Annotated in this window: 40 protein-coding genes and 2 tRNA genes (2 of these 42 cut by a window edge); 25 read left to right on the top strand and 17 right to left on the bottom strand. The window is 40.7% G+C overall.

The features are described from left to right. Window positions 1-1,027: the 3' portion of a tRNA uracil 4-sulfurtransferase ThiI gene (thiI, locus tag TVG_RS04255; RefSeq protein ID WP_010917048.1), read on the top strand. It extends 404 nt beyond the left edge of the window; 1,027 of the gene's 1,431 nt are visible here — the last part of the coding sequence; its start codon lies beyond the left edge, outside the window; the stop codon is at window positions 1,025-1,027. Here thiI and TVG_RS04260 read toward each other — a convergent pair. After that, window positions 995-1,666 carry a chlorite dismutase family protein gene (locus TVG_RS04260; RefSeq protein WP_010917049.1) on the bottom strand — a complete coding sequence of 224 codons (672 nt, stop codon included), beginning with the start codon at window positions 1,664-1,666 and terminating at the stop codon, window positions 995-997. The two genes, thiI and TVG_RS04260, sit on opposite strands and share 33 nt — an antisense overlap. A 37-nt stretch (window positions 1,667-1,703) precedes the next feature. After that, a complete protein-coding gene (gene ftsZ, locus TVG_RS04265; RefSeq protein WP_010917050.1) occupies window positions 1,704-2,741 on the bottom strand; it encodes a cell division protein FtsZ in 1,038 nt (345 codons plus the stop codon). A 162-nt stretch (window positions 2,742-2,903) separates the two neighbouring features. On the opposite strand from ftsZ, the gene TVG_RS04270 reads away from it, so the two are divergent. Both TVG_RS04270 and TVG_RS04275 read left to right on the top strand, forming a co-directional pair. After that, the gene (locus TVG_RS04270) at window positions 2,904-3,557 is read left to right on the top strand and encodes an adenosylcobinamide amidohydrolase (protein WP_010917051.1); all 654 of its coding nucleotides are present in this window, start codon (window positions 2,904-2,906) and stop codon (window positions 3,555-3,557) included. Between the two features lie 28 nt (window positions 3,558-3,585). After that, window positions 3,586-3,861, top strand: coding sequence for a ubiquitin-like small modifier protein 1 (locus TVG_RS04275; RefSeq protein ID WP_010917052.1), 276 nt, complete (start codon window positions 3,586-3,588; stop codon window positions 3,859-3,861). 23 nt (window positions 3,862-3,884) lie between these two features. Here the strand turns inward: TVG_RS04275 and TVG_RS04280 are convergent, their stop codons facing one another. Continuing rightward, window positions 3,885-5,696 (bottom strand): aldehyde ferredoxin oxidoreductase family protein, encoded by a 1,812-nt coding sequence (locus TVG_RS04280; protein ID WP_010917053.1) that lies wholly within the window; start codon window positions 5,694-5,696, stop codon window positions 3,885-3,887. A gap of 127 nt (window positions 5,697-5,823) precedes the next feature. Between TVG_RS04280 and TVG_RS04285 the strand changes: the two genes are divergently transcribed. The 9 genes from TVG_RS04285 (at window position 5,824) to nth (ending at window position 19,803) form a co-directional block, all read left to right on the top strand. Continuing rightward, window positions 5,824-6,987 (top strand): serine hydroxymethyltransferase, encoded by a 1,164-nt coding sequence (locus tag TVG_RS04285; RefSeq protein WP_010917054.1) that lies wholly within the window; start codon window positions 5,824-5,826, stop codon window positions 6,985-6,987. Beyond that, window positions 6,977-8,062: a CBS domain-containing protein gene (locus tag TVG_RS04290; RefSeq protein ID WP_010917055.1), complete on the top strand. Its 1,086-nt coding sequence runs from the start codon at window positions 6,977-6,979 to the stop codon at window positions 8,060-8,062. Before TVG_RS04285 ends, TVG_RS04290 begins: the two co-directional genes overlap by 11 nt. Window positions 8,063-8,129: 67 nt before the next feature. Continuing rightward, window positions 8,130-9,440: a TldD/PmbA family protein gene (locus tag TVG_RS04295; protein WP_010917056.1), complete on the top strand. Its 1,311-nt coding sequence runs from the start codon at window positions 8,130-8,132 to the stop codon at window positions 9,438-9,440. Further along, window positions 9,392-10,732 carry a TldD/PmbA family protein gene (locus TVG_RS04300; protein WP_241760249.1) on the top strand — a complete coding sequence of 447 codons (1,341 nt, stop codon included), beginning with the start codon at window positions 9,392-9,394 and terminating at the stop codon, window positions 10,730-10,732. Before TVG_RS04295 ends, TVG_RS04300 begins: the two co-directional genes overlap by 49 nt. A gap of 100 nt (window positions 10,733-10,832) precedes the next feature. Next, the gene (locus TVG_RS04305; protein ID WP_010917058.1) at window positions 10,833-13,172 is read left to right on the top strand and encodes a M1 family metallopeptidase; all 2,340 of its coding nucleotides are present in this window, start codon (window positions 10,833-10,835) and stop codon (window positions 13,170-13,172) included. 32 nt (window positions 13,173-13,204) lie between these two features. Beyond that, window positions 13,205-14,599 carry an MFS transporter gene (locus tag TVG_RS04310; protein WP_010917059.1) on the top strand — a complete coding sequence of 465 codons (1,395 nt, stop codon included), beginning with the start codon at window positions 13,205-13,207 and terminating at the stop codon, window positions 14,597-14,599. Between the two features lie 380 nt (window positions 14,600-14,979). Further along, window positions 14,980-16,017, top strand: coding sequence for a glutamine-hydrolyzing carbamoyl-phosphate synthase small subunit (locus tag TVG_RS04315; RefSeq protein WP_010917060.1), 1,038 nt, complete (start codon window positions 14,980-14,982; stop codon window positions 16,015-16,017). Beyond that, window positions 16,010-19,144: a carbamoyl-phosphate synthase (glutamine-hydrolyzing) large subunit gene (gene carB, locus TVG_RS04320; RefSeq protein WP_010917061.1), complete on the top strand. Its 3,135-nt coding sequence runs from the start codon at window positions 16,010-16,012 to the stop codon at window positions 19,142-19,144. Before TVG_RS04315 ends, carB begins: the two co-directional genes overlap by 8 nt. A gap of 11 nt (window positions 19,145-19,155) precedes the next feature. After that, on the top strand, window positions 19,156-19,803 hold the full coding sequence (gene nth, locus TVG_RS04325; protein ID WP_010917062.1) for an endonuclease III domain-containing protein: 648 nt from the start codon (window positions 19,156-19,158) through the stop codon (window positions 19,801-19,803). Between the two features lie 16 nt (window positions 19,804-19,819). Here nth and TVG_RS04330 read toward each other — a convergent pair whose 3' ends face one another. Beyond that, the gene (locus tag TVG_RS04330) at window positions 19,820-21,592 is read right to left on the bottom strand and encodes an APC family permease (RefSeq protein WP_010917063.1); all 1,773 of its coding nucleotides are present in this window, start codon (window positions 21,590-21,592) and stop codon (window positions 19,820-19,822) included. A gap of 90 nt (window positions 21,593-21,682) precedes the next feature. On the opposite strand from TVG_RS04330, the gene lysA reads away from it, so the two are divergent. The 3 genes from lysA (at window position 21,683) to TVG_RS04345 (ending at window position 27,172) form a co-directional block, all read left to right on the top strand. Further along, on the top strand, window positions 21,683-22,912 hold the full coding sequence (lysA, locus tag TVG_RS04335; RefSeq protein ID WP_010917064.1) for a diaminopimelate decarboxylase: 1,230 nt from the start codon (window positions 21,683-21,685) through the stop codon (window positions 22,910-22,912). Window positions 22,913-23,004: 92 nt separating this feature from the next. Continuing rightward, window positions 23,005-26,430, top strand: coding sequence for a chromosome segregation protein SMC (smc, locus tag TVG_RS04340; protein ID WP_010917065.1), 3,426 nt, complete (start codon window positions 23,005-23,007; stop codon window positions 26,428-26,430). Beyond that, entirely contained in the window at window positions 26,420-27,172 is a 753-nt protein-coding gene (locus TVG_RS04345) for a segregation and condensation protein A (RefSeq protein ID WP_010917066.1), read from the top strand. The genes smc and TVG_RS04345 overlap by 11 nt, the downstream gene beginning before the upstream one ends. A gap of 1 nt (window position 27,173) precedes the next feature. Here TVG_RS04345 and TVG_RS04350 read toward each other — a convergent pair whose 3' ends face one another. After that, window positions 27,174-27,767, bottom strand: a complete 594-nt coding sequence (locus TVG_RS04350) for a DUF998 domain-containing protein (RefSeq protein WP_010917067.1) — start codon at window positions 27,765-27,767, stop codon at window positions 27,174-27,176. Window positions 27,768-27,917: 150 nt separating this feature from the next. Here TVG_RS04350 and TVG_RS04355 point away from each other — a divergent pair, with 150 nt between their 5' ends. Next, window positions 27,918-29,207: an MFS transporter gene (locus TVG_RS04355; protein ID WP_010917068.1), complete on the top strand. Its 1,290-nt coding sequence runs from the start codon at window positions 27,918-27,920 to the stop codon at window positions 29,205-29,207. A 164-nt stretch (window positions 29,208-29,371) separates the two neighbouring features. Here the strand turns inward: TVG_RS04355 and TVG_RS04360 are convergent, their stop codons facing one another. Both TVG_RS04360 and TVG_RS04365 read right to left on the bottom strand, forming a co-directional pair. Next, window positions 29,372-30,973: a hydantoinase B/oxoprolinase family protein gene (locus tag TVG_RS04360; RefSeq protein ID WP_010917069.1), complete on the bottom strand. Its 1,602-nt coding sequence runs from the start codon at window positions 30,971-30,973 to the stop codon at window positions 29,372-29,374. 1 nt (window position 30,974) lies between these two features. After that, on the bottom strand, window positions 30,975-32,945 hold the full coding sequence (locus TVG_RS04365) for a hydantoinase/oxoprolinase family protein (RefSeq protein ID WP_010917070.1): 1,971 nt from the start codon (window positions 32,943-32,945) through the stop codon (window positions 30,975-30,977). A gap of 78 nt (window positions 32,946-33,023) precedes the next feature. On the opposite strand from TVG_RS04365, the gene TVG_RS04370 reads away from it, so the two are divergent. After that, window positions 33,024-33,251 (top strand): hypothetical protein, encoded by a 228-nt coding sequence (locus TVG_RS04370; RefSeq protein ID WP_048053990.1) that lies wholly within the window; start codon window positions 33,024-33,026, stop codon window positions 33,249-33,251. A 122-nt stretch (window positions 33,252-33,373) separates the two neighbouring features. On the opposite strand, the gene TVG_RS04375 is transcribed toward TVG_RS04370, so the two are convergent. Both TVG_RS04375 and TVG_RS04380 read right to left on the bottom strand, forming a co-directional pair. Next, entirely contained in the window at window positions 33,374-33,610 is a 237-nt protein-coding gene (locus TVG_RS04375; protein ID WP_048053991.1) for a hypothetical protein, read from the bottom strand. A gap of 258 nt (window positions 33,611-33,868) precedes the next feature. Beyond that, entirely contained in the window at window positions 33,869-34,741 is an 873-nt protein-coding gene (locus TVG_RS04380) for a phospholipase D-like domain-containing protein (RefSeq protein ID WP_010917071.1), read from the bottom strand. A gap of 673 nt (window positions 34,742-35,414) precedes the next feature. Between TVG_RS04380 and TVG_RS04385 the strand changes: the two genes are divergently transcribed. Beyond that, window positions 35,415-35,627, top strand: a complete 213-nt coding sequence (locus TVG_RS04385; RefSeq protein WP_048053992.1) for a DUF167 domain-containing protein — start codon at window positions 35,415-35,417, stop codon at window positions 35,625-35,627. Between the two features lie 758 nt (window positions 35,628-36,385). Here the strand turns inward: TVG_RS04385 and TVG_RS04390 are convergent. After that, window positions 36,386-36,459, bottom strand: a tRNA-Ile gene (locus TVG_RS04390). Between the two features lies 1 nt (window position 36,460). Beyond that, window positions 36,461-36,533: transfer RNA gene (locus TVG_RS04395), tRNA-Asn, on the bottom strand. A gap of 412 nt (window positions 36,534-36,945) precedes the next feature. Between TVG_RS04395 and TVG_RS04400 the strand changes: the two genes are divergently transcribed. From TVG_RS04400 to TVG_RS04415, 4 genes are all read left to right on the top strand, one after another. Further along, window positions 36,946-38,970: an ATP-dependent DNA helicase gene (locus TVG_RS04400; RefSeq protein WP_010917072.1), complete on the top strand. Its 2,025-nt coding sequence runs from the start codon at window positions 36,946-36,948 to the stop codon at window positions 38,968-38,970. Beyond that, complete coding sequence (locus TVG_RS04405) at window positions 38,948-39,871, top strand: class I SAM-dependent methyltransferase (RefSeq protein ID WP_010917073.1); 924 nt, start codon at window positions 38,948-38,950, stop codon at window positions 39,869-39,871. Before TVG_RS04400 ends, TVG_RS04405 begins: the two co-directional genes overlap by 23 nt. A 172-nt stretch (window positions 39,872-40,043) precedes the next feature. Further along, window positions 40,044-41,351: an FAD-dependent oxidoreductase gene (locus TVG_RS04410; RefSeq protein WP_010917074.1), complete on the top strand. Its 1,308-nt coding sequence runs from the start codon at window positions 40,044-40,046 to the stop codon at window positions 41,349-41,351. A gap of 1 nt (window position 41,352) precedes the next feature. Then, complete coding sequence (locus tag TVG_RS04415) at window positions 41,353-44,037, top strand: DEAD/DEAH box helicase (RefSeq protein ID WP_010917075.1); 2,685 nt, start codon at window positions 41,353-41,355, stop codon at window positions 44,035-44,037. Window positions 44,038-44,045: 8 nt separating this feature from the next. On the opposite strand, the gene TVG_RS04420 is transcribed toward TVG_RS04415, so the two are convergent. From TVG_RS04420 to TVG_RS04440, 5 genes are all read right to left on the bottom strand, one after another. Further along, the gene (locus TVG_RS04420) at window positions 44,046-45,728 is read right to left on the bottom strand and encodes a peptidase (RefSeq protein WP_010917076.1); all 1,683 of its coding nucleotides are present in this window, start codon (window positions 45,726-45,728) and stop codon (window positions 44,046-44,048) included. A 254-nt stretch (window positions 45,729-45,982) separates the two neighbouring features. After that, on the bottom strand, window positions 45,983-48,613 hold the full coding sequence (gene alaS, locus TVG_RS04425) for an alanine--tRNA ligase (RefSeq protein ID WP_052268466.1): 2,631 nt from the start codon (window positions 48,611-48,613) through the stop codon (window positions 45,983-45,985). A gap of 148 nt (window positions 48,614-48,761) precedes the next feature. Further along, window positions 48,762-49,184, bottom strand: a complete 423-nt coding sequence (locus tag TVG_RS04430; protein ID WP_010917078.1) for a GAF domain-containing protein — start codon at window positions 49,182-49,184, stop codon at window positions 48,762-48,764. Window positions 49,185-49,255: 71 nt separating this feature from the next. Beyond that, complete coding sequence (locus TVG_RS04435) at window positions 49,256-50,149, bottom strand: mechanosensitive ion channel domain-containing protein (RefSeq protein WP_010917079.1); 894 nt, start codon at window positions 50,147-50,149, stop codon at window positions 49,256-49,258. Between the two features lie 755 nt (window positions 50,150-50,904). Beyond that, the gene (locus TVG_RS04440) at window positions 50,905-52,197 is read right to left on the bottom strand and encodes an MFS transporter (RefSeq protein WP_010917080.1); all 1,293 of its coding nucleotides are present in this window, start codon (window positions 52,195-52,197) and stop codon (window positions 50,905-50,907) included. 138 nt (window positions 52,198-52,335) lie between these two features. Here TVG_RS04440 and TVG_RS04445 point away from each other — a divergent pair, with 138 nt between their 5' ends. Continuing rightward, window positions 52,336-54,732, top strand: coding sequence for a DNA-directed DNA polymerase (locus TVG_RS04445; RefSeq protein ID WP_010917081.1), 2,397 nt, complete (start codon window positions 52,336-52,338; stop codon window positions 54,730-54,732). A 262-nt stretch (window positions 54,733-54,994) separates the two neighbouring features. Here TVG_RS04445 and TVG_RS04450 read toward each other — a convergent pair whose 3' ends face one another. Then, window positions 54,995-55,900 (bottom strand): ornithine cyclodeaminase, encoded by a 906-nt coding sequence (locus TVG_RS04450; protein ID WP_010917082.1) that lies wholly within the window; start codon window positions 55,898-55,900, stop codon window positions 54,995-54,997. A 149-nt stretch (window positions 55,901-56,049) separates the two neighbouring features. On the opposite strand from TVG_RS04450, the gene TVG_RS04455 reads away from it, so the two are divergent. Together TVG_RS04455 and TVG_RS04460 are read left to right on the top strand one after the other, a co-directional pair. Then, on the top strand, window positions 56,050-57,081 hold the full coding sequence (locus TVG_RS04455; protein ID WP_010917083.1) for an SIS domain-containing protein: 1,032 nt from the start codon (window positions 56,050-56,052) through the stop codon (window positions 57,079-57,081). Between the two features lie 73 nt (window positions 57,082-57,154). Further along, window positions 57,155-57,671, top strand: partial view of a 3-hydroxyacyl-CoA dehydrogenase NAD-binding domain-containing protein gene (locus TVG_RS04460; protein WP_010917084.1) — the 5' portion only. It continues 368 nt past the right edge of the window; 517 of the gene's 885 nt are visible here — the first part of the coding sequence; its start codon is at window positions 57,155-57,157; its stop codon lies beyond the right edge, outside the window.

Consider the following 57,671-nt stretch of genomic DNA (forward strand, 5'->3'; position numbering starts at 1 on the left):
ATCTCCAGAGGTATGGATTCACGTCGACATAGTTGGGAAGGATGCACTTATATACGATAAGATATACAAGGGTCCAGGAGGCCTCCCGCTTGGATCTGAGGGGAAGCTGATTTCAATGGTTTCCGGTGGCATAGATTCACCCGTCGCTACTTGGCTGATGATGAAAAGGGGATCACCATGCGACATTTTCTTCTGTTCATTGGCGGATCCTATAGATACCCAAGCATTTTTGGAAATTGCTAAGAAGCTAGTAGAAAGATGGTCTCCGTATAGAGATGGGAACGTCTTCATAGCAGACTGCCGAGATTTAATTCGTGATATGGTGATAGAAAAGAAGACGAATTTTAACAACGTTACGTTCAAAAAGGTGCTTTACAGGCTAGCTGAACGTTTAGCTGAAAAGTACAGATACCTCGGCATAGTAACTGGAGAATCCCTTGGGCAAGTATCGTCTCAAACTGCCGAGAACCTATTGTCAATAGAGCACGGAATAAATTTCCCCATATACAGGCCACTCATAGGCCTCGACAAGGATGAGATTACTGCTATTGCAAGGGATATAGGCACATTCCCAGAGAAGAACGTGGGCGAATTCTGCTCCTTATTTTCTGCCCATCCTGTAACTCGCTCCAAATGGGAAGATATAGAAGAAGATGTAAAGAAAATAGATATAGAAAAATTTATAGAAAGAGTAACCGCCATAAAGTTTTCTGAGATTGGAAAAATAGTGATAAATTCCGATCTTATGCTTAACAAGAATTTGGAAGATGCGGTATTTATAGATCTAAGAAAGAAAGATCTTTATGAAAAATCCCATTATCAAGGGGCTAGACACTTGGATTTGGAGCAGGCATTGGCAATAAATGACACTAGCAAAAAATACGTGTTTTATTGTAGTATGGGATTACAGAGCGCATATGTAGCATCTGTGCTTAGGGAGAGGGGAATTGAAGCCTATTTTACAACGTTCAGTAAACTTTCAAAACAAAAAGGATCAGTTGATGAAACCATCGGAAAGCGTGTTTAGATCTATCAGCCTCCCAAGAATTATTGGCGTCTCTTTGACAATCCACTTCCTGGCCTTTACCTCTCTGAGTTTTTCTGTTACCCTAGACCAGGCTGCAATATCTGGAAGCTCATATAACACCACGAATTCTTGATCTCCTATTCCAAACGAGTAAGTTGTGTATGAGCGTATCCCTTTTTCGTCAGGGTGCTTTAAGGCAGTATCTATGTGCTCACGCATTATCTCTTTCCTTTCATCAAAAGGGAGCAAGTACCATTCAGGGTCTTTTGACATTGGGTAAGCTACAAAATAGTCCAATGGTTTTAGCTTCAAGCTGTCCTCAAGCTTCTTGTTCATGGCGTTATACGGGGATTCATCATAAATCGAAATAGAGGAATATGTTGCATTTGCATAGGGGAGAAGCGTAAACCCAATTTTTTCCTTCAATTCCAAAATATCATCGGGCGTCCTAGACGAGAACCAAAACACTAAGTCAGAATCGTACCTGAAGGATCTGTAGGTATGTAAATTGATCATCTTAGATTTCGCATCTCGCAAAATAGAGGAGAGCTTATTCAACGGTTCCTTTACAGATCCAATATCCTTAACATAGCCATTCAGGAATTTGTAGGCCGTGACGAAAGTATAAACTTCATTCATATATTCGATATCAATTAGGAGTAATTATAAGTGATTTTTATCCTACTTCCTCAATTCCTGGCTCAAATTTGAAATTGGGTTTTACACCGGCAACTATAACGAGAATCTTCACAGACGATCTGATGCTCTCATCTACGACTGTACCCCACATTATTGTAGCATCACGGGCGATCTTCTTCTTGAGTATATCAGCGGCTTGCTGAGCTTCCTGAAGTTGAAGATCCCTGCCGCCAGTCACGTTAATTATAGCGCCTTTGGCCTTTGAAATATCAACGTCCATGAAAGGAGAATCCAATGCTTTTTCTAGAGCTTCTACTATACGGTCATTCACTGCTTGGCTGGACGAGCCCATACCTATAGCAGAATAACCTGCATCCTTCATAACCTTCCTCAGGTCATTGAAGTCCAAGTTGATGGTGCCTGTACTCATTATGAGGTCAGTTATGCCCTTTATTCCTGTGGCAATAACCTCGTCCTCAAATTTAAATGCTTTGTAAACAGGCACGTCATTGAACTTTTCGATGAGCTTATCATTGGGAATAATAACAGCTGCATCAGAATTCTTGACTAATTTTCGAACGCCTTCGTAGGCGTTCTTCATTCTGACGAAACCCTCGGTGGAGAAGGGGAGAGTAGCGAAGGATATTGTTAGGGCCCCCCTGTCCTTTGCAAGTTTAGCAACGTATGGGGCAGCACCAGTGCCTGTGCCGCCGCCAAGACCCGCCGTTATGAATACAATGCTTGTTTCATCTATTTGTTTCAATATCTCAGATTCAGATTCCTTTGCAGCCATCTCCCCTACAGACGGATCAGCACCAGCTCCTAACCCGCGGGTTAAGTTCTTCCCAAGCAGTATTTTTGAGTGGGCTCTAATCCTGAGGAGATGTGCCGCATCTGTATTACACGCTATAAGCTTTACACCAGAGAGGTTTTCCCTCATTAGCCTGTTGATTGTATTCGATCCCGATCCCCCGAAACCAAACACTTTGATCCTGAAATTAAGCTCTTCAATTATCTTTTGTAATTTCTCATCATTAGTCCATATATCCTCCTCAGAATTATTGGAGTTATCCATACACATACTATATGCAAGGTTTTAATAACTTTTTTTCTGCTGCAGCGAATTATAGTTTAGGATAACTAATAATCTATCAAACAAAATTGTTTTTTCTTTAAACGAACTGTCTACGATCGCCATTTACACAATTTTAAAATATGCCTTTTAAGTTTCTTGCTAATGCTCATCAGCTTTGACTTTCTGGAAGAAAATGATTATTACATGCTGAAATTTCATAGTGAAGCTAGAAAATTCAGCTCAGCGCCATTCAACGGTGGCGTAGGAAGAGCCAAAGCCTATATCAATCGAACGGTTAATTTAGACTACAACGAGGAAGTAATATCTGAAACTAAGGAGTTTTTGGCTAGAAATAAAATAGAGGAAAACGGTACAGTCTGTACACTCACTGCAGTTGATGTTAATACGCATGTCGTGGCAAAAAAATATCTAGATACGAATTCTCTAATTGTGTATATTACTGCCGGCTTCGACAATACAGTTTCCATAGGCAATGTTAAGGGCATGCACGGAACCATAAACATAGCACTCTTAACAGACTTTCCGTTATCCGATGCAGGAGTCCTTAACCTATTCCAGACGATTGTGGAATCAAAAGCACAGTTCATGAACGATGCGCATGTAACCGATAGAGCTACTGGAAAAGTCGGACCAGGCACTTCCACTGATACTGTTTCCGTATTCGTTTTCAATGATGAGAAGACTATTAACTACGCCGGTAGAATAACGGCAATCGGGCACGAGGCATCGCTCATGGTATACAATTCTCTGCTTAAAATAAATGAAAACAATAAGAAAGCACATGAGATGGCATAATTAATTAACTATTGTGCAATGATCACTTATGTCTGTTACCGTAAGGTATTATGCAAACTTAAGATCCGTAACTGGGAAAAAATTAGAGGAGTTCGACGGCATAAAAAATATAGATGATCTTATTTCGTTACTTAATCAGGAGTATGGTGAAAAATTTAGGAAATTGATGTACAACGGCAACGAACTTTATCCCAACGTTATAATACTGCTAAATGGCAACAATATTAACTCAATAGAAGGCTTAAAAACGCCGTTAAAAGACGGTGACAACATAGATGTCTTCCCGCCAGTGGCAGGCGGCTAAGCTAAATAATTAGAAAAATATTTTTAAATACCGTAAAATTCAAGCCCAAGCTCCTTTAGTTTTTCTGGAGTCGGATAACCATTTTCGGTCCATCCTCTTACCTTGTAATAGTCTTTTATAAGTTTCTCGAAAGGTACTGTATTCCCTTTCTTTGGCCCCTTTGGTATTGGATCTTTTAGGAACCTTTCAGGCAGCTTATCGTCTTCTGGTTTTATCCCTGCCTTTAAGTTGAATAATCTTTCCAAGTTCCAGACTCTTTCTGCAGCTTTCATTATTTCTTCCTTAGTGTAGTTGAATCCAGTAACTGCGTTTACTAGTTCTAAATAATCATCAAGGTTGAGTGCAAATGAGGGAAACTGGCATAGCCCAGAACAGTCCATTACCTCAGTGAAATCCTGTACGTACTTAACTAGTTCAGCCTTTCCTTCCAACTTGAGAGGATCAGATACTGGCTCAACACCTAAAATCTCGTTTGATATTGTATAAGCTCTCATGTGGGAACCGCCTATGTTGCTGGTTGCATACTCAAGCGCCATGCCCCACACGCCTCTCGGGTCGTATGCTGCAATCTCCTGCCCCTTTACACTCATAGAAACTGATGGATCTCCGTACATTTCCGAGAGCTTCTTTGAGCCTTCCGCAAGCTTCGATCCAAAATCCTTCCTGTAGGCAAGTTTTACACTCATCTCCAGCAAAGCGCTCTGGTTTCCGAACTTCGGCTTTGTTGGTCCGACATCCTTATCAGGTATTTTCCCATTTTCATAGAGTTCCATAGCGGCGGACATCGTTAGGCCAGCGGATATTGTGTCATATCCGAGCCTGTCTGCATTGTCGTTTGCGGCTATTATAGTGTAAAGGTCATGAATTCCTGTGTTTGGTCCAAGGGCCCACGTGCTCTCATATTCCGGCCCTTCACTTTCCCGCTCGTTATACCTGACTACTCTCCCGCAACCTATCGGACACGCAAAGCACGGCTGGTTGTGAAGTAGATAGGTCTCTGCTAACGTCTCTCCGCTGACATCATCCGCAAGAGGGTCGTCTCCAGACTCCGTTAGATTCTTATTTGAATATATGCCGGATTTATTGATTATATTTACTAGAACCTCGGTACCAAACTGTGTTAAACCTTGAGAGGTAACAGGGTTTTCTTTGATTTTTTTAAGCATTTTCGGCAGCACAATTTTGTATTTCTCTGGATCTCCAATGGCAGGCATCCTTCCGCCACCGGCAACTATTGCTTTAAGGTTCTTTGAGCCCATAACCGCCCCGACTCCGTTTCTGCCAGCAGCTCTATGTTTGTCATTCATTATGGAGGCAAATTTCACAAGGTTTTCCCCTGCTGGACCGATGCAGGCTACGCTTACGTTTCCGCTTATTCTCGACGTAAGTATATCTGTAGTTTCGAAGACGTCTTTTCCCCAAAGGTCTGATGCATCTCTCAACTCGGCCTTTCCGTTATCTACATAGAGATAAACTGGTTTCTTAGACTTTCCTTTGAATATTATCATATCAAAACCGGCGTGCTTTAATTTAGCTCCGAAGTAACCTCCTGAATTGCTTCTTGTTATTGTACCAGTAAGCGGACTTTTCGTAACAGCCATATACCGTGCCGCTGTAGGTGCGCTAGTGCCAGTTAGCGGTCCGGGAGCTATTATAAGTTCGTTCTCAGGATCATAAGGATCGATCTTTGGATCAACTTCTTCTACATAATAACGAGTAGCAAGGCCTTGCCCACCAATGTAGTCCTTTGCCCACGTCATATTTGTATTCTCTATGGAAAGCTTACCCGCGCTGAGATCAATCCTCAGAATTTTACCTGTAAAACCCCCTATCATATCGATCGAAAAAATAGTTGATATAAATATATAAATATTTCTAATGAAATTATAATATGTTTTTCTTACTAATTATTAAAAATTCAACAACCGATAGATTTTTAAGTGTATTAACGTAAACTTGGCTATGAGGAAGATTCTTTCTATTGTTCAGGATGCAGATATATACCGTTCATCAGTTATTAATTTGCAGGCTTCAGAGAACGTTATAAGCCCTAACGTCCGGAGAGCTCTGGCGTCTGATTTTGCATCAAGGTATTCTCACAAGGAAAACGGCGTCAATGACTATGGCGGAACTAAGTATGCCGAAGAACTCGAAGAATCGGTGAATGAATTAGCATCGGAAGTTTTTAACTTTAAATATGCAGATGCGAAGCCGCTGAGCGGTCACGTCGCAGCTGAAACTGTTTTAGCTGCGCTTGTGAAGCGGGGAGAAAGCATCATGAAGATCCCAGAAAGGAACGGGGGCTATCAAGGATATTTGAATGGATATTTACCAAGCCTTATGGGCTTTCGTTCTTATGACATACCTATGAAGCCAGATCAGGCCATAGATTTTGAGTCGTTCGAGAAAACGATTGATTATATAAGACCTAAGGTAGTAATCCTTGGGCAGTCTGTATTTGTAAAATCGTATGATATTCCTAAAGTAAGAGAGCTTTGCAACAGTGTAGGATCGATGCTTTTATACGATGCTTCGCACGTAATGGGACTTATTGCTGGCGGAACATTTCAAAAGGATATAGGACTATGCGATGTTGTCTTCGGATCTACGCATAAAACATTCTTCGGACCACAAGGCGGTATAATACTCACAAACGAAGCCGAAGTGTTCGATAGAATTGAAAAGAAAATTACGTGGATCACTATGGACAATTTTAATATATCGAGGATGGCAGGGGTTGGTGTAGCTCTAGAAGAAACAAAAAAGTTTGGTCGTGAATATGCATCTCGTGTTGTAAAGAATGCAAAGGACCTTGCAAAGGAACTGGACGGAAAGTTGCCTATAAAATATTCGCCGTGGTTTACGGAATCCCACCAAGTGTTGATCGATGAAGAGGGCCTTAAAAAGGATGGATATGATACCATAAAATTTAGTGAAGATCTTGAAAAAAACGGTATTATAGTAGATAGAATAGGCAGAATAGGTACCGCGGAGATAACAAGGATGGGAGTTGATGACGTTCAACCAATCGCTGATATGATAAAAGACGCCTATATTGGAAAAGATGTAAAAGAGAGAGTTAATAAATTTGTGAGCAATATGAAAATGAGATACTATGAAAGTTAGAGAGCTGATGACTCCAGATCCGGTCACAGTTGGAGTAGACGATACATTTTCCAAAGTTATGTCAAAGATGAACGAAACAGGAATTCACCAACTTCCTGTTATGGATGGCAACAGGTATGCAGGTATGATAACTTATTCCGACCTTTTGAAGAAGAGAAGCATACAAGTAAAATCCAAAATATCGAATTACGCCATAAATACACCAACTCTCAGCGCAGATGATGATGTTCTCGAGGCAGTAAGGCTGATTAAAGATACAGGTCTATCTGCACTACCTGTCTTCGATAAGGGGAAGCTAGTTGGAATAATCTCTAGAACGGACATAATAAAACGCATAGATAAAATAAGCGATATAAGCAACCTGAGGGCTTTCCAGATTATGAGCCCTGATCCTGTAGCCGTCAGTGAGGATGATAGCATAGAGGAGGCATTCGATAGCCTAAGACAGTTAAATGAAGTTGAAATACCTGTAGTAGATAACGAGGAGAGGCTAGTTGGCATAGTAAAGCTGAACGACATTCTCGGGATAATGTTTCGGGAAAAAGAGAAGATAAAGTATGGCGGATACGGAGAGAAAGAAAGGGTCCAAATAGCTTGTGGTTCTGTAATGGATCCGCCTATTAGTGTTGACAGATACGCTGATGTAAAAACCGTTGTAGACGAGATGATGAAGAATGAGCTCCATATAATGCCTATCGTAGACTCCGGTAAGCTGGTCGGTATTATAGATTTTAGTGACCTCATCAACATAATTAAAACGGAGAGCAAAGAGGGTATACTCATAGAGATAAGCGGCCTTGATATTTACGATGAAGACTTATACGATATTGCCTTTGATCTTTCAGAAAGGTTTCTAACTAAGTTCTCGAAACTTACAGACGTATCACAAGGGAAACTACTAATACATGTGATGAAATACAAAACCCAGGGTGCAACAAAATACAGCGTTAGAACCAGAATTTCGGCCCCACCAATATTCATGGTTCAGAATGACGCAGGATGGAACTTCGCAGTTGTACTTTCGAATATATTCGATAGATATGAGGAAAGGCTTAAAAAACTGAAGGAGAAATAAATATGGATCTAATTGACCGCATAATTTCATACATCGACGGGAAGTGCAAATACGGCGAACTAGGTACATGGACATAACAAGCAGGGGAGCTTTCTACAGGAATGGTGAATTTGATGGATCTTCCAGTTCTAGAGGCAGTGGCTATGCAATAAGAGTTGTCAATGACTCCATAGCTATCGCATATTCAAATTCAGATGATTGGGAAAGGGTAAAGAAACGGATAGATGAGGCATTAGACAGGTCAAGAAAAATAGGAAAATCAAAAATTTTTACAGGAAGAGATGTGCGGAGTTCATGGACTAAACTAGGAAACAAGAAAGTTCTGGATACAGATTTTAATGAAATCGTGGATATATTAAAAGAAGCGGATACTGCTGCATCTAATGTTGCTCAGCTACGAATAAATTCTATTTCCGATAAGATAGTTAAAGAATATTATATGAACACTGAAGGTTCTGAAGTCCATGGCGAATATTCGAGGATATATTTCCAATATCTAATCGGTGTTGTCGAGAGCGGTAATTATGAGCAGTCATCTGAGGAATATGGATACACTGGTGGCTATGAAACTTTTGACTTAGGAAGGATAGCAGAGGAGGAAAGGGAGGATGCTGTCAAGCTAAGGGAAATAGCTCTCGCACCTTCAGTAGAGCCAGGAAAATTTGACGTTATAATTGGTCCGGAGATATCTGGTATTGTAGCGCATGAGAGTGCGGGACATCCAACAGAGTACGATAGGATAGCTGGAAGAGAAGCCGTCCTTGCTGGTGAATCTTTCTTATCCGGTAAAAAATTTCCGTATAAAATAGGTTCTGAATTGGTTAATGTTGTTGATGATCCGACCGTAGAAAACTCTTTCGGATACTATCTCTACGATGATGAAGGTGTTCCTGCAAGAAAGAGATACCTTTACAAGGATGGAATGACATCTGAATTTCTATTAAACAGGGAGAGCGCCGCCTGGGCAGGAACTGAAAGCAACGGAGCCGGCCGTTCATCTTCATGGGATATGGAACCGCTTGCAAGAATGAGTACTACGTACATAGAGCCAGGTGATTATTCCTTTGAAGAGCTGTTCGAAGGCGTCCGGAGAGGAGTATACATTAAATCATTCACAGAATGGAATATCGATGATCTAAGGTTCAACGAAAAGTATGTTGGAAAAGAGGCTTACTACATAGAAAACGGTGACATAAAGGGCCGTGTAAGGAGGCCAGTCCTTGAAACAAATACGGTAAACTTTTACTCGTCCGTAGATGCGGTTGGTAAGGACCTGCACTTTAACGCAGGTATATGCGGCAAGGGCGATCCCGAACAAGGTGTTGAAGTATGGATGGGAGGACCGCACCTGAGATTGAGAGGAATGATCGTAAAGTGATCGAAATGGCTGACGTAGAACATCTAATTAGAAAATTATCGGACAACTTTGAAGAATACGTAGTCAAACAAGAATATGCCTCTGATACGCAAGTAAGGTTTTCAAATTCAAAATTGGATTTGACAAACATTTGGGATGAGTACGGAATTGATATTTTTGTATCTTCTGGCAGAAAAACTGCCTCAATTGCCGTACACAGCCCTGATGAAGGCATATCTAAGATAGATTATCTACAGAAGGTGTTGTCGAACTCTCCTGAAAACTCTATTTACGAAGGTATAAACGACAAGAAGCAAATCTATCGGGCTGTAGATTACAAGGATGACGAAAAGGATGTTCAAGACATGGCTGTCGCTGCTATAAGTTCCGCCGAAGATGAAGGTGCTCGACGTGTATCAGGTCTTATCTACAAAAGATCATCTGAGGAGAGCATATTTACCAGGTATAACACATATTCGGCTCATAAATATGGTATAGAGGCGGCTGTACGATCATTTATAGGGGAGAGTTCCGGCCAGTATACTGCTCACTACGGCCCATCATCGAAGGCTGATACTGAAGAAGTCGGTAAAAGATCAGTTCGAAGCATATTGAAGGTCGATAGCGTCAAGGGAAATGAAGGAAAATATCGCGTTATTTTCTCACCGATGGCCTTTGGGAATATAATTTCCTATGGATCGTACCTATTCTCGGCCTATTCAATAATTTCAGGGATGAGTTACCTGGAGGGAAGGATAGGAAAGGAGGTCGCCAATGAAAGTTTTTCGCTTGTTGACGATCCAACCGATACAAAGGGAATCGGATTTGAATACTTTGATGATGAGGCTACAGCGACAAAAAGAAATACGATCATAGAAAGAGGGATACTCAAAACCTATCTTCACTCCTATTCTACTGCTAAGAAAATGCATACTGAAACAACTGGAAACGCTGGGATAATTTCACCAGAGGCATGGCAACTAGAGGTTGATGGAGGGGACTCTAGCTTAGATGAAATGATAGCAGATACGAAGGAAGGCGTGGTCATAATGAATAGCTGGTATTTGAGGTTCCAAGACTACAGAAACGGAGTATTCTCTACAGTTCCTCGGGACGGCATATACCATATAGTAAAAGGTGAAATTAAAGAATCGTGGTCTGGGATTAGGATAAGCGATAGCTATTCTAACGTGTTGTCAAATATATCGCTTATTTCAAAGGAAGCAGAATACGTAAAATGGTGGAACGAGATCTCAGCATCTAAAATGCCGTATATTGCTATAGATAAAGTTACGCTGACAAGATCATTTTAATTTAATTGATTATGTGATAATTCACTTAATCTTTGATAGAGGCTGATTTAAAACTTTACCCTCGCAATAAAATTTAAGCCATTTTCCAACATTAACCACCATGGATATATCAGAATACGATTTGACCCTCGATCTTGATCTGCAATCTAAAACCTTTCACGGCACTGAAACAATCTCAGCTTCCTCTGGAGACTTTGTTCTTGACGCCGTTGGATTTAATATAGAATGGATCAAAGTTAATGGATCGGATGCCAAATTTGAATACGACGGAAACTTACTGAAGATAAACGGGCTTGAAACTGCACAGAAGGTTGAAATCTCATATTCTGGGAAGATTAGTGATTCGCTCTCTGGAATATATTTTGCAGGTAGGGAGAGCAATGGCATGGTCACTACTCATTTTGAGGCAACAGACGCTAGGAGAATGTTTCCCTGTATTGATCATCCTGCCTACAAGGCAGTCTTCTCAATAACTCTTGTAATAGACAAAGACTACGATGCAATATCGAACATGCCTATAAAGAAGGTAGAGACATCTGACAGGAAGATAGTGGAGTTTGAGAAGACTCCAAGGATGTCAACCTATCTGCTGTACATAGGTGTTGGAAAGTTCAAGTATGCATCAGAACGTTACAAGGACAGGGAGATAATACTTGCATCCCTTAAGGACATTAAGTCGAAGTATCCAATCGATATAGCTAAAAGGTCAATAGAGTTCTACGAAGGTTACTTCGGAATACCCTATGCACTGCCAAAGATGCACCTGATATCAGTTCCGGAATTCGGAGCAGGTGCAATGGAGAACTGGGGTGCAATAACATTTAGAGAGATATACCTAGATATTGCAGATAACTCTGCTGCTTCTACGTTGAGGCTCTCCGCAAATGTAATAGCCCACGAAATAGCCCACCAGTGGTTCGGAGATCTCGTCACAATGAAGTGGTGGAACGATCTGTGGCTGAATGAGAGCTTTGCAACATTCATGAGTTATAAGACAATGGATACTATCCATCCTGAGTGGCAGTTCTGGGGTGACTTTTTTGTTTCGAGGACTTCCGGCGCACTTCGCTCAGATTCTCTCAAGAATACGCACCCTATAGAGGTTGATGTAAAGGATCCTGATGAGATATCGCAGATATTTGATGAGATAAGCTATGGAAAGGGTGCGTCAATACTCAGGATGATAGAAGACTATGTTGGTGCTGAAGACTTCAGGAAGGGCATATCGAAATACCTAAAAGAACATGCATATGGAAACGCAGAAGGCTCTGATCTATGGAATGCAATAGAAACAGAATCAGGAAAACCAGTGAACAGGATAATGGAGGCATGGATAACAAAGGCAGGTTACCCTATTTTGAAAGTAAGTCAGGATAAAACCGGGATTAAAGTAATGCAATCCCGCTTCTTCTTAGGTGGAGGAGAATCCACCGATAGATGGCCAGTACCTGTGAAAATGAGGCTAAACAATGGGATCAGCCAGATGCTTCTTGAGGAGGAATCTACCGTTATAACGGATAAAGATGTTATTAAATTAAACGCAGATAACTTGGGTTTCTACAGGGTTAACTACGATGATGAAACTTTTTCAAAGATCATTGAAAATATGGACAAATTAACACCTTTAGATAGAGTAGGCCTTGTTGACGATCTTTTTGCTTTCCTGATGGCAGGAGTGATAACACCAGACACTTACAAGAATAGGATCAAATCATTCTTTAACGATAAAGACGCAAATGTTATATCAAACATAGTGAACCAGTTTGAATACCTTCGCATAATAACGCATTATTTTGATGCAGATGCGAGGGAATTCCTTGGCACGGCCATAAGATATTTGGAATCAGCAGATGACGAGAACCTGAAGATAGCCTATGGAAAGGCATCTAGGCTTCTTGCGTTGCTGGATGAGGCTTACTGTGAAACTCTAGCTCCGCGCTTTTCGAATTTTGAACAGCAGACTCCGGAACTGAAATCGGCTATTGCGACGGCATATGCACTTTCTACAGGTGACGTTAAGGGAATGGTCGAAAAATACAGATCGCTGGATAGAGATGAAGATAAGGTAAAGATCATATCTGGCTTTGGAAAGCTAAAGTCCTCTACGGATCTTTCAGTAGTAAGCGGGATGATAGAGAAGGGAGAGATAAAGAAGCAGGATATGCTTTCATTTTACCTTTCAGCTCTAGAGACAATGGCAGGCCGTGAGTATATATATTCTAATTTGGAAAACATTGTTAAAAATGTAATTAGGTACTTTACTGGAAACAGGACAGCTTCACGTACAGTAGAGCAGATACTGCCTGTAATTGGACTCACACATCCTGATGCTGCATCAATTATAGAGAGGATAGGATCGAAGAATACAACGATGGGCTTAGCCAAGGGTAAGGAGCTTCTGGAGGTGAACAGATCGCTTCTGGAGAGGATCGGCCATTAAAAAAGTATTCCGCTGGTATAGAAAAGTCAAAGGTGAACAGAGCTTTAATATTGACCACCACTAGCATAGGATCCTTCGTCACTCCATTTTTCTCCAGTGTAGTATCATTTGCCGTCCCAAAAATAGCGTTATTCTACCATTTAAATTTCCAAGATGCTTCCTTGATCCCATTGATTATCCTTATTCCTCTGGCATCAACAATGATACTGCTTGGCAGATTAGCAGATAGTATCGGAAGAACTTTTATTTTTAGGATTGGCTTTTTGATTTTTTCAGTCTCAGCTTTCATAGGGGCATTTTCTAAATCTTTTCCTATCCTGACAGTAGCACTCTTCTTTTCAGGCTTTGGGAGCGCAGCTCTCAGCACAAATTCAACAGCCCTGATCGGATATATATTTGCCGGCGATAAAAGAGGATCAGCTCTTGGAATCAATGCAATGGCTGTGTATCTAGGTCTCACCATGGCTCCATTCTTAGGCGGGATTCTAATAGAGTTTGTAGGCTGGCAGTCGATATTTTATCTTACCGCTCCTCTGGCCCTTATAGGCTTGGCAGTATCATTTGCCACTTTAAAGGGAGTAGAAGCAAAGGGAAGGATGAATTCCGACTACCTTTCTGCGGTATTTTTTTCAACCGCACTTTTTTCGCTGGCATTTTTCCTAGCTCTCGGCTATGTTTATAATTTTGAGCAATTCCTGCCTTTGCTGATCATAGGCGTGGCATTTTTGTATTTGTTTTTCCACAGGAATAAGCGCGTTGAGACACAACTCATACCAGCTAATCTCTTCAAAAGTAACAGAACGTTCCTATTTTCAAACGTAACGGCCTTACTTAACTATCTCAGCACCTTCTCCATAGTTTTCGTATTCTCCATCTACCTACAGGTTATACTTAAGGTGTCTCCATTCCAGGCGGGCCTGTCAATCCTACCGGAACCTGTGTTCATGGTTATTCTTTCTCCTATCGCCGGTAGAATTTCTGATAGAATAGGATCCAGATATCTAGCTTCTGCTGGAATGGCTATAATAGGTTTATCCTTTCTGTTTCTCTACGTATTTCCTAAAATATCTGTTTTCCTGGTCATGGTCTTTCTCAGCTTCATAGGCATTGGTTTCGGCTTTTTTTCTGCTCCGAATACAAATTCTGTTATGGGATCTGCTCCACGTGAAATGTCAGGCATTGCTTCTGGCTTTCTTGGAACAATGAGATTTGTTGGCCAATTCTTGAGCATACTTGTTGCATCTTTTATCCTTAGTACGTTTATGCCGCGCACCATGGTTGTAGGCATATTTTCAGGCATATTCGTTACTATAAGCCAGGCCTATTATGATTCATTCGTCTCAGGCTTTAGACTAGTAATGCTTATTTCCGCTGTCTTAAGCTTTATCGGAGCGTACACTTCTTTGATGAAGGAAACAGGTAGGTAACAGTTATATGTGTTTATCGATATCACAGGATAATATTAGTATCTATATTCTTACATTAACTTTTTACCTATAGGGCTTCTATCGGGCCTTTAGCTGATCGCTTCTTGGATATGTATTTGCTAATGATTTATTGATGTCAAGTTTAATAAAAAGATACGACTATAAATAATAATCTATCATCAGAGTAAGAAAATATACTATTTTATAATGATCCTCAGAGCAAAAGAGGCCTTCCTGTGGATTTAAAGGTAGCATCTAGTTAATGCTTTCGCATTCAAATTTGACTCTGAGTTAGTGAAGGAGATCAGCTAAGATTCGCCGACACTCACATATGAAAAAAATTATTAACCTACTATCAATAGGCTCGGAAAAAGATTCCTATGAAAAAATACCTAGTTATGGAAGATGGAACCGTCTTATCTGGTCAAGGCTATGGTTCTTACAAAGAGGCATATGGCGAACTTGTTTTTACCACATCTATGACAGGATACCTCGAAACTTTAACAGATCCTTCGTATGTAGGTCAGATGCTTGTATTCGCCTCTCCAACCATTGCTAACTATGCCCTTGAAATGGGAAAAATGGAATCTAATGGAGTAAAAGTTTCGGCGTTAATTACAAAGGACGCGCATATAGAGCTTAAAAAGGGAGGCTACGGTAGAGAGTTCGACGAATTTCTTAAAGAGCAAGGTATTCCTGGGATAGATGGAATAGATACTAGGATGCTCGTTAGAAAGATTAGGGCAAATGGAGTGTTAAGGTCATACGTTGTTAATGATCCTTCCCATTCTCTTGATTTCCCAGATCCAATGAACGATGATCTAGTATCTAAGGCTGTGCCGCATCATGATCCAGTTTTTGTAAAAGGAGAGGAAGGCGGGACAGTACTCTTCATAGACTTAGGAAGTAAGAATACCCTGAAGGAGCTGATGCTTCAAAACTTCTCACTTATAGTTGTAGATAAACAAACGAATTTAGATGAAATTGAAGGTTATGACGCAATATTCGTTTCGAACGGCCCAGGCGATCCATCGCATCCTTCACTATCCAATGTTATAAAGTTCCTCTCCCATAATATAGGGGTAAAACCGTTGTTCGGAATCTGTTTTGGTCTTCAGGCAATATCCTTGGCTTATGGTGCAAAAACTTATAAGATGAAATTTGGCCATCGAGGTTCCAATCACGCTGTCACAGATGGCACTCATTCATATGTGACAACGCATAACCATGGGTACGCTGTCGATGGATCAACGGTAAAGGACTTTAAAGTGATAGGATGGGATGCAAACGATGGCACAGTCGAGATTATAGAAGGCGATGATATGTTTGCAGTCCAATTTCATCCGGAGGCTTCTCCAGGACCACACGATACGAGGTGGTTCTTTGGTGAAATGAAGAGGAGGATCGGATATGCCTAAACGAGAAGACATATCTAAGATCCTAGTCATTGGTTCAGGCCCAGTTGTAATAGGCCAAGCCGCCGAGTTTGATTATTCTGCATCTCAGGCCTGTAGGTCTCTTCGGGAAGAAGGGTACGAAGTAGTGCTATTGAACTCTAACCCAGCTACTATTCAGACTGACCACGAAATTGCTGACAGAGTTTACATAGAACCCATAACTGTGGAAGCAGTAGAGACTATAATAAGAAAAGAGGAAATAGATGCAATTGAGCCTCATATGGGGGGCCAGACAGCACTTAACCTTGTTGTTTCTCTTAAGAAAATGGGCATAATTGACAAATATGGCATAAAGATAATAGGCACGCCGGTAGAATCCATAGAAATATCTGAGGATCGTCAAAAATTTCACGATTTTCTTATCTCAATCGGAGAAAGAGACCCAGAGCGATACAGGATATCACGTTCCAACTATAAGGAAGAGATCGAAAAGATACCTTTTATGCCAGTAATTGTCCGTACTTCATTTTCCTTAGGCGGATCCGGCGGCAACATAGTCAAAACAAAGGAAGAGCTCAAGGCCTACGCGGAGGAATTATTTAGAGGAATCGATGAAGACTATATAGAGGTAAACAGATCACTTGCGGGATTGAAAGAATTAGAGTATGAGATGATAAGGGATTCTATTGGAAACTGCATAACAGTATGCAACATGGAGAACTTGGATCCGATGGGAGTACATACAGGCGAGAGCATTGTGGTGACGCCATCGCAGACTCTGAGCGACATTCAGTATCATATGCTTAGGGACGCAGCAATTAAGATAGTGTCTGGCCTTGGAATAGTTGGGGCCTGCAACATCCAATTCGCATTGGATGGAAACGATTACTATGTAGTAGAAGTTAATCCCAGGACGTCGAGGTCTTCTGCCCTGGCATCTAAAGCAACTGGATATCCCATAGCCAGGATCGCGGCGAAAATAGCCGTTGGGTACAACCTAACGGAGATAAGGAACCCAATAACTAAAAACACGTTTGCTGCATTTGAACCATCTCTCGATTACGTAACTGTAAAAATACCAAGGTGGCCCTTTGATAAGTTTTCAGTCGATAGAACCATAGGAGTACAAATGAAGTCCATAGGAGAGGTTATGGGTATAGGCCGGACTTTCGAAGAAGCCTTAATGAAGGCTATTGCCTCCCTCGACATAGATCTATCGTATAGATTGAGGCTGTACGTCTCGGACGAAGAGATATGGAACTTGGTACGTACACCAAATGATAGGCGTATCTTTGCTATATTTGAGGCTTTGTTTCGTGATTTTCCTGTTGACAGAATAATGGAAGAATCAATGTATGACCGTTATTTTATTGAAAAGATGCAGAACATCGTGGATTATCTAAAAACGTTGGAGTTTGGGCATATCCCGGAAAATTTGATTTCCCTAAAGAAGCTCGGCATATCTGATGAAATTATCGGAAGAACGTGTGGCATAGATCCAGATGAGATAACAAGGTACAGGATTACGAACAGAATACTCCCTGTTTTCAAAGAGATCGACACTTGTTCCGGGGAATTTGAGGTAATTGCACCATACCTTTATTCCACGTATGAGGATGAAGATGAATTACCAGGCATATCTGGTTTCGTTGCGATCATAGGTTCCGGCCCTAACAGGATCGCCCAGGGGCTTGAATTTGATTATGGAGCTGTAAAGGCTATAACTGCCCTAAGAAAGATGGGTGTTGGAAGTGTAATGATAAATTCTAACCCAGAAACTGTCTCCACGGATTTCGATGTATCCGATGCACTCTTTTTCGAGCCAATAACTGTCGAGCATGTTTCCAATATACTTGCAAAGGCTAATTTGCGAGGCCTTATTGTACAATTTTCAGGACAAACCGGGCAAAATATAGCCAGAAGGATTGAAAACGTCCTAGGAAGTAGTGTAGTTATGGGGACATCCTCTGAAAGCATAGATAGGATAGAGGACAGGTCTCTTTTTTCAAAGCGCTTAGAAGCAATGGGCATCGATCAGCCAAAATTCGAAGTCGCCACGAATGCCGAGGAAGCTATTAACAAGTCACTGGCATTAGGCCTTCCTGTCATATTGCGTGCTAGCCACGTGATAGGCGGCCGAGCTATGGATATAATATACGATTATGACTTCCTCGTAGAAAGATCAAGGGAAGTTTTCGAGAACGTAAATTCCGTGCTTGTCAGCAAGTACCTGGAAAACGCCGTAGAGATAGATGTAGACTTTGTTTCTAACGGAGAGGACTTTCAAATATGCGGCATACTTGTTCATATAGAGGAAGCTGGCGTTCATTCAGGAGACGCTACGATGATATTTGGTCCTAAAATTGTGCCACAAGCAGCGGAGGAAAAGATCAAGAGTATAGTGGGAAAACTAGTCAGAGAATTCAATCTCATCGGCATATCCAACCTTCAAGCAGCAATTAAAGATGATGAAGTCTACGTAATAGAGCTCAACGCACGATCAAGCAGGTCGATTCCATTCATATCCAAGGCTACGGGATACAACTGGGTTGAATTAGCAGTCTCGGCTATAATGACTGGAAAGCTTGAAAAGGTATCAGTGAGTTCTAAAGGATACTTCGTAAAGGTTTCAGTCTTTCCATTCTCCAAGTTCAACGACATGGACGTTTCGCTCGGCCCAGAAATGAAATCTACAGGCGAGGCTATGTATCCAGGTTTTACCATGGAAGAGGCAATAAGAAAATCAATCCTAAGGGATATCAAGTCTGTGTTCATAAGCGTAAGAGACGATGACAAGCCGAGAATAATCGAAGCAGCGTCCATTATGAAGCAAAACGGCCTGAAGATATATGCAACCATGGGTACATCAAGGTATCTAAGGGAACGGGGCATAGAATGTGAGACTGTTTATAGGATAAAAGACGAGAGAAAGCCAAGGATTTATGACATGATATTAGCTGGATACATCGATTTGGTGATCAATACGCCTGAGATGAATGCAGGATCTGTGCGTGACGGCTTTAAAATAAGGAGGCTATGCGTGCGCAAAGGAATACCATTGGTAACCAATATAAACTTAGCTAACGCCTATTCAAAATGCCTATCTTATACGAACATAGATTATCGTGAAATATCCTCTTATCATTAGCTGGTGTCCGCATGAATAATTGGGACGAAAAAAGCATTAGAGACGTATACGAAAGAATAAAAGATCAAGCGCCTAAACACAAATTTGTATTTCACGATCCATTTTGGATGCTTATTACTACGGTCCTCTCCCAGCGCACCAAGGACGAAACAACTGATCAGGCCGCACTTGCGCTGTATGAAAGATACAGGACGATTGAAGGTTTAGCCTCTGCAGATGTATCGGATGTCGGATCTATAATTAGCAAAGTAGGTTTTTGGCGTGTAAAAGCGAAGAAGATTATCATGATAGCCCAGATAATACGGGATGAGTATGGTTCTAAAGTTCCTGCAAGCATGGATCAGCTTTTATCGCTTCCGGGCGTCGGTGTTAAGACGGCAAGTGTGGTTCTGGCCGAAGGCCTAGGCATACCCATGATAGCTGTGGATACTCACGTATTCCGTATTTCCCACAGGATAGGGTGGTCATCGTCAAAGACTCCTGAGCAGACTGCCCAGGACCTGATGCAAATAATACCGAAAGATCTTTGGATCGGATTCAACCCCACGCTTGTAGAGTTTGGTAAGGCCGTCTGCAGACCGGTATCCCCTAAATGCAGTATGTGTAGAATAAATGAGTTCTGTGAATATTACAAGAAAAAGAATTCGAAAGAAAAATGAATTTATAAATCGATCGTCATTCCGGCACTGGACCTGATCGTTTTAGTTCCGTTAATTCATTTGTTTCTATACCTGTTTTGACTGATACGAAAAATATGAAGAAGCTCAACGCAGCAAAGATCAAATAATCATATGGATAAGCAATTGCATTTGTTCCCAGAGATCCGAAGTATGACATCGTGCCTAATATTGAATTGTATACTATTATCCAAACGGAGGATACAACCTCATTTGATCTGGATCTTATGTAGAGAAATGCGAACGTTATTGCAGGTATTGAATTAAGTATTGGCCAGTACACTTCGAAAGGAATGTATGAGATATAGCCGAAGTATCCGACAATGCTTAGTAATATCCAGTAGACTGCACTTAAGGCTATTGCTTCTCTGCTGGTTATATCAAGGCTCTCCCTAAATTTGCTCAATATAAGAAGAGGCAGACCAGCATAAACGATTAGAATGAGAAAATCTATTATCGACCATCCAGACCAGTATACCAGCATTGATGCAGCGACGAAAGCTACAGGCGAAAGCACCGTTGCGAAGGGCAATTTGAATGGCCTGTTAAGGTCAGGGGCCAGCTTCCTTAGTACGCTGTTTGTTGTGCCGGCTGAGAGATATGCGTATACCGTAAACGATGCGTTTATGCCTACTATAAGGTACCAACTCGGAAAAGGTGCGAGGAAGAGCGAGGAAATGATCAAAGTAAAAATAAGGCCTACCCATGGAGTTCTAAACTTTGGGTGTATAGAACCAAAAAATTCAGGCAAAACGTTTAGCCTCGACAAGCCGTAGAACGACCTTGCAGAAGTGCCTTCATATACACCCAAGGATGCTAGTGGAGATATAAAGGCATCGATGAGTATAACTATGGCGAAGATAGCAAGAATGGCAACACCAGAATACTTTGTAGCATAATAGAATGGACCAGAAGCCCATGTAGATTTGCTTAAAAGAGTCCAATCCCCAGGCGATAGCGATAGATCAGACCATCTTATTGAACCTATGAACGCGATCTGCAATGCAACGTATATGGCTATTGTGACTAAGAGGGCAGCAATAAGGCTCATTGGGACATCACGCTGCGGATTTTTAGCTTCTCCTGCATATTCAATGCCTTGCCTAAATCCCTCGAAGGCGTATACCACACCACTTGGTATGAGAGCAGCAAATATAGCGGACGTACCGTATGGAAGAAATCCATGGGCTACTTTAAAGTTGCCTGGATGAAACGAAAAGCTCATCAGTAAAACTACGGTTATTACAGGTATCGCTATCTTCCATGTCGTAAGTACCGTGTTTAGTTTTCCGTAGACGTTCACTCCCATAAACTGAATGAAGAAAAAGAAAAGTATCAGAAAAATCGATACGATTATGCCGAGTGGCGTTAAAACACCGACACTAGAGTTGTAGAGTTGTGGCATGTACGTTGAAGTGTAAGTAACAAGGGATATTGCTTCTACTGTTACTGTGGACACTGCTCCTATGAGGTAGGCCCACCCTATCATGAAGTTGGATATTGATCCGTGCGAATACTGGTTGAATCTGACTATCGACCCAGAGTATGGTATTATACTCGAAAGTTCCGCAAAAGCGAGGGCAATCACGAAGAAAAACAGTGCAGCGATCATCCACGTAAAGATCGATCCTGGGCCTACGTAGCTAGCAGTGTCAAGTGCAGCAAATAGCCATCCAGAACCAATCATTCCAGTTACGGCCAGAAAAAATAGATCTGTAGAGTTCAGGCTCTTTCTCAATTTGCCGGATACTAAATTCGAATTATCGTTCATTACTTCGTAATAGATAAATCATATATAAATGTCGTAGTAATATTACGAATTTCGTAATACAATTAATATATGCAATTGTGATGACATAGCATGGAGAATGATAACCCGTTCGTTTGGAATGGAGACGACATGCTTGTCGAAGGCTATTCTGTAAAGGCTATAGTGGAAACCTTTGGAACACCCGTAATTATCTATTCGGCTCCTCGAATCGTAAAGAATGTGTCTTCACTATTCGGTGCAATGCCAAAGGTTACGAAGTGCTTTTACTCTGTTAAGGCAAATTCTAACCCCAATCTTGTAAGGCTTATTGGCCGCCAAGGCTGCGGGTCTGAGGTGACCAGCTTAGGAGAGATACAGATTGCAATGATATCGTCCATCGATCCGGATGATATCCTTTTCACCCCAAACAACGTGTCTAAGGAAGAAATGGATTTCGCGTTAGATCGAGGTATTAAGATCACATTTAATTCTCCAGGTCAGTTTGAACTAGTTTCGAACAGAGTAGAAGAAGCTACGTTTAGGATAAATCCTGGCATTGGACATGGAGAGCATCCTGGAACTACGACGGGCGGACACGGATCCAAATTTGGAATAGATCCGGAAACTGCGCTAAAATTGTACACGAGAGCAAAAGAATTAGGCATTAGGAAATTTGGCATCCACATGATGGTTGGTTCTAATAATACCGATGCAGATCTAATGCTCACTTTTTACAAAAAATTCTTTGATATGGCATCGGAGATCGAAAAAACCGCACATTTGCAATTTTCTTACATCGATATAGGCGGTGGCTTCGGTGTTCCGTACAATGATGAACAGAGATCGCTTGACATTAAAAAACTTGGCAGCGGATTAAAGGAACTGGTAGATCAATACGGTATTGAAAGACTTTTTATTGAACCAGGCAGATACATCGTTGCAGATGCTGGCATCCTAGTTGGAAAAGTTTATGACGTTTACAATGGCTTTGTGGGTACCGATATTGGTATGAACATAAATATTAGGCATGCCCTATACGGCGCAGAACATAGATTTTATGCGCTAACGGGAAGATCAGATGAAGCCGAATACATAGTGACTGGACAAATATGTGAAAATACTGACGTAACCGGCAGGCTTACGGGAAAAGTTCAAATTGGGGACCTTGTGGCAATGTACGACGCGGGTGCTTATATATATTCGATGAGTTCGAATTACAACGGAAGATTCAGACCCACAGAAGTGATCGTTGATCATGATGGAGTTTATAGGATCAGGAGAAGAGAAACTGTGAACGACATTTTGGCAACAGTAACCGGCATGGAGAAGGTAAATGTCTGACGTTGTATGATGAAATATTATAGAACAAAAGTAAGGTCTCCATTTTCATAAGATTTATATATGTATAAAGAAATGTCATAATAAGTCTGACCATGAGCTCTTATATAGAAAGGATTGAAGCTTATAACTTTAAATCCTTCAGAAAAAAGAAAACAATATACTTTTCGAGAGGGCTTAACGTGATAAGCGGCCCGAATGGCAGTGGCAAGAGCAATATAGGCGATATGCTTTTATTCGTTCTTGGGACTAAATCTATACACTCGGTGAGGGCCGATAAACTCTCGGATCTCATATCGAAAGATTCAGGGAACACATGCTACGTTATAGTTACCTTTAAAAATGATGAAGGTAAATCTCTTGAGATTTCTCGTAGACTTGTTATCGAAGATGAACCTAAATCATATTACTATGTAAATGGTACGAAGGCACGTCAATCAGACGTTGAAGACGCTTTATCTGCCTTTGGCATAAATTTTGGGACGTACAGCTTCGTCTTGCAGGGCGATATCAATGATTTTGTTGGTATGTCAGGAGTTGAAAGAAGAAAACTCATTGAGCGCATTGCGGGAACTGAACAGTTTGATGTAGAACTAGAAAAGGCTAGAAATGATATAGAGGAGGTTGGAAAGAACTTAGATATACTTTCTTCGATGATAGATATAAAGGGGCAAGAAGTAGAAAAACTTAGAATTGAAAAGGAGAAAAAGGAAAGGTATGATATCCTTTCGAAGAGGTTAAGGGACATAAGGTTTACAGAACTATCTAAGGCTAAAGAAGCAAATGATCGATCTATACAGGCTATCGATAGGCAGGTGGATTCTATAGAAAAGGAAATCGAAAAAAGTAAGGTCCTTATTTCAGACTTGAACTTACGCTACCACAGCATAGAACAGCTTTTATCCGAGGAGACGAAAAAACTAAACGATCTAACCAGTGGAGAGATAAGAACTGTACAAGAAAAATTGAGGTCGCTAGAGATCTCTATCGCCAGCCTGGACAGTAAGATTTCTGAAAAAAAGCTAAGGATGCAGGATATGGCTAAGCAGGAAGCTATTGATGATGCAAGGCGTGAGAAGTATGAGGCAGAAGCCGAAGAGATCAGAAAGTCTTTAGAATCTGAACGGAGAGAAAGGGATAAACTTCAAGAAGAGTTTATAGCTGCAGAAGATGAGTACAATAAACTCGTAGCCGAAGCACAGGAAAAGGAGAAGGAAAATGCAACGTCTAGGGTAAAAACTAAGGACTATCAGGTCAAGATCTCCAAACTTAACGATGAAATAAATAGTTTGAAAGAGAAGCTTGCCGAAATTAACATGGCGATCAAGGGGAAAATAGATAGAATCACTGAATTAGAAGAGAGAATGGAAGATATTGGGCTAAAAGTAAAAGCAGATGAATGGAAGCTTTCTCAGAATGCTGAAGATCTATCGAAGTACAGAGACAGGTACTATAAACTTAAGTCAGAGTACGATGAGATTCAGGAAAAAATATCAAAATTAAGTTCGCAGATCTCTGCGGCCGAGGCAACCGCTCGAGCTTCTGTTCCAAGGCAGATAGATAGGGCATCCCAGGTTGAAGAGATTAAAAAGAATATAAGTGGAGTCGTTGGGCAAATACGTGATCTTATAAGTTATGGAGAGAGATATGCGATAGCTGTAGAAAGCGCAGCATCAGCTAGGCTGAATGCAGTGGTCGTTGATACCGACGTTACGGCAAAGAGATGCATAGAGTATCTTCGTGAGAAGAAGATATCACCAATGACATTTCTTCCGCTGAACAAGATGCGCGCAATGTCAAATTTGTCCGAGCCAGATATATTGTCCAGGGATGCTGGATTCCTTGGCTTCCTCATAGATTTCATTGACTTTGACGATAAATACAGGAATGCTGTATTCTGGGTATTCAGAGATACTGGACTTGTCTCGGACATAGATGCTGGCCGCAGGCTGATGGGTTCAATAAGGCTTGTTTCCCTTGACGGGGATGTATTCGATCCTAGCGGATCAATAACCGGCGGTTTCAGGAGACAGGTACGCCAGCCCGCTAGATCGCCCTCAGAAGATCTGGATTCCATGAAAAAGGAGCTTGCATTTCTTCAATCAGAAAAAGCTAAAATAAAAAAAGAACTAGACGAGGCCCTTCAATCAATGTCAGATGCCTCAAAGAAAACTGGTGAAATTGAGAAGGAAAGGCAGATAATAAATGATGACCTTGCCAAAAACAAGCAAATCCTTAAAGATATAGCATCAGAATTATCGAAGCTGAAGCAGGAAATTGCTGAAAATAAAGAGGAAAAGGAAGCTTTAGAGAAAGACATCTCTGACAGGCAGCTGGATTTACATAAGTATCAAGAAGCATTGAACGACATATACGATGATCTTGGGCAGTCGATAATCGATACTATAGAAAATAGCATGAGGAAGCTCGAAGATTATAGAAAGAAGATATCAGCAATCACCGCCGACATAGAAGTGAAGGAGAAGAGAGTAAGCTTCCTTGACAAAGAGTCGAACAACATAGTACAGCAGAACATAGAATTAGAGATTCAGAGAAAGGCAGTTGAAGATGAAATACATAATATAGAAATCCAGAAAAGGTCAATGGAGGAAGAACTGAAGAAGCACGAATTGTTCCTTAAACAACTCGAAAGCAGCCATAGTGACATAGCATCAAAAATAAAAGACATGGAAAATGAGATGAAGGAGATACGATCCAAAATAGAAGAGATAAATTCTGATGTTGAGATAAAACGTAGCATACTGTCCGAATTAAAGGTAAAGCGTAGCGTTGTCGCTGACAGGAACAGCGCTATAGAAGCTGAGATGCAATCCATCCCAGAACCTACAATGATAGAGGGGGACATTGTACTTGAGAAGAGAAAATGTGAAGCAGACATATCTGCACTCGGAGACATAAACAACGGAGCGATACAAGAGTACGAAGAATCTGTTAAAGCTTACAACGAACTTAAAGACAAGAAGAATAGGCTGGAGCTTGAAAGGAGGAGCCTACAAGATCTGACGGATTCGCTCAATAAAAAGAAGAAGGAGGTATTCGTAAGTACTTTTGAAAAAATAAATGAGAAGATGAACTATGTATATGGTACAATAAATGGTGGTACTGCGAGTCTTGTCCTTAAAGGAGATGATCCTCTAGAATCAGCTGTCGAGGTAAGTGTGACTCCAAAGGACAAGGCAACTGTAAAGATCCAGGCCCTTAGCGGAGGTGAAAAGAGCATAGCTGCTATGTCTTTCATAACTGCTGTCCAGATGCTTATGCCAAGTTCTATTTATTTCTTAGACGAGGTTGATATGTACCTTGATGCTTACAACGCCGAAAGTATGATAAGGCTGATCAGGGAAAAAGCAGGGGAAGCGCAAACAATACTCATATCGCTTAAGGTATCAGTTTTCGAATACGCTGCGAATGCAATAGGTATCACGTCAAGAAATGGAGAGTCCTATATCTTCCAAAAAGACTTAGGTGAAGACAGAAAGGTGCTAGGGAATGAGAGTTGAGGATATACTTGACCAACTGGTTATGCAGTCTAGAGATCAAGATGGCGCAAAATACTATATTAGCCTTATTAACGATATGAGAATTGATAGATCCGTAGATCCTGTAAAATCCATAATACTCGAGATACTATCACTATGTTCGGATGGGCGGATAGATCCGTGGGATGTTGATCTCCTCAAGTTTGCAGAAATCATGAATTCGTTCTTCGGCAATAGCTTTATAGACTTCCAGTTTGCTGGCAAGGCTATTGCCGATGCATGGCGCGTTCTTAGGATAAAGTCTGATATGAGCCCTAAAGAGCAAGATCGGCAAATGAATGATATTGGTTGTGAAGAACCAGAAGACACTGATAATTTCATACCTCAAAATCAAGTAGTTATTCAACTTGTGCCTTCAGTGCTGACACCTCAATCTAGGCCAGTCGTGCTAGTAGATCTTATTGACGAGATAAGAAGGAAGATGTACTCTTCCAGATTGCAAAAGAAAAAGGTAGATGTACACATTGAATTTGATTCGTCAAAGCTAAATCCCGATCGATCTGAAGAAATGATAGAAAAAACCTACAGAGCGATAATAGAATCTGGTAAACAAAAGGTATTCATGTCTGAAATATGGGGCAATACAAGAAGGGAAAGGGCTGTATTTTTCTTATACTCCATGTTTCTGTTTAGAGATGGGCGTATAAGCCTTTCCCAGGAAGAACCCAACGGCGACATACTCATAGAGACAAATGTAATATGAGTCACCGATTGATACGAAGTTTTCTAAAGGCATAAACAGAAACTAGTACAGACCAAGATCCTAGGAGTAGCGCTTCTATTATTTCGGGAATGGATAGACCAACATTTTTTATTGATATAAATTTGAATACGAAGCCTATCCCTATGAATATGTCGATCAGTGATAATATTGAGGCAAGCATACTATATAATTTAACGTAGAATGGAAATAGCCTTGGAATGCTAGCTACGATTATGCCTATTGGAAAGAGTAGGAAATATATCAGAGCAAATATGAGATGATAAGGCGGGTGGTCTTCGTTGAATACTCCTACAAGTGCGAGCGCAATGCCACTTATGATGAGGAGTGCGCCGATCCGTTTTTTAAGTCCAATTTCGAAGAGTGCCATTACGAACAATACGTTGAGAAATCCCTCGACTATTATTCCTAAGTTAAATAGGTAGCCGTACGGATGCACTCCAAGATCGCTAAGGGCATTATGCTGCCATGTGAACCATGGGCTAACCGCCACGTCAATGAATACCAATGAAATTGCAAAGATTGGGCCAACTATTCCGGCCAGAGAAAAATAAGAAATATATTTATTACTAGCCATATGCTGAGATCAATGTTAATATATAATTAAATATTTTCTAAATATTTTCCCATATTTGATATTGTTATTGCAAAAAGTTGCCATGTCTCTTTCCCTAAAGGTTTATGAATAACCAAAAATATTTATAAATAAATTGTTCATGTACACTGTATGGAGGCAAGCCAAACCTCTCTAAAGGTAAACACTCCAAGAGAGATAATTTCGGCATCTATGATTGGCACAATAATTGAATGGTATGGGATATTCATTTTTTCTAGTGGTGCGATTTACATTGCGGACGCTTTTTATCCCACAGTATCCAAATCCGTTGGAATACTTCTCACTCTTCTGACTTTCGCGCTTGGTTTTGTTACTCGTCCAGTTGGTGCTTTTGTTTTTGGCCACTATGGGGATAGACTAGGCAGAAAGAACATGCTCCTGATTACTCTTCTTATTTCTGGGATATCTACCGGGCTTACCGGTGTTATCCCGGATTATGTTTCCATTGGCATATGGGCAATTATTTTGTTGGTGGTGTTAAGACTAATACTTGGATTTGGCCTTGGAGGCGAAAGGGGAGGGGCCATGCTACTTACTCTTGAAAATTTCAAAAGTAAAAGAGGGTTCTGGGCTTCATTCGTGCAATCAACTGTGGGAATAGGACTAATTTTAGGAGTGGTTGCTTTTCTCGTTTTAGAGTTTCTCCTGCCTTCAAGTGCTATGTATTCTTATGGCTGGAGAATCCCGTTTTTACTGAGTTTTGTTATAGTTGTAATAGGTTTGCTGATTCGATATAGGATCAAGGAGACGCCCATATTCGAGGCAGCAAAGAGAGAGAAGCAGATATCTGGATTACCTGCGAAACAACTTTTTAAAAGAAACTGGAAAGAGGTCATTGCTGGGACGATTCTCGCCGGATCAAGTGGTAACTTCTTCTATTTTGCCATAGGTCTTCTACCGGTAATTTTTGAGAGCACTAAAGTTATAACGATTGATGAGGGTCTTGTTGCGACATTTATATTCGCCGTAGCCGACATAATTTTCGTATTTGTTGGGGGGATTGTTTCAGATCGTTATGGAAGACGCCCTATCCTCCTTATGGCAAATGCAATAGCATTGGTACTCCTTTATCCAGCCATATATCTAGTAAGCCCAATTGAGTTCTCAGCGATACTTGCATTGTTCGGACTTGCCCATGGGTTAAGCTATTCTCCCCTGGGTGCTTTAATTTCTGAAATATTTCCAACTAATGTACGATATTCAGGCAACTCAATGAGCTATCAATTTGGAAACGCTTTTATTGGCGGACCTGCCCCATATGCCTCAGATCTTCTAGGGAGTGTATTTTACCCATTATATCCCGTATTTACCCTTATATTCATCATAATTGCGTTTGGTGTAATTGTTAAGTCAAAGGAAACGAAGAATAATTCCCTTGAGGTGACAACTGCCGTAAATTGACTCCGTTGAGAGACTATAGGTGAGTCCAAAGGGATCGAAAAACCGTTTGTGTCCGCCGTTCTTTTAGATTCCAAGTGAAAGTTTATGTCGCCTTAGGGATTTTTCTATATAAGGTCTGTTGCTGGGTTGATTACCCGGTGAAAAATAATATTGAGACAGGCCTGTTAAACTTCTTCTTCAGCTCTTCGGGATCTACGCTTATTCTCTTTGCTTGGTGCCCCATATCCTGATCCTCCAGGTGTCATAGCTATCACTTCATCATTCTCATTCAGTTCCACAATGCACTTGCTAGGGCACTTCACTCTTTTGCCATCAGAATGCACAATAAATAAAGCCCCGGTCTTTCCGGTTCCACCGCCCATAAGTGCATATGGAGGTATCTTGAACCTATCTGCTATGACAGAAAGCGTGGAGGGTTTTAGCACTCTGAATGATCTTATTATGCCGTCACCGCCTTTCATCAGCCCCTTTCCCCCGCTACCTCTCCTGAGGGTATATGATGTGAAGAACAGGGGATACTCACGTTCAGCCACTTCTATTGGCGTATTGAGAGTATTGGTCATGTTACTGTGAACACCTGAAACTCCAGGACGAATCCTGCTTGCACCATTACCTCCCCCAATTGTTTCATAGTATGTCCAGTATGTCCCATTCCCTCTGTCCCCGCCCAGCATTATGTTAAACATGGTACCGGAAGAAGCGGAAGGAATAGCTCCAGGTATGCAATCACTGAGGGCATGAAGTACAACGTCAGCAATTCTCTGTGTTGTTTCGACATTGCCTCCAGAAACAGGATGTGGTCTATCAGGATTCAATAGTGACCCCTGATCCGCCCTGACATCTATCATTGAATAGAACCCCTCATTGGTAGGAACATCAATATCCAATGCACTTCGAATTGCGAATGCGGTGGCAGAAAATGTGACGCCGGGAACTGCATTAATAGGATATTCTAATTGCGGAGAGGTACCAGAAAAATCAACCAGAATTCCATTATTCTTGACTTCCAGTGCAGCCTTTATCACAGCAGTTCCATAATCTGTCTCAAGGTAGTCCTCAGAATAGAATTTCCCCTTCTTCCATCCTGAGATCGCAAATATTGCAATGTCCCTTGAACCCTTTATCAGCTGGTTCCAGGAAGAGATTGTATCTTCGGGGCCGAATCTCTCAAAAATTTCTCTTACCCTTGATATACCTCTCTTGTTTGCTGCTATTTGGGCATTGATATCCCCATTCGCAGTGTCGGGGTCCTTGAAGTTATTCACTATAAATGAAAAGACATCAGGATCCAATATTCCTTTTTTCAAGAGCCGTACAGGAGGTATGATGAGCCCCTCCTGAAACAAATTCTTGGCGTGAGGATTAAGGCTTCCAAAAACAGGACCGCCAACGTCAACATTATGCGCTTTATTTATGACGTAAGCCAATAGTTTTCCCTCATAATATACCGGTGCCATCAGGGTTACATCATTCAGGTGGGTTCCAGAAATATATGGATCATTGGTTATTAGCATATCGCCATCTTCCAGGATCAAATTATGAGCCTGCAGCCAGGACATTATATTCCTTGCTCCAACTCGGAATGACCCCAGATGTACGGGTATGTGCTCGGCTTGGGCGACAATTCTACCATCACTGTCAAGCACTGCGCAGCTGTGATCCATCCGTTCTCTTATGTTGGGGGATATTGCTGATCTTTTCAGTGCTGCCCCCATTTCCTCAGCAACATACTGGGTAGCCTTTGATATTATCTCACTCTCAGCCATTTCAGATCACCTCCATGTCGAGTTCTCCATAGGATCCAACCTTAGCTTTCCAGTTGGGGGGGATGTATGTTGTTGATCCTTCCTCGTCAACTGCAGCAGGGCCTGAAATCACGTCGCCGGGACTAAGAGTGGATCTCTGATAAACATCCACTTCCTTCCACTCATTATCGATCATCATATTTCTCGTACCATACGTCTTCTGAGATCTTTCAATAAGGCTCCAATCTGGCTTTTTACGGTTCAATACTGCAAAAACACGGATTGCGACTATTTCAATTTCCCTTCTGAGATTGAAACCATACGCCTCGAAGTGGAGCTTTTCAAAATCACTCTCTATGACACGTTTATCAGGCACAGTTACCGGAACTGTTAACTCAGATCCCTGGCCCACGTAACGGCAGTCTGCATACATTGAAAATTTCGCATCTCCATGCTTTGCTGACAAAATGGATTTAAGTTCTTCAAAATCATCCTCAAGGTTTTTAGGATAAGCTTTTCTTGCTTCATATTTCCAATCAGAAAACAATAATCCCAGTGCACTAAAAACTCCAGGGTTGGGAGGGATAATTACACGTTTAATATTAACCTCCGAAGCTACTCTTGCAGCGTGCTGTGGTCCTGCACCTCCGAAACCCATGAGCACAAAGCTTTCTGGATCGAGACCCCTCTCTACAGTAACTAGCCTAATCGCTCTGGCCATTTCTAGGTCCGCAAGCTTAAGAGCCTTGCTTGCAACCTCATATGGTTCTCCAAGCTTACTCATAGCTTCAATCGCAAGGTCCTTTCTTAGCTTAAAGTCACTCCCGGACATTTTTTCATTAATGATTCCAAGTATTAGGTTTGCATCAGTAATTGTGGGTTCTCTTCCCCCTCTGTCATACGAAACTGGACCTGGATCAGAACCTGCACTCATGGGACCAATATTAATGGCACCGGATTTATCTTTCCAAACAATGGTTCCTCCACCAGCAGAAACTTCTGCCAGATCTACAAACGGAAAACGTATGGGGTAACCAGAACCCTTAACAATTCTTCCATGATGAGAGGTCCCCCCAACCTCAAATTCGGAAGTAATCTCAACATTGTTTCCCAATACTGTTCCAGCTTTGGCGGTGGTGCCACCCATGTCGAAGCTGAGGATATTACTTATTTTGATTTGCCTGGCAAATTCATTAGCAGCTATGACTCCTGCGGCCGGTCCAGATTCAATGATTGATACCGGCTTTGACTTAGCTTCTGAAAATGAAACCAAACCTCCCGCACTAGACATGACACTCATTGATGGCTTGTATTTTTCGTAAAGTGAAGCCTCCAGTTTTCTCAAATACTCAGATACAACAGGAACCAGTGCAGCGTTTACAACAGTAGTTGCAGTTCGTTCATACTCCCTGGGCTCTGGAGCAATTTCAGATGAGATAGATACATGAGGAAATCTATCTTTAAATAGTTCAAGAATCTGTCTTTCATTGTTGTCATTAATGTATGAATGCAAAAAGGAGACAGCTACAGACTGAGGTTTCTTTTTTTCTATGAGGTCAGCTAATTTCTTTGCACTTACTTGATCGACCGGCTTAATGATCTCACCATCAACGTTGGTCCTCTCGTCAATTTCAAAACGCATGTTCCTGGATACCAGTGCCTTTGGTCTTACAAAGTTTAGGTCATATAACGAAGGGCGATTTTGTCTACCAATTTCAATTATGTCCTTAAACCCTTTTGTTGTTATCAGGGCAATTTTAGGAAGGTTTAAACCATATTGCCCTAGAAGAGAATTTGTAGCAATCGTCGTCGCATGAACAAATTCATTTAATTCCGTTAATTTTGCAATCTCTATACCATTTAATACACCTATTTCCGGGTTTCTAGGTGTTGTTGGAACTTTGAATACTTTTTCAATTTTAGAATTTCTCATGACGACAACATCTGTAAAAGTACCACCAATATCAACGGATATTGATACAGTATCAGGCATATATTACCGAACCACTTTCCGATTCTTAAATTTTTGTACAACAGCGTCATATTTATTCCACATCGTAATTAATAACACTTGATCCAGTCCCTCGAAAAGTTCCTTAGGAAACCATGTAAGTATGTTTCCTCCATAACTGAGGTTGATTTCCGTTCCAAGGAATTAAATCTCTTCAGGCATGCAGTTATGCTTGTGGAATCGGCCATATCCTATAAAGATCTAACAGATATATTTATGGACAGCGTTGTCAGCAGATCACAGCTGCCAAAGCTTGATACTTGTGCATCTATACATTATGGAGCATAATTATTCCTGTACTGGATATCCCTCAGCAATAACAGAGATATATTTTACCCACACCATGGTGAATGGATCAGGGAAGTACAGAAACCAGAGAACGGCATAGAGGCACATGAGACGGTATTTGTTTAGCTGCTAACTGTTCTCATGGAATCCATGATGACACCTGCAAATTTCAATGATTCCCCGGAGATCGATGACCTGCTGTCAGGAATTGATCCTGATACAGTGAAACATTCCATAATGTATTTGGTCTTGGATATTTTGATCTTGACAGTCTCATTGGCCTGAAGGAAAATGTCGTAAGATTCGTTACAAGGATAAAGAAGAATGCATAATGCATCGTAATTAAGAAGTATGAACATTCCAGCATCATCAGATTTAGGAATGGCCTTGTCTTAAGGCATTGTGAGCATGGAAATCGGCGGTAAACAGAGGGATTATCTACCCGACATACTGGAATTCCGAACGTTTACATCCACTTGATATATTCCCGGAGGTAGAACATTGATATTGTTATTGCATATTGATCTCCATACCTTAATTAAAAAACGTTTAGGTCTGGCATCGATATCTTCGCACTAGTTATTGCAAATATATTTGGCATATGCTACTGCTTACTTTTAAATCTTTTCAGATCGTTTCCAATCTGCTACCATTATTCTTTTAATTTTCCTCCTGTCAGATAGGGATCGTATAATTATCCCCACTTCCCGGTTTCTATTAAGGCTCGTAGATGTAAAATTCTGTGATCCTATGAAAACGTAATCCTTGAATAATACAGCTTTTGCGTGCATGTATAGTCTATCTGGAGGCATTAGTCTCGCTTTAACACCTCTCTCCCTCAATTTTTTCATATTGGCTATATCATTTTGAGAGGCAGAAGAAGGTATAACGATCTTCAATTTTCTTCTCCTGCTGGATAACGTTTCTATTATTCTTGTATCATCTCCAACTTCTTCGCTTTCTACTAGTTTCGACGTTCTTAAAATATGGAGAATCGTGGATTCAGATCCAGGTGAAATGACAAGTTCTTTGCATCTAATTCCTGTTTCATTTGAGTTCTCCCAATCCGATATGAAAAGTGACATAAGGCATTTTCTGATTTTACGGTTTTTGCCTATGTAGATGTACTCTCTATTCCTTGAAAAGGAAGCTTCAGTCATATTTGCGGTTCCAATTTCGAAGTATTTTTCTGATACCATATACTTTGCGTGATCAAAAACATCGCTAGCATCGAATCTGGGTGGAGATAATTTGACGCTTGCACAGGTTGACGATAGTTCTTTCACGTCTACTTTTGATTGGCCCATCCCGTACGGCTTCCCGTCAACTATTATCCTTACATCGACGCCTCTCTTTTTAGCCTCTCTAATCTCGTTTATGATGCGATCATCATCAATCAAATAAAAATTCATGAAGATCTTCTTCCTAACTCGTCTGATAAATTTAATAATGGGAACTATGCCATCTTGAGGTTCAACGTAGATTGTCATACGCAGTATGACAATGCACCGCTATTTAAAACCCTATGTTTCACTGCAAATACAACTAACTTTATTAACAAAAACTCGAAAAACGAAGTCTAGCGTCGATTTACGTTTACATTTCATATTAACAATTCAAATACTTAGGTTTAACTTACAAGTATTTTTTGCGTATGGAATAAAGTAAAGATTCTAAAATGTTATCTGATATTGAATTTGTCATAGAATATTTTATCAATAGAATTTTAGGGATAGCCCCGAAGTAGATCTTACCTTTAATCGTATATTAGAATCTATTAGATAATACACCAACTTGCGGCCGAGAACTAGGCAATCAGAATAATACATCTTCAAGACAGCAAAATTGATTAGAAAAGGGTCATATAGATTTGCCAGCCGTTATGCAAACAAATAAGAACTGAAGGAAATGTTCTAGGAAGAGATAACTGGAAAATTGCATATAATCTCTGTAGGCTTCTGCATGTAATGATTATCCCCATGATACGCAATAATCAATTATATATGCTATTTTTCATAAAATAATCTTCTTTTACTTTATAAAGATCCGTTTTTTAGTCCGCACGTCAAGAAGTAAAGCAATCCTGTGTTCTGCTAAGATAGACGATTGCCTTCCTTGAGGCTAAGACTTAAGCTGCTAAATCAATTCATATTTAGAGTCAAGATGATAATTCACGTCAAGGTTAAACATGGAACGGGCGATATCAAAGAAGTTGCTGAAAGCATCATAATATTTACAAGGGAACCTAGAGAAAATGGAAGAGCAAATAACGATATTATCCAACAAATAGCCAGGCACTATGGAGTTAAGCCGTCTCTGGTTAGGATAATAAGAGGAAAATATACGACAAATAAAATCATAGAGATAAGAGAATGATTTTTCCTTCTGGCAAACATAAAAATCATCAACTAGATCAACGTTATGTAATTTTAATCTTTGAGTAAACTGGTTTTATTGACATTGTGACTTTATTGTATCTATCTATAATGTAGTCATCTCCATGCATCTGTTTATTAGGTATTTACAAAGAAATTAAAAATCTAAAGCAATAGGTGAAATCTTATAATTTTTATGTTGGAATGATCTTTTGTAGCACTATTTATGTATTATAGCAAGAAGTACCTCAATATTTGGCTATATGGCGAACGGGACAAAAAATGTTAATAGCTTGATAAGTAATTTAATGCTTCATGCCTGAAAAAGTAAACCGCTATGGATGAGGCTGCTTATATGATAACTAGAAAACCTTGCTTTCGATTATAGATTACTCGGCAAGGTGATATATTACTATTGTATGATATAAAAATAAGACAGTACAACATTATGAGACGTGTAATAAATCTTTTTGTCAATTATTGCTCGTTAACCAACTAATCTGCATGGAGAAATTAATATTTGTTTATGAAAGCGCAATTGATCGGGTGCAAACCTTTAAGCTTTAACTTGGGTCGATCAACGATAAGCTTAATAAGAACAAAGGAAAAGTAGTTAATGGAAATCTAGTTGTTTATATTCTCTAAATGGCCATTCTATCATCAAATGCCTTTCTATCCATTTAAAATAAATGTATTATACGCTATCTTATGATGAAGTTAAAAAAAGTCTTCGATGTTTTATTCCATTTGCATAACAAATGGGGATGACCGGGTTTGAACCGATGACCACCTGGTTATGAGCCAGGCGCTCTGCCTAGCTGAGCTACATCCCCACGCCGCTGATCGGTCTCGAACCGATGACCGCTCGGTTAACAGCCGAGTGCTCTACCAACTGAGCTACAGCGGCACTAAATCCGATAGAGCTAATTTCTTATTAACTTTTTCGCAGGTCTGAGCATAAGGATCTGCGTTATATTTTGGTCTTATGGGCTGTTAACCTTATCTTTTTGCTTGATTACATTGTTGTTTAAAAATCTTTCAAACGTCTTTGGATAACTACTTATCAGGATCGGATCGCCCTGTATCATGCTCAGTCTCTTTTTTAGCTTTCAAAATTAAATGAATCTTCGTACGACAGACTGTTATTGAATAAATATCCACACAAGTAATAAATAAGGCTTCCTTACTAACAAGACCACCGAAAATTGCCTTGTATGAGGTTTAAATTATATTGACATGCCTATCTAAATTTCTTGTTTTTTATATAAAAACTATCTACGCAAGCCTAAGGCTTTTATAAGCTTGCAATATCGTGGAACGTGAAAATCAGCGATCTTGGTTATGATGAGTCGTTCCTTGACCTCTTTGAAGGGAACGATTTTGAACTTTACGATCACCAGCGCATGGCAATTGAACAGTTCCGCAAAGGGAAAAATATAATGGTATCAGTTCCCACTGCAGCTGGTAAAACACTAATAGCTTATTCTGCCATATATGAGACCTTTAAGAAAAAACTAAAATCGATCTACATTGTCCCATTAAGATCACTTGCAATGGAAAAATATGAGGAACTCTCTAGGTTGAGAGAGCTAGGGATGAGGGTGAAATTATCAATAGGGAACTACGATGATACACCTGATTTTATTAAGAGATATGATGTCGTAATCTTAACTTCAGAGAAAGCTGATTCATTAATGCACCATGATCCGTACATGATGGAAGAAGTTGGTTTGATGGTGATCGATGAAATACACATGATAGGTGACGAGTACAGGGGCCCCACACTAGAAACAGTTATTACAACTGCCCGGTACGTTAATCCAGAGACGCGCATAATAGCTCTATCCGCCACTGTATCTAACGCATCTGAGATAGCGGAGTGGCTTAATGCAAGCCTCATAAAGAGTTCATTTCGCCCAGTGCCATTGAAAGTCGGTATATTATATAGGAATAGGCTTTTCCTTGATGGAGATGCAAGATCTGATGTAGATATAAATTTACTTGTGAAAGAAACTGTAGACGACGGCGGGCAGGTTCTTATCTTCGTTAGCTCAAGAAAAAGGGCGGAAGATATGGCCAAGAATTTGTCCCAGTTGTTTGATCCTATAAATGATCTAAAGGTAAGTAGTGAAGATGCAAACGTATACGATGATCTCTTGAACGAAATGTTGCCACATGGCGTTTCATTCCATCATGCTGGCCTGAGCAATGAACAGCGCTCTTTCATAGAAAAGGCGTTCCGACATCGAAAGCTAAAGGTAATAGTTGCAACCCCGACTTTGGCTGCTGGAGTTAACCTGCCTGCTAGGCTTGTAATAGTAAAGGATGTAACAAGGTACGGGGATCTAGGCATTACATACTTATCTAATATGGAAGTAAAGCAGATGATAGGCCGTGCTGGCAGGCCTGGATATGACCAATACGGAATCGGAATAATATATGCAGCTTCAGCTAACAGCTATCAGGTAGTTAAAGAGTATATATCAGAAGAACCCGAGCCCGTAGATTCCTACATTGGAAAGCCAGAAAAAGTGAGGTTCAATACTTTAGCAGCAATAGCAATGGGCCTAGCGACTTCTCAAGTCGAAATGGAAGAGTTTTACCGATCAACATTCTATTATGCACAAAATGGTGAAGATGAAATACCCAATAGAATAAATGAGTCAATTAAATTTCTCAAGGAAAACGGTTTTATAAAGGAAAAGGACAGCCTACGAGCAACAGAATTCGGTAAAATGATTAGCAATCTATATATTGATCCGGAAAGCGCGATAATACTCAAAAAGTACTTTGACGATAACGATGACATAGATACAGCTCTTTATTACATCTCGCTTTGCAGGGAAATTGCTCCAATCAATATGCAAGACGACTATGCAGCTATGGAGTTCCTTGAAAGTATTGGCCACATTGATGGAGACATCGAAGCGGCCAAGACAGCGCTAGTATTGAGGGAATGGATTAGCGAAGCTTCAACAAGACGCATATTTGAAATGTATGGCGTAGCGCCTGGTGATCTACAAGCAAGAGTCAACAACGCAGACTGGATATCTTATTCGCTGGCTCATTTAGCTTCAATTTTCAAGCCGGAGCGGAGAAGAAAGTTGGAAATACTTAATATGAGAATAAAAGAGGGAATTAGAGAAGAGTTGATGGATCTTGTCCTGATACCGGCTATAGGTAGGGTAAGAGCACGCAGGCTATATGAAGCGGGCATACATAACGTGCAGGAATTGGCTTTTTCCGATCCATCTAGAATAAAGATGCTGTACGGTTTTTCAGATACTCTCGCAAATGCAGTCGTAAAAAGGGCGAAGGCTATTGTCTCTGAAAGGATTCGTTAAGGTTGAAAGGAGGATGGCCGATCGTACCATAAAGATGCTGCAGTCAAGAGGGTACTTTGATTCTGATTATGAAATAAGGCACGAAGGAGATTACGTCCTAATCCCTGTTAAGGATGGCTTCACGGGACCAGTTGTCGTGAAAGATGCGGAAAAAAAACCAAAAGTAATTCCTGCTTCAGGATCATTCGATATAATAGGCACTATAGCTATAACAAAAAAAGACGATGTTGAATTTGCAAAAGAAATTTTAAAAACGCACAAGAATATAAAAAGTGTTTACCTTGACAAGGGCGTAAAGGGGAAAGAAAGAATACGTGATCTTGTTCTTCTCGCCGGGATCGATAGCACTGTCGCATTGTATAGGGAAAATGGATGTATCTTCAAGATAGATGTATCAAAATCCTATTTTTCTCCCCGCCTCGCAACGGAGAGGCGCAGGCTTGTAGATTCAATATTAGATGGGGAATTTATTGTTGATATGTTTGCCGGCTCCGGCCCAATAAGCATAGAGGTAGCTAAAAAAAGAAGAGTAAAGATAATAAGCATAGACATAAACTGTGCTGCAATTGAAAGCCTGCAGGAAAGCATGAGATTGAATTCACTGCTTGGGACAATTACACCTATATGCGGTGATGCTAGGCAATTAATTAAGGATATTCACGATGCAGACCGCATAATAATGAACCACCCTACTGATGCATTTTCGTTTTTGCCATGTGCTCTAGAAGCTTTAAAATACGGTGGCCACATAAATTATTACGAGATCTTGAATAAAGATGATGTCACAAAAAGACTTGCAGACTTTAATTTTATGAGGCTGAAGGTATTTTCTTACCATAGAGTGCATTCCTATTCTAAACTATCTGATCTGATTTCATTTGATCTAATAAGGGAAGGCTAAGAAACACGAAAATTTGCAAGAAATCTATTTATATTAGATATCACTCAACTAACCGGAGGTGGCGTGTTTGGTCTTCAAGAAGATGGATTATGATGATGACTTCGACGATGAAGACGAAGATGACGACGATGATTTTTAAAAATCTATATATGTTATATTTTAATGATAGGGCATGAAGATCATTGTAATAGGAGGGGGGGCGGCTGGCATGTCGGCTGCCTCCAAAGCTAAGCGTGTAAATCCTGATTCAGAAGTAATTGTTGTTGAATCCGGTTCTTATGTATCGTACGCTGAGTGTGGGATACCGTACTATCTTCAAGGTGTCGTGGGCCATATTGAGGATCTTCTGCACTATCCATTGTCAGAGTTTACAGAGAAAAGAGGTATAAAAGTTCTCCTTCACACTACTGTTACGAGAATAGATACATTGCATTCATCTGTATTACTCAATAACGGCGACGTACTAAAGTACGATCGGCTTATTATCGCTACAGGGTCTCGCCCAAAGCCCATTGACGTTATATCCGATAGAACAATCTCAATAAGAAGCTTAGAAAGTGCGATGAGAGCCCGCAACCTGATTGAAAAGTCCAAGGACGTGACGATAGTTGGGGCGGGTGTACTGGGGGTAGAGTTGGCATCGGTTCTCGCGGAGTCTGGTAAAAACGTTAAAGTCATATCAAAATACGATAGGGTTCTGCCGCAGCTCGATGAAGACATAGGCAAAATTTTCCATGAGTATTTTTCAAGCAGAATAGATGTACAAAAACAATCCAGCTTAAAGTCCGCAGAGGAGGATAGGGGAAGAGTAAAGATAACAACTAGCGTTGATGATCACGAGTGCGATGCAGTCATTTACGCTACAGGCATAATACCTAATTCGGAGATAGCCGTGGAAGCTGGCATTAAAACAGGAGATAGAAATGCCATTCTTACAAACGGGCACATGGAAACTTCTGAACCTGGAGTTTATGCTGCAGGAGATGTAGCAACAGTAAGAAATATAGTCACAGGTCTTGACGAGATGATGCCGCTTGCACAGATAGCAAATAAAGCGGGGCGGGTGGCAGGATCAAATGCATCCAATTCGGAAATGGTTTTCCCTGGAGCGCTGGGAACCACGCTTGTAAAGGTCTTCGATTATGAAGTTGGCTTTACAGGGATCAATGAAAGTAGGGCTAAAGCTCTCGGAATTCCATACGAAAAGACTTTAATAAAAGCTAAGAGCAGGGCAAATTATTATCCTGGAAAGCAGGATATATACGTGAAGATAATTTACGGAAAAAACGATAAGAGGCTACTCGGTGCACAGGTAATTGGTACAGATGGTGCAGCATGGCGTCTTAACACCATAGCCACTGCAATATTTGGCGGCTTTAAAGTGTCGGACTTATTCTATGATGATCTTGGATACACGCCACCTTTCGGCCCTGTCTGGGACTCTATCGTTATTGCTGGAAGCGTATCTATGAGAGAGTGAAATGGAGAACGCCTTTGATCTATTGGATAAACGCATAATCTCAGTTCTTCAGACCCACGGAATTACGGATCCAACAGATCCGCAGGAAAGGATAATACCAGAGATACTCGACGGAAAAAACGTACTTCTACTTTCTCCCACTGGGAGCGGAAAGACAGAAGCCGCAGTTATGCCCATATTCGATATGATCCTCAAGAGGCATCCGGACAAGATCTTCGCAATTTACATAACTCCGTTGCGTGCCCTCAATAGGGATATAGTCTATCGATTGGTCGAATATGGGAAGGATCTAGGCATAAAAGTCCAGGTTAGGCATAGTGACATGACGGATTCAGACAGGAAAAGGATGACTGCTGATCCTCCGGACATAGTGGTCACGACGCCTGAATCTCTTCAGATACTATTGAACGGAAGGAACCTCTCAAAACTAATCTCGAACGTAAAGATCGTAGTGGTCGACGAATTGCATGACGCAGCTGAAAATGAGAGGGGATCTCAGCTTTCTGTTGCTCTTGAGAGGCTTAGGGATCTTGCAGGCAATTTCCAGAGGATAGGGCTTTCGGCAACAGTGGGCAACCCGAAAGACCTGGCAAAGTTTCTTGTTCCAGAAGGCGAATGCGAGATAGTGGCTACTGGGCTCAGGAAAAACATGGATATCGAGGTTATGGTTCCGCAGGAAGCATCGGAAGGAGATGCTGAAATTATGGGGTGTGATAGACAGTATGCCGGTGCAGTACTCAAGGTATGGGAGCTGATAAATCGTCACGCCGGGTCGTTAGTATTTGTAAACAGGCGCTTCGTGGCCGAAGATCTTGCTTTCAGGCTAAGACTCAAGTTCGGTGATATACCTGTACTTGTGCACCATGGTTCTCTTTCCAGGGAAACAAGGGAAAATGCAGAAAACTCTTTCAAGGAGGGAAAGGTTAGGGCCCTTATATGCACGTCAAGCCTCGAACTTGGGATTGATATTGGTACCGCAAGCGCTGTGATACAGTTCAACTCGCCCAGGCAGATCAACAAAATGATTCAGCGGATAGGCAGATCCGAACATTGGATAGGTCGCACCTCCAAAGGATACGTTGTTTGCACGGATGTTATAGAGATGGAGGAAGCTATAGCCATAGTTGACAGCATAAAGGAGGGAAAGATAGAGCCAGTGCAAATAATGAGGAATTCCTTATCTACACTGGCCAATCAGATCTTGTCTGAAGTAAACTCTAAAAAAAGAGTAAATGTTGATGCATTTTTTGCAACTGTAAAGAGGGCTTATGCCTTCGCAGATCTTACCTACGATGAATATATGGAAGTTATCCACTTTCTTGCCGATACCAAGAAAATATGGCTTGAAGATAAATTCATCGGAAAGAGGAGAAACACTTTAAGATACTACATAGAGAACATATCAATGATACCGAGCGAGAAAAACTATAAGGTAATCGATATCACAGGCAAGTTCATAGGCACACTGGACGAAAGGTACGTAGCCTCTGACATAGATGCCGGTAGCTACTTTGTCATGCGGGGCAACACATGGCGGGTAATCCGCCTGGAAAAGGACAGAATACTTGTTGAATCGTTCTTTACGCCGGCTGTTGCACCCAGGTGGACAGGTGAGGATATACCTGTTCTGTACGATGTAGTCGATAAGGTATCTAAGAACAGGCTGGCAAAAAGAATACCAGAGTGTACAGATGAATTTTCAGCAGAAAAACTAAGGCAGTGGTACTGCAACGATGTTGCAACGTCCGATGAAGTCATCGTGGAGAGCTACAATGATGAGATAGTAATACAGATCTTACTTGGAACAAAGGGGAACTTCGCCGTAGCTGAAGTACTCTCCAATTTGCTCTCATCAATAACTGGAGAAAGTGTGGAATCGGATTACTCTCCTTACCATATATACCTTAGGACGTCCAGAAAGATATATGCAGATGACGCCAAAAAGCTGATACTAGATGTATTTGGAAGCGATTTTGAACAGTACCTTGCCGCATCCGCTCCGAGGTCCAGATTTTTTAAATCTGTATTTTTATACGAAGCCAGAAAGTTTGGCGTAATAAGTGCTGAAGCTGATCTGGACAGGATAAGGATAGACAAAATAATGGATGCTTATATGGACACCGTCCTTTATAGGGATTCAGTAAGAAAACTCATAAACGACTATATGGACGTTGATGCTCTTCGATCATTCAAGGCGAAGCTGCCAACAATCAATTTTATCCTTCGAGATTCCATATCGAAGTCGTCAGACATATTTATATCGCATTATTCCGAAAGGATAACACCGCTAAGGCCGACAAAAGCCATACTTGAGTCTGTGAAGAATAGGATAATGAATGAACGGGTCTCCCTTTATTGCCTTAGCTGCGGCAGTGTAAGGTCATACAGAGTCCGTGACTTAAAGGTGCCGAAATGTGAAGCATGCGGATCCAGGTTAGTTGCTGCACTATCAGACTATGAAAGAGACAGGATCAAAGATCCGGAATACAGAAAACGGATAGTTAAGAATGCTCACCTTGTAAAGGAAAAAGGGATAGATGCAGTCATGGTTCTTACTGCCCGTGGAATAGGCCCGGAGACTGCATCTAGGATATTGGAGGTAACATACGCAAGCGAAGAAGATCTGATAAGGGCCATACTAAATGCAGAGATGGACTATGCTAGAAATAGGAGGTTTTGGGATTAATGCCCGATCTATTTTCCGAAGTTCAGTATTGCAACGTCTCCTTTAAATTGGCTGTTGAAAACTAAAACGTATACTGTTTGCTTCAAGTTTGAATATACATCTATTTGGAAATTCGCACCAGGTTCTAAAAAATATGGATAAAGCGAACCTATTGTTTCAGTGGAATTGATAACGGTTACTGAATAATTTCTGTTGAGCGACGAAAACGAAACGATATTGAGCGACATGTTCCTGTTCGTTTCGCTTTGAACGTATAAGCGTGCTGTTGAGTTTACATAGGAATCTGCGATAAAAGGCCTAGAGGAATTGATGAGAAGATTTGACGTCAGTTCTATGAAATATAGCGATATCGTATAAGCGTAGCTGCTTGTGGCTGTATAAACTTCCATTTTGTAGTTATATAGGCCAGGAGTATTTGACGTAAAATTAAGGCGTATCTCGTACGATTTTGCCTGCAAGGGTTCTATAGGCCCAGGCTTTGAAGTTATATTTATAGGCAGATTTGGTGATATGGAGAAAGCGGGTGTGATCGGCGAGTTGCCGTAGTTGGTTATATTTAGCATCATCATTATGTTTGCAGAAACGTTGGACGAAGAAGATGTAACGATAAAATTATTCTGGCCGTAGTCTACAGAGAACTGAGGGGATATTGCATGGAACGGAGTAGGAATAAGCCCGATCAGCACTATCAACATCAACGAAAGGGCTAGGGCCTTGCCTGACGCCTTTGTCCTGCTAACGTTGTTCATTGGTTCCGGGCCCCTGATGCCTATTATCAAGACAAAAACTAGAATTATTAGCCAAGACGGATAGAGTATGCTCAGACCAATTATGGCTATAATAGACGCATAGGACAGATATATGGAGTTTTTGCCTAATAATGCAGATGAGACTAAGCCACCATCGAGGTATCCTATTGGCAGTGCATCGAACGATGATACTATCACTCCGATCCATCCAGCATACGCTACAGGATATAGTATGCCGTTAGAAGGGATTATACTGCCCATCACCAACTGAAAAACTATTGGGCTTCCTACCAATAGTATTGGTGATTTTATACCCTCTACGGTGGGCCTGCCCATCAGCGACATATACCCCCCGATCATAACGAGGAGCAGTGATACAACGAAACCAGAAAATACAGAAAGTACAGCCGTTTCTATCATCGATTTCTTGTTTGGGTATGGCACAGTTGGTGCATTGATCGTGCCCATAGTACCCATTCCAATTGGGTCTGGAACAAAAATTGGAAAGGAATACTCCATATTGTTACGGCGCATTGCAAAGTACCTTCCTGCTTCCCTGGATCCGAATACTGCGAAAACTGGTATCACGAAGGTCAATAGGGTAAGGTACATCGCATAAATCGAATTCGCCGCAAAGTAAGATGATACGTATCCATAGCCAACGTAAAGCAGGGTAGCAAGTGTGATAAGAGCCATAAGCATTTTAAGGCTAAATCTGCGGCTAGCATTGTGTTCCTGGATGATCACTATCTCATCAGGGTTACGTGTAAATGCAATTAATCCTATGTTTCTGAGGTCGCTTTCCAAAAGAGAGAAATATTCTTCAGGATAGTAATCTATATCTTCGACATGTACGTAAACATCGCCATCTTTCTCTTCAATACGCTTTACTCCATAGTATTTTGCAATTAATCTCCTAATTTTTTCTAGATCGTGATCCATCTGTCGATGCTATATTTAAAATCGCATTAATTAACTTTGGCGATGTTCAATGCGAATTGCGCGGAATGAAAGTTGATCGGCTTTTAAGGGAAAATCTTAGTTTTTTTAATATTATAACAGGTTTACATGTATCAACTTAATATTTTCAGCACTTCGAATTAACAGAATCGATCAATTCGTAAATGTCTTGTCACGTTAAACGTAACAATTATAATTTTTTGGCAAACTGCAAATGTTGTTATTTATTTGGAAGGTCAGCGTGTTATAGATAGCTCTTTATGATCGACAATCACATAGGAAAGTTTGTCATTTCCTTCGGCATCCGTGTGCAGTAGATCGTGCAGTATTTGTTTAGACTTTCCAGATGGGGAGATGGCTGTATACCTAAACTTCGTACCAACCCTGCTCTCAATTATGACTTCGATACCTTTGGAGTGTGCGATCCTTGAAACTATGTCGATATCGCTTGTTTCAGCTTCTATTGCAGGAATCTCCTTTTCCCCAAGCTTTATCGAGTTGGATTTGCGTATTTCCTCCTCTATTAGTTTTGTACGGGCAGAGTCTAGATCTCTTTTTATCTTTGAAAGTTCTCTAACAGTATTTTCGACGAAATCGCCAGCTTGATCTATGTTCTTTTTCGATATATTTGACACCCTGTACGCTAGATCGTAAGAATCTTCAAAGAGCTCCAAAGCCGGAACACCTGCAACGAACGTTATCCTGTATATGTTCTCTTGGATTGCTTCTATCTTCTTTATCTTAAGCACACCTATCGACGATATATTCTTTAGGTGTGTACCACCGCACCCCTCGGCATCTACCCCTTCAATTTCCACTACACGTACTTTTGGAGAAAGCGGAACGCCACCTTCAAAGAGCCTAAAACCATACTTACCTATGGCCATATACCAGTCAAGGTTCTTTACTGAAACGGGTCTCCCTTCGGTTATTAATTCGAATATCCTATGTTCGATCTTTTTGATGGTGTCCTCATCAATTCTTTTGTAGTGGGTTATGTCAAGGTGTGATTCCGACACGTCTTTCTGAACACCGCTCTGCCATACGTGGTCTCCGAGAATATCTCTAAGAACGCCGAGAAGGAGATGCGTAGCTGTGTGGTGAACCATAAGCCTGCTTCTGCGTTCCCAGTCTATGACGCCCTTTACACGCACGCCTTCTGGTATTTCTCCATCTAGTTTGTGAACAATAGCATTTCCGTGTTTTTGTACATCCAATACATTTATTTTTTTGCCCTTAAATTCAAAGTAGCCATGGTCTGCTGGTTGGCCGCCACCCTCTGGATAAAACGCTGTCTTGTCTAATATTACTTCGTTACCCTTTGAGTACATCACTAGGCCTGTAAATTCCCTCATTGTGGAATCATCATAATAGAGTGTCCTAGTCTCGATGTTCGGGTATACTTTTGCACTTTTCTTTAAAGCCGACTTTTTCTCATGCCTGCTTATTACCATGGCGTGAAAATTCGGAGGTATCATTACTTTCAAGCCTTTTTCAGCAGCCATAGCAGCAACAACGTCAGGGCTTATTCCATGTGAATCGTAGAGCAGAACTAGGTCATCGATGTCTATGCTTTTCTTGGTTTTCAATATCTTCTCGATGACCTGCTGGCCTCTCTTCTCTAGTTCTGAATATTTCTGCATTTCAATGCTAAGCACGTCTTTTATAAATTCAATGGGAAGAGGTTTTACTATATCCTTTAATTCGTTGTAATTCCTCTCGATAAGGTTAATTAGGCTGCCTTTGAAACCAATATTTTTCTGTGCACGTATTGATCTCCTTATTAGCAGCCTGGCAAGATATCCAACCTTAACGTTTGACGGTATTACGAAAGCCTCGAACATATGCATAAGGGAACGGGCATGATCTATAAGGACAAATATGTCCCTTACCTTCTTCGCTTTCTCAAATCTTTCAAGAGCATTAGGGTATTTTTCACCTAAAGTAGATAGAACGAAGGCCTCGTCATAAGGTTCCCTCATGACAGAAACCCTGACAACATCAGACAAAAACTCGTTGTCAATGCTTTCTACATAGGAATTCTCTAGTACGTAATCTATTATCTCTGGATATATCGCCTGATAAACTGTCGGTGTACCCTGGGACAACCATGTAAGCCTCTCAAGGCCGTAGCCTGTATCGACTATCTGCATATCCATCTTTGTGTATCTAGTACCTTCTATCTCTACCTCTCCTTCCTGGTCTTCTTTCATATCCATAAATACTAATGTAGCTACTTCGAGACCGCGTACAAAAACTTCCAATGCATTTCCGGCATTTCCCCCTCCTGACCAGGGTTTTTCCTTATACGTTATTAACGATCCATCTATCCCAAGGCCATCAGTTAAAAACTCATAGGAGTACCTAACGGTTTCTTCTTTCCAATATACGAAGTCGTTTTTGCTGTTAAAAGCATCATGGCAGAGCATCTCAAAGCTAGTCAGGTGTCTGCCGGTTACACCGACAAGATCTACGTCGTTCATTCTAATACTTGGTTGTGACATTACGATGGGATTGCCCGGTGGCTTTACTATACCCGATGTCACGTGAGGTTGAAAATCATATATGGAAGCATTAACAAGAAGTACGTCTTCTCTCCAACGCGGAACAACCGGATAAGGTTCGAGGAGCTTGTGACCTCTCTTCTCAAAGAAATCGAAGAAAGCCTTCCTCATCTCACTCAACGTATACTTCTTTGGAACAGGGGGATTGCCAATGAAGGTGTATTCGTCACAAGGAGTATCTCCGCAGGTTTCTCTCCTGCTATCAGTGGTCCAGAAATATGAGCCGCATACACGGCAGATCTTCTTTTCGAAGCCGTTGTTTTTGAAAAATTTGAGATCGAGTTCACCTGTCTGTTTTTCCATCAGCATATGATTTTAACGCACTATTTTTATCTTTTTGGAATCGAATTCAAATTAACAAAAATTAGATATGGCTGATACCAACTATGCACAACTATTTTTAGATTCGCCCGCTTATTTTTGTGCTTTTCTGCAAAAGACACGATAGATATCATAAGCTAAGCGAAGACACTAATGGGGCGATTAAATCAGCTACTTTAGAAAGGAATTCTTCGTCAGCTTTATCAAACGCACCCTTAGTATCCGAATCTATGTCTATCTCGCCTATGGGTTTTCCTCCATATCTTACCGGCACCACTATCTCGGATTGCGTAGACGGGAAACAGGCCAAGTATTTTGGGTTGCTCTTCACATCGTATTCATTTACTACTTCATTTTTCAACACTGCTAAGCTACACAGCCCGTCACCGAGGTTTATGACCTCATGTTCTGTTTTTTCACCTACGAAAGCTTCTAACTTTAACTTTCGATTCTCCATAACGTATACGCCTACCCAATCATACTTTTTATTGCTCTCTTTTAAGATCCTGCAAACTTCCTGAAGAACCTTTATGGAAAAATCATTCAAATCCATGAAGCCTAAATGAAAATCTGGATAAATGTTTTGCCTGAAATTTGGCTTTGATTACCATAAGGGATATTTAATTATTGCTTCTTTAAGGGCTCGACTATACCTATAACTTTCTGTAGTATCTGGCTCCTCACTAAGTCAGCATCTTCACCTTGGAAATCACCTCTTACGAGTATTATATAAGTATTTACAGTAGTCTCATCTATCATAACGCCTATATTCCTCGCACCTGGCAGAGTTCCAACTTCATCAACTATTTTGTTGTAAATATCGTTGAAATTTATATATTTTGGAACCTCGTACCGTGCCTGGACTGTTACGCTACCGTGCCTAAGGGTTATTGCGGCTTGAATCATTATGTTGTTAGGTATCTTTACTACATCGCCAGATTCCAGAGCTATAGAAGTATAGTTTATCGATATATCTGAAACGATGCCCCTATAAATCGATCCTTCAATAAAATCCCTGGAAAAGTACTTGGGCGGATAGGAAGGAAATGAAACTGGAAACTGCCAGGTATTGACTACTATGTGATCTCCAAGCTTAAAAGGACGGACAATAGAGAGAAAGAGCCCACCAAAAACATTTGCCAGAACACTTTGTGCGGCCAGCCCGATGATTGCGCTGAGAAATGCAGATCCCAGTATAACTGAAGAAACATCTATTCCAAGGGCAGCCAGTACTGCGAGAGAAATTATAAAGTATCCTAGGAGGCTAATTATAAACACAATGTACTTTAAATGCTTGAATTCAGAATGCAGTGAAATGAACCTCTCAACGTACTTGGTTACGATTCTTACTATGGCATAGATAACGAGGCCTATTACGACGGCATACAATATCCTGGAAAATTTTATTGGAACAATATGGAAAAGGCTAAGCACGTAAAGAAGCGCGAGTAAAACTATGATTAACACGATCATACTGCCCACGTAGACTGCGATCGATTTTCCCTTCGCCCTGTCCATGCAAGTTCATTGTTCCATTGATATATAGTCTTTCTGAAATACTCTGTAATTTTAGAATGTTCATTATCAATTTTTTGTTGATTTTTAATGGAACGACCCCAAGTGAAACTATAATGAATCATGAAACAGTGTAGGTAGATTCAACATAAGTTAACTGCAACAGCTGTGTATGCATACAAGGACATAATTCGGAATTTTCTACCATCTTATAAATAAAGATGCTCATGCACGAATTTACTGATAGCGGTTAACCTTACGATATATTATGATCGATAAGATCATTGCATCAATTAATTCTGGATTAAAGGATGCTTATAATGAAGTTAAAAAATAAGGTGGGCCTTCGCATTATTATTTATAGGTAATCAATAAAACAGTCCTGCTTGTTAAAATCTACAGACAAAATATGAAAGAAACAGAAAATAATCGTACCGTATATGGAGAAACTAATGTTACCGCATGCTATTGTTTTAAGATCATCTATGATAAGCTTATTTTTCCTATATGTAATGTTTGGTATATTGATCGATAGCATGGATGGGGCACAATGCAGTATTGAAATGTGATTCGTTTAGTATTTTTATAGATAGAAATGTAAATAGATCGACGAACACAAAGAAAGGTCTTCGTACATGTCCGAAAAGATTCTTTAAAGCCTCGTTTAAGTAAAGATGTAAATCAGTCAAAAGATTCGGAAAGTATTACAGGAAGTCAAACGTCAACGGACATTTGACAAAGCCAAAAAATCGGACTATTCATCTCTGGCGTGGCACCCCACCAGATGGGAGCCCAGAAAATACTCTGCTTAGTATGCCGATAAATGGGTTAGGTCTGCCCCTTCTTGCTTCCGGCTCCTTAAGACCAAGGAAAAGAAAAGAAGATGTAAATCTACCTGCGGCTATAATCGTAAATGTGATCGCAACTGCAGCGTGTAGGGGTAGATAACCCAGGAAGTTACTGAGGATAAGCCCACCAGACATCGAACCAGCGAAATATATTATACCGTTGAACCCATTTATTATTGATATGTACTCTCCTCTATGTCCCTCAGGAACGATATCCATGAGGTATGAGTTCATGACAACATTTTGAAGGCCAGAGGCTATGCCGGAGTACACCTCCATGCCCATGAACTCAAGGAAATTGGAGAAATATCCATACATTAGAGGGATAAAACCAAGCATTATCCTATTAGCAAAAATTAAGGGTACTCTATTTATACGATCCGCAAGATTCCCTACAGCCCTTTGAATAAGCATTGTAAAGACTATATTGGTAGCGGTTAAAGCAGATACCATTGGCAGTGAAAAGTGCATTACTGATACTATGGTTATAGGAAATATAGGCCAAGCCATTGACCAGAAAAACCCCTGTACATTCATTGCCATGAAGTAATTGAAAAAGTATCTGTTATTTCTTGCCTCAGAAACAGTACGTATTATATTTTTGGTTAATACGGTCTTTCTTCGAACCTCTTTTACCTTCGATATGAGTATAGCGGAGGCTATATACGATACCGAACCAAGTGAAAATGGAACTACGAGCTGATCCCTGGAAATCCCATGAAGTAGAAATACCATAGCAAGAAGCGAGATGAGGTTCCCTGTTCCAGATATGTTATTTATGTAGGATAAAAACGATCCTCTCGATCCATAGCGGGAAATATCCGTGAGCAGGCTAAACCAGTTTACAGCGATCATTGCTGATATTAGCGACATAATAGAGTAGCTGATTATCAATTCGTATGGCGTTCTTATGAAAGCCATAAGAATCCAGTTTATTGCCAGTGCTATGCTCGCTGCAAATATCCATGGCCTTCGATATCCCGTTCTATCGCTCAGCCTGCCCCAGAACAATTGGCCTGCGTTGCTAAGAGAATTCGAGAAGGCCTGGAGCATGCCCATCTCTATCGGTGATGAACCTAACAATACTCCATATACACCTATGTATGAAGAGGCTGTGTTGGCTCCAAATGATACCAGAAAGGCCCTCAGATTTATGATCAAAGAGTTCTTTGCGGCATTGTCTTGGCCAACGAGTTTTTTCATTCTTTTGCCTTAACTGGAGAGAAGAATTAACAACAATAAAAATCTTCATTTCTGAATTTGATGATACTCGAGAATCGGGAAAGTTTAAATATTAATCGAACATAATTTAATTCCGTATATAGGGAAGAAGGATTGCAAATGCAAGTCGACATTAGAATAGTGTCTGCCTCCTATAGGCAGAGTGATGTTGCGGTGGAGATCTTTGGCCGATCCAGAGAAGGTAAGTCTGTAAGCGCCCTCTTCTTTGGCTTCAAGCCTTACTTTGATGTGGTCGAGCCGGATAATGAATATCTGTCGTCCATAAGGAATGATGATGAGTATGTAAAGGAAGAAGACAAGGTGCTATGGGTTCATGGTTCGATGCATAACGTCAAAAGGATATACATAAGGTCGCCCTGGAAAGTGCCAGAATATAGACGAAGGTGCCCTTTTGAGGTCTTGGCCGCCGATATTCCTTTCCATCATAGGTTCATATACGATTTTGACCTCGGAGCTTGCGTAAGGATAACCGGTGAAGACATAAGTGGTACAGAGGGAAATTTTACCACAGATCTTGTTTTGAAGATAGATAAAATAGAGAATATACCTGACTTCAACGTCAACTTGAAAGTTCTGAGCTTTGACGTTGAAAATGAAATTAATAGGGAGAACGTAGAGGATTACGGAAAGATACTTGTAATAGGATATTCCATAATGTTCGGCGATATACAAAAGAAAGGGGAAATACACGGGGACGAAAAAGAGATATTATATCGGTTCATCGATCTGATAAGAGCCGAAGATCCTGACGTTATAACTGGATACAATATAGACGGATACGACATGCTTGTTATACAAAGGAGAATGGAGCAGTACGGTATACACCTAAATTTAGGGAGAGATGGATCAGTCCCAAGGAGAATAATGGATCAATTCTGGAGGGTTCACGGAAGGCTTATAAGTGATACGTGGTGGAATGTGAAGAAGATACTCCATCCAAAACATGAATCGCTCGATTATATAGCTATGAAGTTGCTTGGCGAAGGAAAAGATTCTATAGACAGGCTGAACATAGAGGCGGAATGGCAGAAAAGACAGGATGAGGTTATATCGTACTGCATTAAGGATGCTGATCTTACTCTTCGCATATTCGAAAAGTTACGCGTCCTAGAGAGATTAATGTTCATGAGTACTGTAACAAAACTTCCCCTGGACGATGTTGCTAACGCAGGTACGAGCAACTATGTCGATTCTATACTGATAAGGGCAGCCGATAGGGAAAACATAGGCGTGCCTATGAACGCACACAACTTAAAGGAGGACGAAATACAAGGGGGTTACGTTCACACCATAGGGGCCGGCCTGTATTCCAACGTCATAGTCCTTGACTTTAAAAGTATGTATCCCTCTATGATCATTAAGTATAACGTTTGCTTTACTACTCTTGATCCAAAGGGCGAAATAGTATCCCCGACAGGCATAAGATTCTTGTCGCCTGAAAAGAAAAAGGGGCTAATCCCAAGGATTCTGCAAGAACTCATGGCTGACAGGGATGACGTCAAGAAGAGGATGAAAGAGGCAAAGAGCGAAGATGAGCGTTTATTCTACGATGGCATACAAAATGCAATCAAGGTATTGATGAATACATTCTACGGCGTCCTTGCCTCATCCTTCTACCGCTTTACAGATCCGAAAATCGGAAGTGCGATAACAGCTTTTGCTAGAGAAACGATAAAACACATAATAGATGTTTTGGAAAGCAGCGGCCACAGGGTAATATACGGGGATACAGATAGCGTGTTTGTTGAATCAGGGGACGTAAGGCAGGAAGACGCTATAAAAACCGGTAAAGAACTCAGCCAGAAGCTGTCAGAGGAAGAGGGCCTTACACTGGATTTCCAGATGGTTCTAGATCCATTTTTTTCACACGGCGCTAAGAAAAGGTACGCTGGAAAGTGCGTCTATCCAGAGGACATGAAGGGAGAGATAATAATAAAGGGTTACGAAGTTCGAAGGACAGATTCCTTTGATTTACAGAGTACTGCCCTTTCGAAGGTGATCGATTTCATACTCGATCGCGATGTTCAGGGTGCAATAAATTACGCCGACGATCTGGTGAAAAAGGTACGCAATGGTGATCCGTCCATAGATATCGAGAGCCTCGTAATTTCTAGAACTGTTAAGGACTTTTCATCCTACAAGGCAAATACCGATTCACTTGCAAATATCAGGGCGGCCAGAAAGCTCATAGAAAGGGGCGAAACATTTGTGCCGGGCATGAAGGTATCGTGGATAGTAACGAACGGCAAAAAGACCCCGCAGGAAGTTGAACCGTACATATATGGCTCTAAGTTGGAGTCTAAACCAGACTGGGACTACTATGCTAAAAGGTTATCAGAAACCCTAAATAGGGTTATAGATGTATTCAGAAAAGATATGGTCCAAGGCAATAGGATAAGCAGCCTAGATTCGTTTTCTTCTAAAAAAACTGAAGAACCGGCAAAAAATAAGCCTGAAAAGAGGAACACAAGCACACTAGACAGCTTTTTCTCCTAAGCGACTGTTTCGACTTACGAAAATCGAAATAATAAGGGGTGCATCCTCACTTTGTGGATAAAACTTAGTATATTTCTGAATTACAGGCCTCCGAATCTTCCCGAAATGATCTAAATTCATCGCTTTCATATTTTATCTGCTAAAAAAATAAGGTCTATTGATTAAAAACATAGCGAATTCGAATACTTTTTCCTAATTTGATATGGTGTGGCTTTTATTGTCTTATATGGAAAAATAAAATTTTCGACATTATATACGGTATTTAAATAATGCCCATGTTTTTTAATACTGCATATCCGGAGATGATGTCTTCCAACCCAATACCCATAGACTTGAACACCGTTCTATGGAATTTTGAGTATCTAGTTGGATCGACAGCTACATCCTTGAGTTCGATCGGTTTGCCGCCTAATTTTACGTATTCCGATATTTCAACAGATTCTATCAATGATTGTTCTAAGTGCTCAGTAACTACAATGTTTGCATCAGAGAGAACGGCTGATTCGGCCTCCCGGCGATTTATATAGTTCGATCCAGCGAGGTTTATGTGATATTCGTCTCCAAGGTATTTCCTGTAAACAATTGGCACATTGCTATTTGTTATAGTTGTTATTGTATCTGCTCCAATTAGAGCAGCCTCAGCTGATTCTACTGCCCTTATGCTTACGCCAAATTTCTTGGATGATCTTTCAGAAAAGTTTCGCGCGTGTTCTTGATTACGCGAATATACCCTTATTTCAGTTGGATTTGCCACCTTAAGCATTCCTTCTAGCTGTGTTTCTGCTTGGAAGCCGGACCCTATAATTGCGAAAATTTCAACGTTCTTATGCAGAATTGATGTTGCATAGGCAGTTACTGCACCTGTTCGGATCTGCCCCAGCCTGTTGGCTTCTATAATTGCTAGAAGTTCGTCAGCTGCGGTATCAAAAAGCACAACTACGAATTTTGCTCCATTCCGAGTTGCATAATAGGACTTCAAACCAGATATATGATATTTTTCCATTGCAGCTGGCATAGTATTAAGTACTCCATCTTGAGAAAATGTCCTAACTCGCGTCGAAGAATAGGCACGGCCTTTCCCATATTCCTCAAAAGCTTCACGGACAGCGTTAATTGCGGCTTTCATATCAAAATTCTTATCCACGTCATCTTCAGTAACGTAATACATAAATCATGAATACTTCATTTAAAATAACACTATCTTATGATAAGCGTACCAATAGAGGTCGAAATTGACCCTCATAAATATAGAGAGGGCTATATTTGTATTTTCTACGATAAAAGAATTTTTAAATGTTATAACCTAATGCACGCAAGATGACCGACATACTACCTGAGTATAGAAAGAAACATCCTTACGTAATGTACGAAATGATGAAACAGATACCTGAAGGAATTGACAAAACACTTAAGGCAGCTCAATCAGTTGATTACAGCTTCCTTGGTGATGACATAACATTCATAGGTAACGGCACTGCCTACCATGCCGGATATATTGGTTCGGGGATCATTGAGAAATATGGGTTAAGGAGAAGGGTAGTGCAAGCTTACGAATATCTAAACTATTTGAAGTACTCATCTTCATTCATCGGCATATCCCATACGGGAAAGACGAAAAGCACTGTGGATGCTATGTTGAAAGCAAGAATTACCGGAAAGACGGCTGGTATAACTCACTACCGTGACTCGCCGCTTTATAATTCAGTTGATGTACCTATCTTAATAGAGGATGAAGACAAATCACTCTGCAATACAAAGGCCTTCTTCAACTCAGCATTTGCAGCGCTCTATGTTTCATCAATATATCTTGGCAAAGATATAGATTTTAAATCGTTAAGAAACGAAATAGCAAAACACGTGAATGATGATGACAAGGAGATGGAATCAGCCTCAGCTGAGTTGGACAACGTAAAAGACATATTCGTTCTCGGTTCTGGCCCTAACTTCCCAGTCGCACGGGAAGCTGCCCAGAAGATTAGGGAGGCGACCCACCTTCATGCTGAGGGAATAGAGCTGGAAGAATTCAACCACGGATGTACGGCCGTTATGGACGAAAATACTCTAGTAATCTTAGTCGAGACTGAAAGAGACAAAGAGAGGGCCAATCAGATAGTCAGAGCGTCTAGCTACGTAGGTTCTCCTACGATGGCCATAAATGGAGATGCTGAGATCTCCTATTATAGTGATTATCAAGACGAATACCTTTCTCCATTTGTTAATATGGTACCTCTTTATTATTTGGCCTACTACCTTGCAGTTAGAAGAGGGATAAACCCAGATTATCTCAGATTCGAAGACGAAAGGTATAGAAATTACGACAACACGGTTTTTCCCCCTGGGGCTCATTGATGCCTTATTGATTTTATAATATATACATTCCATATTCGAGAAGTTTTTTATTTAAGCCAGCGCTTTTCAACGCATGGAGATTAGTAACATAGGAGTTGTTGGAAGCGGAGTTATGGGCCAGGGCATAGCACAAGTCTTTGCCAAGGCAGGGTATAAAGTGACTATTGTTGACGTTAACGAACAGATACTGGAAAATGCTTTAAAAGCTATCTCGGATGGCAAATATGGACTCAGAAACCTAGTTAACAAAGGTCAGATATCTGAAAATGACCTAAATAGCATCATGTCCAGAATATCTACGTCAACGGAATACACTTCATTATCTTCCTGCGATTTCATTGTGGAAGCAGTACCTGAAGACCTTCGAATAAAGAGAGAAGTGTTTGCGAAGCTAGAATCTAACGTTAGTAAAGACACAATACTTGCATCCAATACCTCAGGAATAATGATCGCTGAAATTACCTCTGGCCTGAGCTATAAGGAGAGGATTATAGGCATGCACTGGTTTAACCCGGCCCCAGTGATGAAGTTGATAGAGGTCGTTAAAGCACAGCTGACATCAGAAGAAACATTTAACACAACTATGGAGC

Origin of the sequence: Thermoplasma volcanium GSS1 (genome assembly GCF_000011185.1) — an archaeon.
Taxonomy (GTDB): Archaea; Thermoplasmatota; Thermoplasmata; order Thermoplasmatales; family Thermoplasmataceae; genus Thermoplasma; species Thermoplasma volcanium.

What these genes read in the sequence shown, in the direction of transcription:
- TVG_RS04330 (WP_010917063.1), bottom strand. Translation starts at nt 21,592, where the DNA reads ATGAACGATAATTCGAATTTAGTATCCGGCAAATTGAGAAAGAGCCTG.
- TVG_RS04295 (WP_010917056.1), top strand. Translation starts at nt 8,130, where the DNA reads ATGGACATAACAAGCAGGGGAGCTTTCTACAGGAATGGTGAATTTGAT.
- TVG_RS04440 (WP_010917080.1), bottom strand. Translation starts at nt 52,197, where the DNA reads ATGAAAAAACTCGTTGGCCAAGACAATGCCGCAAAGAACTCTTTGATC.
- nth (WP_010917062.1), top strand. Translation starts at nt 19,156, where the DNA reads ATGAATAATTGGGACGAAAAAAGCATTAGAGACGTATACGAAAGAATA.
- TVG_RS04355 (WP_010917068.1), top strand. Translation starts at nt 27,918, where the DNA reads ATGGAGGCAAGCCAAACCTCTCTAAAGGTAAACACTCCAAGAGAGATA.
- TVG_RS04300 (WP_241760249.1), top strand. Translation starts at nt 9,392, where the DNA reads ATGGATGGGAGGACCGCACCTGAGATTGAGAGGAATGATCGTAAAGTG.
- TVG_RS04410 (WP_010917074.1), top strand. Translation starts at nt 40,044, where the DNA reads ATGAAGATCATTGTAATAGGAGGGGGGGCGGCTGGCATGTCGGCTGCC.
- TVG_RS04455 (WP_010917083.1), top strand. Translation starts at nt 56,050, where the DNA reads ATGACCGACATACTACCTGAGTATAGAAAGAAACATCCTTACGTAATG.
- ftsZ (WP_010917050.1), bottom strand. Translation starts at nt 2,741, where the DNA reads ATGGATAACTCCAATAATTCTGAGGAGGATATATGGACTAATGATGAG.
- TVG_RS04380 (WP_010917071.1), bottom strand. Translation starts at nt 34,741, where the DNA reads ATGACAATCTACGTTGAACCTCAAGATGGCATAGTTCCCATTATTAAA.
- TVG_RS04385 (WP_048053992.1), top strand. Translation starts at nt 35,415, where the DNA reads ATGATAATTCACGTCAAGGTTAAACATGGAACGGGCGATATCAAAGAA.
- TVG_RS04415 (WP_010917075.1), top strand. Translation starts at nt 41,353, where the DNA reads ATGGAGAACGCCTTTGATCTATTGGATAAACGCATAATCTCAGTTCTT.
- TVG_RS04270 (WP_010917051.1), top strand. Translation starts at nt 2,904, where the DNA reads ATGCTCATCAGCTTTGACTTTCTGGAAGAAAATGATTATTACATGCTG.
- TVG_RS04365 (WP_010917070.1), bottom strand. Translation starts at nt 32,945, where the DNA reads ATGCCTGATACTGTATCAATATCCGTTGATATTGGTGGTACTTTTACA.
- lysA (WP_010917064.1), top strand. Translation starts at nt 21,683, where the DNA reads ATGGAGAATGATAACCCGTTCGTTTGGAATGGAGACGACATGCTTGTC.
- smc (WP_010917065.1), top strand. Translation starts at nt 23,005, where the DNA reads ATGAGCTCTTATATAGAAAGGATTGAAGCTTATAACTTTAAATCCTTC.
- TVG_RS04345 (WP_010917066.1), top strand. Translation starts at nt 26,420, where the DNA reads ATGAGAGTTGAGGATATACTTGACCAACTGGTTATGCAGTCTAGAGAT.
- TVG_RS04430 (WP_010917078.1), bottom strand. Translation starts at nt 49,184, where the DNA reads ATGGATTTGAATGATTTTTCCATAAAGGTTCTTCAGGAAGTTTGCAGG.
- TVG_RS04450 (WP_010917082.1), bottom strand. Translation starts at nt 55,900, where the DNA reads ATGTATTACGTTACTGAAGATGACGTGGATAAGAATTTTGATATGAAA.
- TVG_RS04275 (WP_010917052.1), top strand. Translation starts at nt 3,586, where the DNA reads ATGTCTGTTACCGTAAGGTATTATGCAAACTTAAGATCCGTAACTGGG.
- TVG_RS04375 (WP_048053991.1), bottom strand. Translation starts at nt 33,610, where the DNA reads ATGTTCATACTTCTTAATTACGATGCATTATGCATTCTTCTTTATCCT.
- TVG_RS04420 (WP_010917076.1), bottom strand. Translation starts at nt 45,728, where the DNA reads ATGGATCACGATCTAGAAAAAATTAGGAGATTAATTGCAAAATACTAT.
- TVG_RS04435 (WP_010917079.1), bottom strand. Translation starts at nt 50,149, where the DNA reads ATGGACAGGGCGAAGGGAAAATCGATCGCAGTCTACGTGGGCAGTATG.
- TVG_RS04305 (WP_010917058.1), top strand. Translation starts at nt 10,833, where the DNA reads ATGGATATATCAGAATACGATTTGACCCTCGATCTTGATCTGCAATCT.
- TVG_RS04280 (WP_010917053.1), bottom strand. Translation starts at nt 5,696, where the DNA reads ATGATAGGGGGTTTTACAGGTAAAATTCTGAGGATTGATCTCAGCGCG.
- TVG_RS04315 (WP_010917060.1), top strand. Translation starts at nt 14,980, where the DNA reads ATGAAAAAATACCTAGTTATGGAAGATGGAACCGTCTTATCTGGTCAA.
- TVG_RS04350 (WP_010917067.1), bottom strand. Translation starts at nt 27,767, where the DNA reads ATGGCTAGTAATAAATATATTTCTTATTTTTCTCTGGCCGGAATAGTT.
- carB (WP_010917061.1), top strand. Translation starts at nt 16,010, where the DNA reads ATGCCTAAACGAGAAGACATATCTAAGATCCTAGTCATTGGTTCAGGC.
- TVG_RS04285 (WP_010917054.1), top strand. Translation starts at nt 5,824, where the DNA reads ATGAGGAAGATTCTTTCTATTGTTCAGGATGCAGATATATACCGTTCA.
- TVG_RS04445 (WP_010917081.1), top strand. Translation starts at nt 52,336, where the DNA reads ATGCAAGTCGACATTAGAATAGTGTCTGCCTCCTATAGGCAGAGTGAT.
- alaS (WP_052268466.1), bottom strand. Translation starts at nt 48,613, where the DNA reads ATGGAAAAACAGACAGGTGAACTCGATCTCAAATTTTTCAAAAACAAC.
- TVG_RS04260 (WP_010917049.1), bottom strand. Translation starts at nt 1,666, where the DNA reads ATGAATGAAGTTTATACTTTCGTCACGGCCTACAAATTCCTGAATGGC.
- TVG_RS04360 (WP_010917069.1), bottom strand. Translation starts at nt 30,973, where the DNA reads ATGGCTGAGAGTGAGATAATATCAAAGGCTACCCAGTATGTTGCTGAG.
- TVG_RS04290 (WP_010917055.1), top strand. Translation starts at nt 6,977, where the DNA reads ATGAAAGTTAGAGAGCTGATGACTCCAGATCCGGTCACAGTTGGAGTA.